The organism is Candidatus Zixiibacteriota bacterium, assembly GCA_018820315.1.
Taxonomy (GTDB): Bacteria; Zixibacteria; MSB-5A5; order JAABVY01; family JAHJOQ01; genus JAHJOQ01.
In genome coordinates this window covers 1-55155 of sequence record JAHJOQ010000098.1, presented here as the reverse complement: position 1 = coordinate 55155, position 55155 = coordinate 1, and the positions used below count along the sequence as shown (strand labels likewise).

General features: G+C 50.6%; 45 protein-coding genes. 21 read left to right on the top strand and 24 right to left on the bottom strand.

The window, feature by feature from the left end:
* Window positions 1–209 precede the first annotated feature (209 nt).
* The 8 genes from KKH67_09580 to KKH67_09545 form a co-directional block, all read right to left on the bottom strand.
* Complete coding sequence (locus KKH67_09580) at window positions 210–515, bottom strand: metal-sulfur cluster assembly factor (GenBank protein MBU1319430.1); 306 nt, start codon at window positions 513–515, stop codon at window positions 210–212.
* A 3-nt stretch (window positions 516–518) separates the two neighbouring features.
* Window positions 519–986: an SUF system NifU family Fe-S cluster assembly protein gene (locus KKH67_09575; protein ID MBU1319429.1), complete on the bottom strand. Its 468-nt coding sequence runs from the start codon at window positions 984–986 to the stop codon at window positions 519–521.
* Window positions 979–2244 carry a cysteine desulfurase gene (locus tag KKH67_09570; GenBank protein ID MBU1319428.1) on the bottom strand — a complete coding sequence of 422 codons (1266 nt, stop codon included), beginning with the start codon at window positions 2242–2244 and terminating at the stop codon, window positions 979–981. Before KKH67_09570 ends, KKH67_09575 begins: the two co-directional genes overlap by 8 nt.
* A gap of 13 nt (window positions 2245–2257) precedes the next feature.
* Window positions 2258–2587 carry a non-heme iron oxygenase ferredoxin subunit gene (locus tag KKH67_09565; GenBank protein ID MBU1319427.1) on the bottom strand — a complete coding sequence of 110 codons (330 nt, stop codon included), beginning with the start codon at window positions 2585–2587 and terminating at the stop codon, window positions 2258–2260.
* 1 nt (window position 2588) lies between these two features.
* Complete coding sequence (gene sufD, locus KKH67_09560) at window positions 2589–3884, bottom strand: Fe-S cluster assembly protein SufD (protein ID MBU1319426.1); 1296 nt, start codon at window positions 3882–3884, stop codon at window positions 2589–2591.
* 28 nt (window positions 3885–3912) lie between these two features.
* Window positions 3913–5343: a Fe-S cluster assembly protein SufB gene (sufB, locus tag KKH67_09555; GenBank protein MBU1319425.1), complete on the bottom strand. Its 1431-nt coding sequence runs from the start codon at window positions 5341–5343 to the stop codon at window positions 3913–3915.
* Window position 5344: 1 nt separating this feature from the next.
* The gene (sufC, locus tag KKH67_09550; protein MBU1319424.1) at window positions 5345–6118 is read right to left on the bottom strand and encodes a Fe-S cluster assembly ATPase SufC; all 774 of its coding nucleotides are present in this window, start codon (window positions 6116–6118) and stop codon (window positions 5345–5347) included.
* Between the two features lie 62 nt (window positions 6119–6180).
* Complete coding sequence (locus KKH67_09545; protein ID MBU1319423.1) at window positions 6181–6654, bottom strand: Rrf2 family transcriptional regulator; 474 nt, start codon at window positions 6652–6654, stop codon at window positions 6181–6183.
* Between the two features lie 263 nt (window positions 6655–6917).
* On the opposite strand from KKH67_09545, the gene KKH67_09540 reads away from it, so the two are divergent.
* Window positions 6918–7994: a hypothetical protein gene (locus KKH67_09540; protein ID MBU1319422.1), complete on the top strand. Its 1077-nt coding sequence runs from the start codon at window positions 6918–6920 to the stop codon at window positions 7992–7994.
* Between the two features lie 16 nt (window positions 7995–8010).
* Here the strand turns inward: KKH67_09540 and KKH67_09535 are convergent, their stop codons facing one another.
* The 3 genes from KKH67_09535 to KKH67_09525 form a co-directional block, all read right to left on the bottom strand.
* Complete coding sequence (locus KKH67_09535) at window positions 8011–9456, bottom strand: TrkH family potassium uptake protein (protein MBU1319421.1); 1446 nt, start codon at window positions 9454–9456, stop codon at window positions 8011–8013.
* Window positions 9453–10808: a Trk system potassium transporter TrkA gene (trkA, locus tag KKH67_09530; protein ID MBU1319420.1), complete on the bottom strand. Its 1356-nt coding sequence runs from the start codon at window positions 10806–10808 to the stop codon at window positions 9453–9455. The genes KKH67_09535 and trkA overlap by 4 nt, the downstream gene beginning before the upstream one ends.
* A 303-nt stretch (window positions 10809–11111) precedes the next feature.
* Window positions 11112–14111: a hypothetical protein gene (locus tag KKH67_09525; protein ID MBU1319419.1), complete on the bottom strand. Its 3000-nt coding sequence runs from the start codon at window positions 14109–14111 to the stop codon at window positions 11112–11114.
* Between the two features lie 622 nt (window positions 14112–14733).
* Here KKH67_09525 and KKH67_09520 point away from each other — a divergent pair.
* Both KKH67_09520 and KKH67_09515 read left to right on the top strand, forming a co-directional pair.
* Window positions 14734–16254, top strand: coding sequence for an oligosaccharide flippase family protein (locus tag KKH67_09520; protein MBU1319418.1), 1521 nt, complete (start codon window positions 14734–14736; stop codon window positions 16252–16254).
* On the top strand, window positions 16254–17444 hold the full coding sequence (locus KKH67_09515) for a polysaccharide pyruvyl transferase family protein (protein ID MBU1319417.1): 1191 nt from the start codon (window positions 16254–16256) through the stop codon (window positions 17442–17444). The genes KKH67_09520 and KKH67_09515 overlap by 1 nt, the downstream gene beginning before the upstream one ends.
* Window positions 17445–17578: 134 nt before the next feature.
* Here the strand turns inward: KKH67_09515 and KKH67_09510 are convergent, their stop codons facing one another.
* Window positions 17579–18163 carry a peroxiredoxin gene (locus KKH67_09510; protein MBU1319416.1) on the bottom strand — a complete coding sequence of 195 codons (585 nt, stop codon included), beginning with the start codon at window positions 18161–18163 and terminating at the stop codon, window positions 17579–17581.
* 292 nt (window positions 18164–18455) lie between these two features.
* Between KKH67_09510 and KKH67_09505 the strand changes: the two genes are divergently transcribed.
* Entirely contained in the window at window positions 18456–19352 is an 897-nt protein-coding gene (locus tag KKH67_09505) for a DMT family transporter (GenBank protein ID MBU1319415.1), read from the top strand.
* Between the two features lie 118 nt (window positions 19353–19470).
* On the opposite strand, the gene KKH67_09500 is transcribed toward KKH67_09505, so the two are convergent.
* From KKH67_09500 to nadC, 4 genes are all read right to left on the bottom strand, one after another.
* Window positions 19471–20253 (bottom strand): PhzF family phenazine biosynthesis protein, encoded by a 783-nt coding sequence (locus tag KKH67_09500; GenBank protein MBU1319414.1) that lies wholly within the window; start codon window positions 20251–20253, stop codon window positions 19471–19473.
* 151 nt (window positions 20254–20404) lie between these two features.
* Window positions 20405–21910 (bottom strand): hypothetical protein, encoded by a 1506-nt coding sequence (locus tag KKH67_09495; protein MBU1319413.1) that lies wholly within the window; start codon window positions 21908–21910, stop codon window positions 20405–20407.
* A gap of 146 nt (window positions 21911–22056) precedes the next feature.
* Window positions 22057–23043 carry a biotin--[acetyl-CoA-carboxylase] ligase gene (locus tag KKH67_09490; protein MBU1319412.1) on the bottom strand — a complete coding sequence of 329 codons (987 nt, stop codon included), beginning with the start codon at window positions 23041–23043 and terminating at the stop codon, window positions 22057–22059.
* 1 nt (window position 23044) lies between these two features.
* Entirely contained in the window at window positions 23045–23890 is an 846-nt protein-coding gene (gene nadC / locus KKH67_09485; protein ID MBU1319411.1) for a carboxylating nicotinate-nucleotide diphosphorylase, read from the bottom strand.
* A 117-nt stretch (window positions 23891–24007) separates the two neighbouring features.
* Here nadC and KKH67_09480 point away from each other — a divergent pair, with 117 nt between their 5' ends.
* The 4 genes from KKH67_09480 to KKH67_09465 all read left to right on the top strand — a co-directional run bounded on the left by KKH67_09480 (window position 24008) and on the right by KKH67_09465 (window position 29411).
* Complete coding sequence (locus KKH67_09480) at window positions 24008–25645, top strand: GAF domain-containing protein (GenBank protein MBU1319410.1); 1638 nt, start codon at window positions 24008–24010, stop codon at window positions 25643–25645.
* A gap of 26 nt (window positions 25646–25671) precedes the next feature.
* Window positions 25672–26025 carry a response regulator gene (locus tag KKH67_09475; GenBank protein MBU1319409.1) on the top strand — a complete coding sequence of 118 codons (354 nt, stop codon included), beginning with the start codon at window positions 25672–25674 and terminating at the stop codon, window positions 26023–26025.
* 134 nt (window positions 26026–26159) lie between these two features.
* Window positions 26160–27962 carry a hypothetical protein gene (locus KKH67_09470; GenBank protein ID MBU1319408.1) on the top strand — a complete coding sequence of 601 codons (1803 nt, stop codon included), beginning with the start codon at window positions 26160–26162 and terminating at the stop codon, window positions 27960–27962.
* A 24-nt stretch (window positions 27963–27986) separates the two neighbouring features.
* Entirely contained in the window at window positions 27987–29411 is a 1425-nt protein-coding gene (locus KKH67_09465; protein ID MBU1319407.1) for an aldehyde dehydrogenase family protein, read from the top strand.
* Between the two features lie 308 nt (window positions 29412–29719).
* Here KKH67_09465 and KKH67_09460 read toward each other — a convergent pair whose 3' ends face one another.
* Together KKH67_09460 and KKH67_09455 are read right to left on the bottom strand one after the other, a co-directional pair.
* The gene (locus KKH67_09460) at window positions 29720–30028 is read right to left on the bottom strand and encodes an HNH endonuclease (GenBank protein MBU1319406.1); all 309 of its coding nucleotides are present in this window, start codon (window positions 30026–30028) and stop codon (window positions 29720–29722) included.
* Between the two features lie 63 nt (window positions 30029–30091).
* Entirely contained in the window at window positions 30092–30784 is a 693-nt protein-coding gene (locus KKH67_09455) for a hypothetical protein (GenBank protein ID MBU1319405.1), read from the bottom strand.
* Between the two features lie 431 nt (window positions 30785–31215).
* Here KKH67_09455 and KKH67_09450 point away from each other — a divergent pair, with 431 nt between their 5' ends.
* Genes KKH67_09450 through sucD form a run of 3 tightly spaced genes read left to right on the top strand, consistent with a single transcriptional unit; the run spans window position 31216 to window position 34688 of the window.
* Window positions 31216–32559 carry an acetyl ornithine aminotransferase family protein gene (locus tag KKH67_09450; protein MBU1319404.1) on the top strand — a complete coding sequence of 448 codons (1344 nt, stop codon included), beginning with the start codon at window positions 31216–31218 and terminating at the stop codon, window positions 32557–32559.
* Window positions 32560–32619: 60 nt separating this feature from the next.
* Window positions 32620–33810, top strand: a complete 1191-nt coding sequence (locus tag KKH67_09445; GenBank protein ID MBU1319403.1) for an acetate--CoA ligase family protein — start codon at window positions 32620–32622, stop codon at window positions 33808–33810.
* A complete protein-coding gene (gene sucD, locus KKH67_09440; GenBank protein MBU1319402.1) occupies window positions 33810–34688 on the top strand; it encodes a succinate--CoA ligase subunit alpha in 879 nt (292 codons plus the stop codon). The genes KKH67_09445 and sucD overlap by 1 nt, the downstream gene beginning before the upstream one ends.
* 419 nt (window positions 34689–35107) lie before the next feature.
* On the opposite strand, the gene KKH67_09435 is transcribed toward sucD, so the two are convergent.
* From KKH67_09435 to asnS, 3 genes are all read right to left on the bottom strand, one after another.
* Window positions 35108–35308, bottom strand: coding sequence for a hypothetical protein (locus KKH67_09435; protein ID MBU1319401.1), 201 nt, complete (start codon window positions 35306–35308; stop codon window positions 35108–35110).
* Window positions 35309–35503: 195 nt separating this feature from the next.
* Complete coding sequence (locus tag KKH67_09430) at window positions 35504–35803, bottom strand: HU family DNA-binding protein (GenBank protein ID MBU1319400.1); 300 nt, start codon at window positions 35801–35803, stop codon at window positions 35504–35506.
* A gap of 354 nt (window positions 35804–36157) precedes the next feature.
* Window positions 36158–37552 carry an asparagine--tRNA ligase gene (gene asnS / locus KKH67_09425; GenBank protein MBU1319399.1) on the bottom strand — a complete coding sequence of 465 codons (1395 nt, stop codon included), beginning with the start codon at window positions 37550–37552 and terminating at the stop codon, window positions 36158–36160.
* Between the two features lie 491 nt (window positions 37553–38043).
* On the opposite strand from asnS, the gene KKH67_09420 reads away from it, so the two are divergent.
* Complete coding sequence (locus KKH67_09420) at window positions 38044–39573, top strand: SLC13 family permease (protein ID MBU1319398.1); 1530 nt, start codon at window positions 38044–38046, stop codon at window positions 39571–39573.
* A gap of 44 nt (window positions 39574–39617) precedes the next feature.
* Here KKH67_09420 and KKH67_09415 read toward each other — a convergent pair whose 3' ends face one another.
* Window positions 39618–40187 (bottom strand): hypothetical protein, encoded by a 570-nt coding sequence (locus KKH67_09415; GenBank protein ID MBU1319397.1) that lies wholly within the window; start codon window positions 40185–40187, stop codon window positions 39618–39620.
* Window positions 40184–41362, bottom strand: a complete 1179-nt coding sequence (locus KKH67_09410; GenBank protein ID MBU1319396.1) for an AAA family ATPase — start codon at window positions 41360–41362, stop codon at window positions 40184–40186. Before KKH67_09410 ends, KKH67_09415 begins: the two co-directional genes overlap by 4 nt.
* Window positions 41363–42540: 1178 nt before the next feature.
* On the opposite strand from KKH67_09410, the gene KKH67_09405 reads away from it, so the two are divergent.
* The 9 genes from KKH67_09405 to KKH67_09365 all read left to right on the top strand — a co-directional run bounded on the left by KKH67_09405 (window position 42541) and on the right by KKH67_09365 (window position 51962).
* Complete coding sequence (locus KKH67_09405; GenBank protein ID MBU1319395.1) at window positions 42541–43914, top strand: hypothetical protein; 1374 nt, start codon at window positions 42541–42543, stop codon at window positions 43912–43914.
* Entirely contained in the window at window positions 43907–44989 is a 1083-nt protein-coding gene (gene lpxK / locus KKH67_09400) for a tetraacyldisaccharide 4'-kinase (GenBank protein ID MBU1319394.1), read from the top strand. Before KKH67_09405 ends, lpxK begins: the two co-directional genes overlap by 8 nt.
* Window positions 44976–46586 (top strand): L-aspartate oxidase, encoded by a 1611-nt coding sequence (gene nadB, locus KKH67_09395; protein MBU1319393.1) that lies wholly within the window; start codon window positions 44976–44978, stop codon window positions 46584–46586. The genes lpxK and nadB overlap by 14 nt, the downstream gene beginning before the upstream one ends.
* 1 nt (window position 46587) lies before the next feature.
* Window positions 46588–48126 (top strand): glutamine-hydrolyzing GMP synthase, encoded by a 1539-nt coding sequence (gene guaA, locus KKH67_09390; protein ID MBU1319392.1) that lies wholly within the window; start codon window positions 46588–46590, stop codon window positions 48124–48126.
* A gap of 48 nt (window positions 48127–48174) precedes the next feature.
* On the top strand, window positions 48175–49161 hold the full coding sequence (locus tag KKH67_09385) for a polyprenyl synthetase family protein (protein MBU1319391.1): 987 nt from the start codon (window positions 48175–48177) through the stop codon (window positions 49159–49161).
* A 145-nt stretch (window positions 49162–49306) separates the two neighbouring features.
* Entirely contained in the window at window positions 49307–50461 is a 1155-nt protein-coding gene (locus KKH67_09380) for a three-Cys-motif partner protein TcmP (protein ID MBU1319390.1), read from the top strand.
* Between the two features lie 2 nt (window positions 50462–50463).
* Window positions 50464–51189: a phage Gp37/Gp68 family protein gene (locus KKH67_09375; protein ID MBU1319389.1), complete on the top strand. Its 726-nt coding sequence runs from the start codon at window positions 50464–50466 to the stop codon at window positions 51187–51189.
* 236 nt (window positions 51190–51425) lie between these two features.
* Window positions 51426–51596, top strand: a complete 171-nt coding sequence (locus tag KKH67_09370) for a hypothetical protein (GenBank protein ID MBU1319388.1) — start codon at window positions 51426–51428, stop codon at window positions 51594–51596.
* 204 nt (window positions 51597–51800) lie between these two features.
* A complete protein-coding gene (locus KKH67_09365; protein ID MBU1319387.1) occupies window positions 51801–51962 on the top strand; it encodes a hypothetical protein in 162 nt (53 codons plus the stop codon).
* Between the two features lie 52 nt (window positions 51963–52014).
* On the opposite strand, the gene uvrA is transcribed toward KKH67_09365, so the two are convergent.
* Window positions 52015–54840 (bottom strand): excinuclease ABC subunit UvrA, encoded by a 2826-nt coding sequence (gene uvrA, locus KKH67_09360; protein ID MBU1319386.1) that lies wholly within the window; start codon window positions 54838–54840, stop codon window positions 52015–52017.
* Between the last annotated feature and the right edge of the window lie 315 nt (window positions 54841–55155).

Sequence of the window (55155 nt, the reverse complement as noted above, 5' to 3'; positions counted from 1 at the left end):
GGACTCGCTCCTCGCGATGACGGTGTATGGGTTGACGTCTTTGGAAACAGCGGACTTGCTCCTCGCGATGACGGTGTGTGCGTTGCTATCAGTGCAGTAAGAAAGCGTTTATAGGTAATAGACGCGAATTAATACGCCATTGCGAGCGACCGAACGGAGCGTCGCAATCTCGTAATGAACCACAAGTGCGGAATCGTGGCAGGATCGCCCTACCAAATGCCGAGGACGTCCTTTGCCTCGTCTGAGGCCATCTCCTGTGGATTCCAGAGAGGTTCCCACACTACTTCGACCTCGACCTTCTCGACACCGTCGAGACTGCCGGAGACATCCTTGACCTCATTGATCAGGGCCGGTCCGTATGGACACGCCGGGGTGGTCAACGTCATTGTGACTTTGATGTTCTTGTCGTCTTCAATACTGACATCATAGACAAGCCCAAGATCGATAATGCTCAAGCCTATTTCCGGATCGGTTACAAACTGTAGTGCTTCATACACTGCGTTCTTCGTCAACATCTTTCACTCCGTGGATGATAATTTTGAAGTCCTGCCCTTTTCCATTCCATCGAGAGTATCAATCAAAGTTGTCCAGGAGAGAAGAGCACATTTTATTCTAACGGGGAATTTCCTGACGCCTTCCAACACTTCGAGATCGCCAAGGTCGATTCCGTCGGTAGAATGTTCTTCACCTTTCAACATTGCCTTAACAATTTGGGCAATCTTCTTAACCTCGGGCAAGGACTTGCCCTTTATGACCTCGTACAGCATTGAACCGGAAGCGACAGAGATAGCACAACCGGCGCAAGAGACGGATAGATTCTTCACGCGGTTGCCATCGACTTCGAGTTCCACCTCGATTTCATCGCCGCACATCGGGTTCTTACCCTCATTCTTGAAATCGACATGGTCGAGTTTCTTCTTGCCGCGCGGATTCTTGTAGTGATCAAGAACCACCTCGCGATACAGTGAATCAAGTGCGTCATTCATGGCCGAAATACCTCCGCGCCTCCTTGATAGCATTGATTAGCTGATCTACGTCACTCTCGGTGTTATATACATAGAAACTCGCTCTGAGCGTCGAATTCACTCCCAACCGCAAGTGAAGCGGCTGTGCGCAATGATGACCTGCGCGCACGGCCACACCGTGTGTGTCGAGGAACTGTGCCATGTCGTGAGGATGCACGTCTTTGTCGAGGAATGTGACAGCACCGCCGCGATTATCTACGTCAAGTGGTCCAAAAATCGTGATCGAATTGAGTCGCGAAAGCTTGTCGATTGCGTACTGCGTCAGTTTCCGCTCGTGATCGCGAATGTTGTTCATGCCGAGAGCGCTCAAGTATTCGAGCGCAGGAGAGAAACCGACAGCGCCGGCGATATTCGGCGTCCCGCCTTCGAATTTGTGGGGAAGTTCCGCCCAACTGACATGGTCGTAACGCACCTCTCCGATCATTTCGCCGCCATAATTGAACGGTTCCATGTCCGAAAGCAGAGCACGTCTCCCGTACAAAATACCGATCCCAGTTGGTCCGAGCATCTTATGAGCAGAGAATGCTACGAAGTCGGCCTGCATCGCTGTCACATCGACCGGCATGTGCGGTATGCTCTGCGCGGCATCAACCAAAACCACAGCACCTGCTTCATGTGCAATGTCAATGATCTTGTCGACGGGGTTGATCGTTCCAAGGACATTCGACATGTGCGTCAGCGCAACGAGTTTTGTATTCGGCGTAATTATGTCACGAATCCTATCGAGAATCAGATAGCCGTCATCCGTGATTGGAATGTATTCGATTTCAGCGCCTTGCTCTTTGGCAAGAACAATCCACGGAACGAGGTTCGAATGATGTTCCATATGTGTCAGGACAATCCTGTCGCCTTTACCAATATTCGCTCTCCCCCACGAGTAGGCAACCAAATTGATTGCCTCGGTAGCACCACGCGTGAAGATAACTTCGTCGGGTCTTACACCGCCGATGAACTGTGCCACTCTCCGCCTGGATTCTTCATACGCCTCAGTCGCTTCCTCCGCGAGCGTATGCAAACCCCGATGGACATTGGCATTGTGCTTCGTATAGTACTGCTTGATCGCTTCTATCACAGCAAGCGGCTTCTGCGTGGTAGCAGCATTATCAAGATACGCCAACTTCTTTCCATTGATCTTCCTGTTCAGGATCGGAAAGTCAGCTTTGATGACGGCAGGATCGAAAATCACCTGACGACCGGCCGCCTCTGCCACTGTAATCATTTCTTTTTCCATTCTATCTATGCTGTTCTTCCAAGGCAGCGATGTAGACAAAGCCATTTTCGACTTTGACATCGTAGCGATCGACGCCGACAGCCGCAGGCATCCTGGTCGCCTCGCCGGTTCTGATATCGAACATTGCGCCGTGCCTCGGACATTCGATCTGTCCATCAACTAACTCGCCTTCGCCGAGATCGCCACCGTCATGAGAACATATATTATCAATTGCGAAGAATTCGCCGCCCAGCCTCGCTATCAGCACCGAAGTGCCATCGAAGTCGAGCACTTTTGCGGCTCCTTCATCTATATCATCAGCATTGCAGACTCTGGTGAACCGTGAAGTCATCTTATCTCTCCTCCAACTTGTCTGTGACTGCGTTTCTCATGATCTCCTGCAGGTTTTCCGGAACCTGCTTCAATGTCGGCTCAACGAAACCGGTCACAACCGTTCTGATAGCGTCGTCGCGCGAAAATCCGCGGCTCGTAAGGTAGAAGATCATCTCGGGATCAATCGGTCCGACAGTAGCACCATGCGAGCAACTTACCTGGTCGGTAAGAATCTCCAGTTCCGGGATGGATTCCGCTCTCGCGCCACGATTGAGGAGAAGATTCCTGTTTTCCTGATATGCCTCGGAGTTTTCCGCCGTCTCCTCGATCCTGATGAGACCGGTGTAGGCAGAAAGCGCATTATCCTTGAGGACAACCTTGACATCGAGATTCGAATTTGTGTTTCCCGCAGTATGATGATGGAGTGTATGGTGATCGAAATGCTGATTGGAATCTCCGAACGCAAAACCATACATCCTGCTCTCAGTTCCGGAACCGGTGAGAATAGTCCCCGCATCGAGTTTGGAAACCGCGCCTCCGAACGAGCCGAAGACCGAGTAGACATTGGCCTGCTTCTCAGCCTGCACGCGCTGAGTGATGAATGAATTCGTATTCTTTCCAAGGCGCTGCAGCCCAACGTATCGCAGCCTCGATGATTCGCCCGCGAATATCTCAACAGCTCCATTCAAGAGTCGAGCGCCGCCACTTTTCCGGGAGGCATAGTCATCAATGACGGTAGCTTCCGAATTCCGGCCAAGAACTACGAGCAGTCTTGTGACAGCCGTATCATTTGCTGGACGACGATCGAGATAGATCGGTTTCTCGATGACCGTATTGTCCGGAACGAAGAGATAGAAGCCACCCTGCCAGAGGGCGAGGTTCAGCGATTCAAACTTACCGAAATTATATCCGACAAGTTTGCCAAGATACTGCTCGACAGAATCTCCGTAATCGGAGACAGCAGCATTCAAACCCCTGAGGATGACACCGGAATCAGCCAGCTCCTGTGACATCATAACACCCGCGGAATCATCTCCTTTGGAAAATGCAAGCGCGGAGTGGCTTGTGTTATTCTTCATACCGTTGGTCGCTTCACCAACATAGATAGTCGATGATGCATCCATCAAGGCGCTGGGATTATCGATCAGAAAACTCTCCGGGCTGGTATAGCGCCAGAGATGCGACACTCGATCCGGCAACGGACTGTCGTTGTGATACTCCCAACTGTTCTTCCGCAGTGAATAGAACCACTCAGGCTCGCTTGAGAACCTCTTGCGATAACCGCTTTTCGTTCCAGCTATTGCTATATTACTCATATTACCACCTGTTTTCTATGCGGTAGGACTAACCTACCGACCCTTCCATCTCGAGTTCAATCAGTCTGTTCAGCTCGACAGCGTATTCCATCGGCAGTTCTTTCGTAAACGGCTCGATGAATCCGTTGATAATCATCAGCCGCGCCTCATCCTCCGAGAGACCTCTGCTCGTGAGGTAAAAAAGCTGCTCCTCGGCGACTTTGCTGACACGAGCTTCATGTTCGACCCTGACCTGATCAGCGTCGATTTCCATTGTTGGATATGTGTCCGTTCGCGAAGCACCGCCGATCAGAAGCGCATCGCACTCAACCGATACTTTGCTGCCGACGGCATTCTTATGAACTTTCACAAGTCCGCGATAGGATGCTCTCCCGCTCCCCTTCGAAATCGACTTCGAAGTCACCCTTGAGCTTGTGTTGGGGGCGGCATGGATCACCTTCGCTCCGGCATCCTGGTGTTGACCGTCGTTGGCGAATGCTACAGAGAGAATCTCACCTTTCGCTCCCTCACCGACGAGATATACGCACGGGTACTTCATCGTCAGCTTGGAACCGATGTTGCCATCGACCCACTCGACTGTCGCATTCTTATGCGCCACAGCGCGCTTCGTGACGAGATTGAACAGATTGTGCGACCAGTTCTGAATCGTTGTGTATCGGATATAAGCATCATCGAGAGCAATTAGCTCGACTACAGCGGAGTGCAGCGAATCGGTCGTGTAGACCGGCGCAGTGCAACCCTCAATGTAGTGAACGCGCGAACCTTTGTCGGCAATGATCAGAGTTCGTTCAAACTGCCCCATGTTCTCGGCATTGATTCTGAAATACGCCTGCAGCGGTATTTTGACATCGAGTCCCGGCGGTACATAGATGAACGATCCCCCCGACCAGACGGCGGAGTTAAGCGCCGCGAATTTGTTGTCGGCTACTGGTATGACCGTCGCTAAATATTTCTTCACAATGTCGGGGTGCTTCTTCAGGCCGCTGTCCATATCGAGAAAGATGACACCCTGCTTCTCGAGATCTTCCTTGAATGAGTGATACACGACTTCAGATTCATACTGCGCAGAGACACCGGCAAGGAATTTCTGCTCAGCTTCCGGAATGCCGAGTTTCTCAAAAGTATTCTTGATGTTTTCGGGAACGTCATCCCAATTATTCTTCTGATTCTCGATCGGCTTGATGTAATAGAAGATGTTATCAAAGTCGATGCTGTTCAGAAGTTCTGTATTCCCCCACGTCGGCATAGGCTTGGAAAGGAATACATCGAGCGCTTTGTGACGAAATTCGCGCATCCAGTCCGGCTCGTCCTTCATCCGCGAGATCATCTCCACTACTTCGTGATCGACACCCCTCTTGCCCTTGTGGAAATACTCTTCAGGATCCTTGAATCCATACTTGACGGCATAGTCGTCGCCGAGAGTCTCGACGCCTTTGTTCTTTGATAATATTTCTGCCATGCTACACACCTACCTTCTGATCACTGCTCTCTTTCAGCCAGTCATAGCCTTCTTTCTCGAGCTGTAATGCGAGATCGGCTCCACCGGAGTGCACGAAGCGGCCATTCATCATCACATGCACCCTGTCCGGCTTCACATAATCGAGAATTCGCTGATAGTGCGTCACGAGGAGAATGCCGTTAGTGTCATTCGCGTATGCGTTAATTCCTGCCGAGACGATTTTCAGTGCATCGATATCGAGACCGCTGTCGGTTTCATCGAGAATGGCAATCTTCGGGTCAAGCATCGACAACTGCAGAATTTCGAGACGCTTCTTCTCGCCACCGGAAAAGCCTTCGTTGATATACCGTGTGGCGAAAGACTGATCGACTTCGAGAAGTTCGAATTTCTTCTTCAGCTCTTTCCTGAAATTCTTGAGCACTGTCTCATCTCCATTAGCCCTTGCCTTAACGGCTGCCCGCAGAAAATTCGAGACCGTGACACCGGGAATGGCCATCGGATACTGGAATGCGAGAAAGAGACCCGCCAGCGACCTGTCGGTGGAATCCATGTCGAGCAGGTTCCGGCCTCCGATGTACGCTTCACCGGAGGTTATCTCATACGATGGATGACCTGCCAGCGCATTGGCAAGACTCGACTTGCCGGAGCCGTTGGGCCCCATGATTGCATGCTTTTCGCCGGGGTTGATGTCGAGAGTTACTCCCTTGACAACTTCCTTGTCCTCGACTCTAACATGTATGTCTCTCAAAGAGAATACTGCATTGTTCTTATTCATTGCTACCTCTTGTTTATTTTCCAATCACTACAGATGAATCTCATATTCGTACATATTGCTTCCTATGTTGCCTGACTTCTCTCCTCTATGCTGAGACTATATGTTTTTGCCATGTCGTAACCACCGGAGATGATGTCAGCCAGAGTGATCTTGTCGAGGAGGCGTCCGATTATCTTGTCGAATCCTCTCCAGACGTTTCGCACACTGCAATTGGATATGTGCATGCATGTGCTGTCGACACCTGTGAACTTGCTGCAGTGTGCCGCACTGAAGACCGGATCTCCGAGCGCATCGATTACTTCCTTGAGGACGATGTCCTCCGGTGATTTTGAGAGCACGTATCCGCCGTTTCTACCTCTGACTGCACTGACCAATTCTGCTTTTCGCAGGATTGAGAGGAGCTTGGCTGCGTATGCGACCGAGAGCCCTTCATGCTCTCCGATCTCCGCGAGCGTCACGGGGTTGCTGGATTCAGCTCTCTTCGCGAGCAGAACCATGCAGCGTAATCCGTATTCCTCAAGTGCCGTAACCTTCATCGACCGACAAACTCTCCTTTCAATCACATCTAATAACAATTACAAAAAAGTGCAGATTAAGTTTCAAAAATCGATGGAATTCGTACGATTTCCGTTATGTGTTGACATAACAATGACTTAGCAAGTTTTACCAGCTTTGATTATTGTACTCCGATCCGACAATAATGTTGATTAAGGGACATTCTTAGTGTACTTTGAGTGGGTTCGGATAGTGGCTGTTGAATACCATAGAGGAGGAACAAATGGCAATTGCCCTTAGATTGATCTTGACTATCCTCGCGGCGATGCTCGTCGCATGCTCGGATACAAACACTCAGAAGCAAGATACTTCAAGATCGCAGGCGACCGTTGATACTATGAGCCTTCTGTTTTCCAGTGAAGGGCGCCATCTCGCGAATGTGAGACAGCTCACATTTGGTCGCGAGAATGCTGAAGCGTATTTCTCGTACAACGGGGACGAGATTATTTTTCAAGCGACACGAGACACATTTCAGTGCGATCAGATATTTACGATGAACGCCGACGGTTCTGACATCACTCTCGTCTCTACCGGCAAGGGCCGCACCACTTGCGCGTTTATTCAGCCTGACGGCAAGAAGATCATTTATTCATCTACGCACCTGTCATCTCACGACTGCCCGCCACCGGCAGACATGTCGAAAGGATATGTGTGGGCTCTCTATCCGGGGTTTGATATCTTTCAAGCTGATCTTGATGGCGCGAACCTCGTGAATCTGACAAATAGTCCGCGGTATGATGCTGAGGCTGTTTACTCTCCCAATGGATCTATGATCGCGTTCACGTCGCTGCGCAGCGGTGATCTTGAAATCTACACGATGAAGCCTGATGGCTCCGATGTGCGCAGATTGACAGATTCACCCGGATATGACGGCGGCCCATTCTTCTCAAGGGACAGCAAGAGGATAGTCTATCGAGCTTCCCGACCGGAGACAGACGCAGAGATTGAGGACTACAGGAACCTCCTTGATCAGGACATGATACGCCCCGGCAAGCTCGAAATATTCGTGATGGATGCGGACGGTTCGAATCGTCGCCAAATAACCAACAACGGCGCGGCTAATTTCGCGCCCTATTTTCATCCTGACGGCAAGCGCATAATATTCTGCTCTAATCTGGCCGACACGGTTGCGCCGAGGCGGAACTTCGATCTGTTCATGGTCAATGACGACGGCTCCGGTCTGGAGAGAATCACTTACAATTCGACGTTCGACGGATTCCCCATGTTTTCACACGACGGAAAGAAGCTTCTGTTCTGTTCGAATCGACACAATGACAAGCCGGGCGAAACCAATGTGTTCATGGCTGACTGGATTGATTGACGGCTTAGACTCCTGACTATCGTCGCCAGAAATCGGGGATGAGCAGCACGAGCACTGTGAAGAGTTCGAGTCTTCCGAGGATCATCATGAATGAGAGAAAGAGCTTACCGCCCCAGGGAATGAATGCGAAGTTTTCGATAGCGCCGACCCTGGCGAGCCCGGGGCCAACATTGGACATGCAAGCGACGACAGATGAAGCGGCAGTCGCCATATCGAGCCCCATGGATGCCATCACAAGTGTGCCTACGACCCATGAAAGGATAAACACACCGACAAAAATCAGCACTGATCTTATGATGGTTTCATCAATCACCTGTTTGCCGACTTTGACGGCAAAGACCGCGTGGGGATGAAATGCCTTGTAAATCTCATTGTACGCGGCTTTCACGAGAATCACGATTCGCGAGACCTTGATTCCCCCTGCTGTCGACCCTGCGGATCCACCCATGAACATCAGTACTACCATCAGGATCTTGGAGAAGGATGGGTACCGGTCGAAATTGTCGGTCACGAAGCCGGTAGCGGTCGAAACCGACAAAGTCTGAAACGATGCATACCGGAGGGCCTCAAAGAAATTGGGATGCCGTCCCATGATATTAAGTGCGATCAGCAGAATCGCCACAACGTTAACAGCGATATATACCTGAAATTCCACATTTGAGACAAAGTCTTTGATCCGCCCCCTCGTCAGAACGTAGTACAACCCAAAGTTAATACCGGCGAAGAGCATGAAGAATGTCAATATGACATCAATTGCCGCGCTGTCATAATGTGCTATGGACATGTTCATTGTCGAGAAACCACCCGTTGCCATGCATGTTAGGGAATGGCAGAGGGCATCGAAGAAACTCATGCCTGCAAGCATGAGGCTGACGAGAAGTGTCGCTGTGAATCCTATGTAAATCTTCCAAAGGATGCTGGAAGTCTGCTTCAGTTTCGGCTTCAAAGTCTCGGTGATGGGACCGGGAACCTCCGACTTGAACAGGTGCTTAGCGCCTACACCGAGCTGCGGCAGGATCGCGATAAACAGCACGATAATCCCCATGCCTCCGAGCCATTGCGTAAGCGATCGCCAGTAGAGTATGGATCTGGACGATGACTCAATATCTGTCATGACCGATGATCCGGTAGTCGTGAAGCCGGATGCCGATTCGAAGAATGCATCCGCCGGATTTGTGAGTGTACCGTCGATCATATACGGTATGCCGCCGAAGAGTGATATTGCGATCCAGCCGAGCGTGACAACTGCTATAGCCTCCCTCGGATGAATGGATACTTTCTCTTTTCTACTCGGCATGTAAAGCAGCAGCCCAGCTCCCGCAGTTATCGCAGACGCCACGGAGAATGTGACAATGCTGCGGATGCCGTCCGAGTGAACAGCGAAGACAATCGCGGTAGCCATGAAAACTGATACGCCAATGAGAAGTAACCCCAGGAGCCTGGCGATTGTCTTGTAATTCATTCTGACATCTTTATCTTAAAGAGCTTCTCGACTCTCTTGCGCGCGGATGGTATCGTGAAGACGATCACAGTTGAGTTGGGCGCGATCGTATCGTCTCCTGTAGGAATCATAACACCTTTCGGACCGACGACCGCACCAATAACAGCTCCTTTGGGAAAGTTGAGATCTTTCAGTGACTTCTCGACTATCCGGGAAGATGGAGGAGCAATAATCTCAAGGATCTCTGCCTTGCCCTCTTCTATAATGGTAGTCGATACGACCCTTCCCGCCCTGACATACTTCATGATTTGATTTGCAGCGACGAGACGCGGAGAGACGACAGCATCGATTCCGAGCTGCTCGTATAGCTCCCTATAATCCGGTTTGTTCGCAAGCACGACGCTCTTGCGAGCACCCATCTTCTTTGCGAGAAGACCGGTAAGCAAATTGACTTCCTCGCCACGCGACACGACAGAGATGAAGATATCACATTCCGCAACGCCGACTTCCTCGAGAATATCCATTGATGTGCCGTCACCATTGATAATCAAGGCATTTTCCAGCGATTCGGAGAGAAACTTGCATCGCTCGGCATCCTTCTCGATCAATGTGACTTCTATTTGCTCGCCTTTGAGTGATTGAACGAGCGAGAATCCTATTTCACCCCCTCCGACTATGACTGCTTTTCTCGCCTTGCCGCGATGCTTCTTGCCGAAGAGCTCCTCGACCTGCTCGATAGCCTCGATCATACCGATCACAAGGACTTCGTCATTAAGCAGCAACTCATCGTCGCCAGAAGGGATGATTACACGATCGTCCCGAGCCACTGCGGCTATGAGTGTGTTTGGAGGCATGGTGACCTCCTTGAGAGTCTTCCCCACTATCTTGAGCTGTTCATTGAGTTTAAGCTGAATCAACTCCACGCGGTTTTCTGCGAAATTCTCTACCATCAATGCGCCGACAGACTTGACAAGCTTGGTTATCTCGAGCGCCGAGAGAATCTGAGGACATATCACCAGATCGATGCCCATCACATCGTGATAGACGCCCGACTCACCCTCGAGATATTCTCGCGAAGATATTCTCGCGATAGTCTTCTTTGCACCAAGGCTCTTAGCACCGAGAGCGGCCAGCATGTTGGCCTCATCGTCATCCGTGACAGCTATGACCAGGTCGGCTTTGGCAACCTCAGCCTTCCTAAGACACTTGATGCTCCCACCCTGACCGACCAGCGCCATGACATCCATTCTCTCCTCGGCATCTGCAACCGAGAGAGGATTGGAATCTATGATCGTGACATCATGTTCTTCTGCAGCAAGAAAGCCGGCTATATGCTTGCCGACTTCTCCCATACCGATTACGGTTATATTCACGGCAACTCCAGTCTGCTGTCAGGCGAAAACTTAGTTGAGGCGGCCGTTGTTGTCAAACTTTTTTATTCTCCCGCGAGAATGCAAAATGGCTCCCCGCCCTAAAAAGCGACAAATTGCAGCGATTTGCAGCATGTGATCACCCTGTCTATGTCGCTGCTCTGCCTTGGGCTACAGGCGAAAGAGCACCGAAAGAATGAGAATTCGGTTGGAAAGTTCCTGTTAGTACCGGGAATAAGGCATAAAAAAGAGCAGGACCGCACGATTAAGCACAGCCCTGCAGATCGGTTATTCAACGATCGATTATTATCTTATCACAGTCAGTTTTCCGCGAATATCGGTATCCTCGACGATCCAGATGTATACGCCCGCTGCTGCCTCCATCCTGGAATCGGTCATACCGTCCCAGATTACCTCCGCCTTCTCATCGTTACTTGATGTCCAGACAGTCTCTCCCTGAAGAGTCTTGATCTTCAGAGTCGATCCCGGAGGAATGTCCGTGAATGTAACGAAAGGTGTCTCATGCGGGTTGAATGGATCTGGATAGGTGTGCGGTTTCGGCTTCACGCGGAACCGTGAAACATTAGAGTGTTGCTCAAGGTTAGCGCTTGCACGCCAATAATAGTCCCGGTCCTCATCTAATCGGCTCGAAACCTTCCAGCCGGTTGTGCCACCCTCCTGTTGATCCACCGCCTGGGACGCCGTCACCGAATTAACGAAATTAGAATCGGTAGCAACTTCGAAGTAGTATGCATTCTCGTCAGACTGTGAAACATTTCGGACAACAAGCGTCGGCTGCGATGTGTAGTATACAGGTTCTCCAAGCGCCTCGATCTGCGTCTCGTCAGCTCCGACAATGAACCCGGCTGTTCTAAAATAATACCACAAGCTCTGGGATATGTTATCCGATGAATCGGCGCTCTTGACGCAGTATTCGTACGTGGTATTGGGATACAGTCCAGTCAGCATGTTCTGATGATCTAATACAAATGTGGTCGTCTCATTCGTGCTGTCAGGCGATCCTATACCTGTCACATAGACGACCTGGGAAGTGGCCAGCTCGTTGGTCTGCCACAGAATCTGCGCCGTTGTTGCTGTTGTGTCTGTCGCATGGACATTCGATATCGCAGGCGGTGTTGTATCGTCTCCACCAGATTCGGCTGCGGTCATGAAGTGAAGAGTCGATGACCATCCGCCCCATCCGCAACTATTGTACGATCGCACACGCCAGTAATATGCTGTTGACGGGGTCAGCGTCGCAGGAACCGAGTATTGAGAAACTGATGGCTGGACATTCACATTCGGACTGCTGAAATCTGAATTGTTGTCGACCTGCAAGTTATACAGTGTCGCAGTGCTCACATCATTCCAATTGGTCGGAACAGGTTGAGCCACGTCAGAGGCTCCATTCGGAGGACTCATCACCGTCGGAGCTCCCGGTGGGTCACAGCCGCTATAGGCAGTCGAGAAGCTGCGGCTAGTGCTCCAGTTGCCCCACCCCCCGCAGTTGCTGTACGATCGCACGCGCCAATAGTATGTTGTCGTTCCAGACAGACCGGATACGGACTGGCTTGACGATGAAGTCTGATAAGTCGCTTCGGGGCTGCTGAAATTCGAATTGTTGTCTATTTGCAGCTGATACAGATCAGCATCGCCGACATCTGACCAATCGAATAGTATCGGCTGATCGAGGTTCGACGCTCCGTTGGATGGACTCATCAAGGTGGTCGAGCCGGGCGGATCACAGCCGCTGGCGGCCTGCTGCACCGCTCCCCAGACGGTCCATTGCCTGTCGCCGTAATCTGCTCGGTTCATCTCTGCAGCAGCCCCCGGTCTGGAATATGCTGACCAGGGATTCAGCCACGATAGATCTGCGAAACCGGGATCGATATTGTCATATCCACGAACATCATATCCGTGATTTTGCCAGTTCTCGAACGAAACATCCGGTTCACATACATCGAACCATTCGGTTGGATTGTAGTACATGTTGGAATCGATTGTGTACGTCAGAAGACACGCTGGCTCTACATACGAGAAACCAGTTATTCGGCGACCAAATGGCAAGTCGCAGCCAGCGATGATATTATACTTGACTTTATTGCTGTCCCCGCAAGTTGCACCGTTGTCAGCGAAACTCATTGCAACGTCGTGTGTGTTATAGATCGTGTTGTTACAGATGAACAGATGCCCTTCAAACGGCGGGCTGTTCGATCCCCCGTTGATAATACCCGTTTCGCAGTCATAGATGATATTTCCATAGACACTATCCCTGTTCGCATGCGATGTCCAAAGAACAGCGCTCTGTGCTGCACCGTGAATCGTGTTGAATCTGGCTACCATTCCGGTGTGTCTCGGCGTTACCATCTTGTCTTTGAAGTAAATTCCGTTGCCAAACGGTGGGAAGACAGTGCAGGACTCGACGTAAACGTGATTCTCATTGTATGTTGTCATGATATGACCATAAGTGGGTCCTCGTTCTTCCATCACATGTCCGAGAGAGCATGCCCTGAATGTATTGAAGCGCCCAAATGTAGCGTCATCTGTGGCATCCCTTGGGTATGGACCATCGGCCCGGAAGAAGACAGCGCCACAATTGGTTCCTTCACTCCCACTTCCGTGAGTGATATTACAGTGAATGAAGAACACGCTGTCGCACGTCGCGTGAAAGTCGACTGTCGCAAGTTCGCCGTATTTGAAGTCGAGGCCAAAGAATTGGACGTGTCCGATGTTGGAGACAGCGAAAGAGACCGCCTTGTTGGAAGAAATAATCATCGTGCAGTTATTTGGATTCTTACTTTCGTACGGCCAAACATATACGAGGTTATTGCTCACATCATGAAAAAACTCGCCCGGTTGATCGACATCAGCAACACTCGCCTCGGGATCCAGTAGCACGTGATCCTGTCCCATGGTGTGACTTCTGCTATCATTATAACTGGCTTTGTATACGTATCCTCCTACCGAGGTCCATCCAGTCAGCAAACCGCCAGCCCATATATGAGCTCTCCCCCGCGTTGCGTCAGTGTACGTGGAGCAGGCGTACACTGTCCTGTTGTAGTAGCTGCCTCCCGCAGGTGGCCTGATCTGCGAGTTGTACCAAATTCCTGTGCCGAAAAAGATAGTGTCACCTGCTTGTAGTACACTATTCACTTTCTCGATCGTCAACCATGCCTGCGACCAGCTTGTGCCTGAGTAAGAATCACTCCCCGACTTCGAGATATAATACGTCGTGGCAACAGAAGGTGTTGACAACGACAGCACAAGCACCAGACCCAATACCATAGCAATACACTTAGTATACATACAATGAAACTCCATTCTATTGGAACAGTCTATGCCACTATCTATTACGAAGTTTATCGACAAATTACAAGGCAAAACCTATTCCGGAAAGCAACTAATCAACGTTTTTTCTATCTCAATATACATCAAGAACTTTGGATTGCCAGCACGCAGGCAGAACACCTGCAACTGCCCGCAACATTGTCCAATCCTTGATTCCATTCCTTTCTTGAACAGGTGAGAAGTCATCATAGATTCGACGATCCACCACTCTCGGTATTCAGAGATGGCGGGAACATGTGTTGGCAGCAATGAGCGAGAAATCTAATGTAGAACTCAATGAGCCCATAGCCGAATTCCGTTGAAGAACATTACTGACGGAACACCACCCTATCTCTGTTTCGTCAGAAAAAAACTTGTGGCTTCAGATAATATCTCTTATAGTTGCTTCAAAACGTCGATTGAAGAAAACTTGATGAACTCAAGTAGTTCTCCAAATATGCCAGTAATTTGTAGTGGAAATCATTCCAATAAGTTTCAAAATGAGAAGCGATTTTTCTCAGCCTCGCCGAGGATTATGTGCAAAGAGATAGAAGCCGGGGATTTGCCATATCGCGTGGCGCATTACCGGAGCGGTCAATAGATGTTTGCTGAAATCAAGGGAATCCTCAAGCACTCCGTCGTCTATCTTGCTGGCACACTGGCCAGCAGGATGGTCGGTTTCGTGATGATCCCTGTCTACACACACTACCTGACCACCGAAGAGTATGGAACTCTGGAACTGCTCGATCTGACTTCTTATCTGATAGGTTTGCTGCTGGCAATGGGGGTAGCCCAGTCGGTTGTCAGGCTCTACCATGACTATGATGACCAGGTGAGGCAAAACCGCGTTGTCAGTGTGGCAATGATAACCTTGTGGGTTGCATCCGCCTTTTCCGCAATTTGGTTGTTGTTATTTGCCAGAGACATATCACAACTTGTTTTCAAGTCTCCCGACTACCTCCAGTTATTCCATCTGATTTTCGTGACTATGATTCTGAACCTCAATATTGAGATTCCCATGAATCTTCTTCTCATCAGGGAAAGATCAGTTCTCTATAATGTCATCAATCTAGTCAGGTTGGCAATTAACCTGTCTCTAAATATCATATTCATTGTCTATCTTGGAATGGGGGTCAAAGGAATCCTTCTCGGCGGCCTCCTAACAAGTGCTGTTACTGGAGTCTTCCTGACAATTTTCACCATTCGACAAATCGGCTTATCGTTTTCTCGCCAGACATTCTTTGATATGCTCAAATACGGAACCCCACTGATAGGAAGCTGGCTGGGGATGTTTATTGTCAACTTTGGAGATCGTTTCATCCTGCAGAGGTTCGCGTCTCTCTCCGACGTCGGGATTTACTCGCTGGCTTACAAATTCGGAATGCTCCCTAATTTCCTGGTGCTGACACCTTTCATGCTTATCTGGGGTCCCAAGAGATTCGAAATCGCCAGGCTGGATGACGCGAAGAGGACATACTCTTACGTCTTCACTTATTTTCTGTTCGTTCAGCTATTCATAGGTCTCGGGGTTTCTGTTCTGATAAAGGATGTAGTCTCGATAGTCGCTGATTCTGAATACCACAGTGCATATATGTATGTTCCGATGATCATCTTATCATACGTATTGTGGGGCTGTTACTCCTACGCACAGCTTGGAATGCTGCTGGAAAAGAAGACGAAGTACCTGGCCTATGCATCCGGAATAGGCGCCGCGGTGAACGTGGGAGCAAACCTCCTCTTGATTCCGGAACTCAAGCTGTGGGGAGCATCTATTGCAACATTGATTACCTTCGGCGTGATTTTTTGTTTCGTATACAATCGATCACAGAAGCTGTACAATATACCCTACCAGCTTGCTCGAATCGCCAAAATGACATTCTGTGCGTTTGGACTGCTTGCCATCGCATCTATAATAGACATATCAAACGTTTTCTTGTCTATTGTCACCAAATTCTCGTTGGCTTGCTGCTTTCCCGTAGTGCTCTATTTTCTTCGGTTTTACACTGCCACTGAACTGGCCAAAATGAGAGAAGGAGTGCATAGGATCAAGATCCTCACTACGGAGTCCGTACTTCCCAGAATACCGCTTATCAATCGTCTCATCGGGAAAGGTAGGCGATAATGCTGAAACGAATTTCGTGTCTCGGCTATTTTGGGTATCGAAATACCGGCGATGAAGCCATTCTGAGTGTTCTTGTCGATCAGATGGACAAAATCGGTCTGCGTGACAAGCTTGTGGTCTTTTCCGGAGATGTCGAGTCTACCAAACGGTTTCATGCAGTGGACGCTGTACAGAATATACTGCCCACGTCCACATCGAAATTCACCGTCGGGATCTTAGGTAGGAATCGGAGCAACTTCGTAAAATCGCTAAGAACCTACCTCAAGTCAGATATGTTGATAATAGGTGGCGGCGGGTTGTTCTTCGACTATCCTCACACCAACGAGTATGTCCAGCAGCTTCTTGACAAAATAAGATGGGGAAAACGACTTGGGAAGAAAGTTGTCCTTCTCGGGGTCGGTGTTGGTCCGATCCACCGCCATGATACCGCCACTGCCCTCAGGAGTACTCTGGACAAAGCCGACTTGATATGCGTTCGCGACAACAAATCACAACAACTACTACTGGAAACAGGCCTTTCAGAATCAGCGATTCATGTCACCGAGGATTTCGCGTTTCTTCTAAAGCCAGTGTCCGAGGAAAGGATAGAGTACATACTCAGGAAAGAGGAATTATCGAAGTCATACAACACACCCTTGATTGGGATCGGTCTGTGTGGTCGTCACGCGCAGGATGACTGGTTTCGAGCGGCTATGGTCAAGTTCTGCGATCATGTTATACAGACGCTTGGTGCAAGAATATGCTTCATTCCGATGCAAACAGGCGGCGGCTTCGATGACAGGCTCGACGTTCGGTTGATCCATGAAGCGATCAATCGGAAAGAAATGGTCACGCTGGTCGAGCACGAATACGGTCCTAAAGAGATTCTGAGTATTATCAGCAAAATGGACTTTGTGATCGGGGAGAGATTCCACGCCGCGCTTTTCGCGGCCACCAGTGGAGTCCCCGTGATCGGGATATCATACATGCCCAAGGTCAAACGACTGTTTCATAAGATTGGACAAGATGATTGGTGTTTGGATCGCGATGGTCTCACCGGACCTAAGCTGATCAAGGTCTTTGATAGTTTGTGGGAGACCGGGAGCAAAGTCTCAGCTGACCTTAGAAGGCTGGTCCCTCCTCTGGTAGACCAATCGCATCTTAATTTCGAGTTATTCCAACAGTACCTTGAAAAATCTCAACTACTGTAATCTTCACGTTTGTCGGCACGAGGCAAGTAAGATGTCAGCCGTGTCTCGTGACATCAACGCGCAGCCTCAAACGACGCTGCAGAAGCTCAAATGCTTCGACTACAGCGCCGCATAATAACTTAGGTATGTACGATCTAGTTGTGAGTCGAGAAGTACTCTTTGGCGCCTTCCGGATCGCCCTTCATAGTATCCTCACCGGGAGCCCAGTTCGCCGGGCAGACTTCTCCACTCTCGTAATTCGCCTGAATTGCCTTCAACACGCGGAGTGTCTCCTCGACGTTGCGGCCGATCCCGAGATCATGGACGACTTCGTACGCCACTTTGCCTTCCGGATCGATGATGAACAACCCACGGAGAGTAACGCCCGCATCTTCAAGCAGAACGCCGTAGTCCTGTCCGATCTGCTTGGTGAGATCGGAAAGTATCGGGAAATTGGTGTCGCCGAGTCCACCGTATTTGCGCGGAGTATTTACCCATGCGAGATGAGTGTATTTGCTGTCAACCGAACAGCACATAAGCTGCGCATTCAATTCAGCGAATTTCTCGTTGCTGTCGGAGAACGCATTGATCTCGGTTGGGCAGACGAAAGTGAAATCGAGCGGATAGAAGAACAGAATTACCCACTTGCCCTTAAAATCGTCGAGCGAAACCTGTTTGAAATCCTTGCCAACAACAGCTTCAGCAGTGAACTTCGGTGCTTCTCTTTTCACCAGACTCATTTTCCTTATCCTTTCGTCGAGTAACGTTTCAACCAGCAAAAAAGCATCAATATCGAAAACTCTTATTCCGGCATTATATCAGTCTCAAATTTGACTACCTTAGTTGATTAATACAGAAAAACCAGCGAATTGTTCCAGGCACGTATATTCGAGATCCTCTTTTCAGGATGTGCCTAAAACTACCCGTCATTCCGCTTGTTTTGGAGCGCGCCGCAGAGTACATTCGTTGGTCGCAATGGAGCATCAGGCATTGTAGCCTGCCAACTCGGTATCGAACGGAGAATCGAACAGCATGCTGGAAGATATGCCATACTTCGGAGAAGTGCTTTCAGTTCTGACGGCTGTCGTCTGGGCGTTCGCCGTGATTCTGTTCAAGAAGAGTGGCGAGACGGTGAGTCCACTCGCCCTGAACCTGTTCAAGAACGTCCTTGCTGTCACTCTGTTTGTTCCAACCCTGCTGATATTCGGAATAGAGTTCCTTCAACCTGTGCCGGTCTCTGACTATCTTGTACTGCTGTTGAGCGGAATCATTGGGATAGGGATCACAGACACACTTTACTTCAAGAGTCTAAATCTCCTCGGAGCCAGCTTGATGGCGATCGTCGCATGTCTTTACAGTCCATCCGTGTTTGCATTGTCGGCGATATTTCTGGGGGATACTTTGAGTGTTATCCAGCTTGTCGGCGTCGCACTGATTGTATCGGCAGTTCTGTCGACGGCTCTCGATCGGCGGAAGCAGCAGATCGGAACACGCAACCTGATACTCGGAATAGTGATCGGCGCACTCGCCATGGTCGGCAATGCGGCAGGGATTATTCTGATGAAACCTGTTCTCGACGAGACTCCGGTCCTCTGGGTGACACTGGTAAGACTCGTCGGAGCCCTTCTGGTGTTGGTTCCTGCCTTCCTGATTCACACGCGTCGCAGGGCAATGTCTGCTTCATTGGTTGCGGTGCAGGGCAGGATATATCTGTTCGGAAGTTCCTTCGCCGGCACATACTTCGCGCTGATGCTCTGGATCGGCGGGATGAAATTCACGCAGGTATCAATATCAGCGGCGCTCAATCAGACAAGCAACATCTTCGTGTTCATATTCGCCGCACTGCTTCTCAAAGAGAAAATCACCATGCAGCGAGTCATTGCGATCCTGCTGGCAGTCAGTGGTGCAATGCTCGTGACGTTCTTTTGATGACGATTATCGTTTTTCCAGCCGTCAGGAAGGGATTCCTGACGGCGCACATAATGATCCTGATTGGCTTGCTGTAAGGCCCTCAATCCATCGTTGCGCACGAGCCGTGGCACCAGATTCAAATGTCAATCTGCCCAATCAAGTACTGCACAGCCCGTCCCGATATCTTAACTCTGTCCCCGAGGTCCTCGCAGAACAACTCTCCCCCGCGCTCGGATACCTGCAGAGCATGCAGCTTGGTCTTGCCGAGCTTCTCCGACCAGTACGGCACCGACGTGCAGTGAGCCGAACCGGTGACAGGGTCTTCAGGAATGCCGATCTTGTAGGCGAAGAAACGCGACACGAAATCGACTGTCTTGCCTTTCGCAGTCACAATGACGGCGTAGGCGTCGAGTTCATTGAGGATCGGGAAATCGGGTTTCAATGATCTAACCTGGTCTTCAGATTCGAAGATCGCGAGATATGCAGACGACTTCAGGACTTCGACCGGCTCGATGCGAAGCGCCCTTGTGAGATCGCCCGGACATGGCACGGGCGTTGGTTTGCTGCTCGGGAAATTCATCGATAGCAAATCGCCTTCTTTCCTGACAGTCAGTTCGCCACTCTTGCGCGTTTCGAACCGTATCACATCATTCTTGTATCCAAGATAGTTGAAGATGACGTGTGCGCTCGCGAGTGTGGCGTGGCCGCAGAGTTCGACTTCGATTCCCGGTGTGAACCAGCGAATCTCGTACGCATCACCTTTCGGAACAAAGAATGCGGTCTCAGACAGGTTGTTCTCTGCTGCGATAGACTGCAGAGTCTTGTCATCGAGCCATGATTCGAGCGGACAAACCGCCGCAGGGTTACCTGCGAAGACTTTGCCCGTGAAAGCATCGATTTGATAAATCGGCAGTTTCATGTCTTTTCCTCTCTTTTATCTACTTCTCCCCTGTGATAACGGCTGCAGACGTTTCAAGTTTCAAAGGAAACGCCTTGTTGAAGAAGGCGTGAAAAGAGGCAGGGTGAAGTCCAAACGTGCTCGAAATCTGAGGACAATGCATCTACCGGTGTCATTCATCATTCGAGAGGTGAAGTAGTTTCTTGCGGCGTATGGCAGTAAGTGCACTGTCCACCCCATACAGCGCCCTCGCAGAATCGGCGAAGAAATATGCTGTGCTGGTGTCCAAGTCGGGCGAAAGCGGTAATGGTTGAATGTCGAGTGACCATTGAACACCGCCCCCTCGCTGCATCAGTGAGATCTTAATTACGGACTTCAGTTTCTTGACCTCAATGTACTCCTTGACGCTGAGAGTCGCTGTATACAAATTGGAACGGCGGGGACTTCCAAGTTTGATACCAATCGCCTCTAACTCGGCGGTCGAGCCGTTCGTTTCTATCCAAACGCCAACGCTTTCCGCCTCAGCTGGTCCGAAAACATATCTCGCGCGCTCCCACGGCTGGGTTGGCAGTCCATCGCGCTCCTTCTTGACTACCTCCTTCTCCGTCTCTGCACGGACGATGAAAAAGCAAGTGTCCGCCTTGGCTGGGGAACAGTTATTAACTACCTGTATTTGCATTTGGTAGTTGAACATCTGATCCGCTTGGAATGTATAAAGCCCGGTGAGGCTGTCAATGTCGCCGAACCCGGCCCCCCCCATCAGCTCCCAGTAGACCGAGCCATTACCGCCAACGCCGCCCGGATCGGCTTGAAATTGATATGTCAGTGCGTTGCAATTATCTGCCACCAGTGTGTCGTTCGGCGGCTTGTTGGTGATCACCGGCGGCTGGCAAGCCGTACCATACAGTGCTTTTGCTGAATCGGCGAAGAAGTAAGCAGTACTCGTATCCAAGTCCGGAGATTTTGGCGAGAGAATGGCAGCCGTAGACCACGCGATGTCTTGCGTGCCCATCAGCGTTACCCGCACAATGGATTTCAGGGTCTTGATTTCTGAGTACTCTTCTATACTAAGTCCTGCAGTGTAGACGTTGTGACGAGCAGCAGGTCGGAACTTGATACCCATCGCCTCCAGCTCGGCTGTACTTCCGTTAGTTTCAATCCAAACGCCAACGCTTTCGGCCTCGGCGGGGCCGAACACGTATCTGGCACGATCGATCGGATGGGTCGGTAAACCGTCTCTGACCCTCTTCACTACCTCTTTCTCTGTCTCAGCTCGGACAGTATAGAAGCAAGTATCAGCCTTGGGTGGAGAACAGTCATTTACAACGCGAATCATTATCGGATAGTTGTTAGCCTGATCCTCCTGGAATGTGTAAAGCCCACTGGCGCTATCCAGATTACCGTATCCCCAAAACAGGTCCCAATAAACCGAGCCATTACCGCCAACGCCGCCCGGATCGGCTTCAAACTGATACGTCAACTCGTTGCAATTGTCCGCTACAAGTGTATCGTTTGGCGGCTTGTTCGTGATTACCGGCGGATCGCAGGATGCCTGAGAGACCGTATCGGCTGCTGTAGCGGCTCCGACCGAGTCGGAGTCGATGCGGATGTAATCATCCGCGTATGCAAGCGCACCCACAGAGATCACAAGAATTAATGTGATGATGAACTGTCTCATCTGTTCCTCCCTTTCAAGTTCCGGCAAGCCTGTGCGGAAAGCGGCAATTGCATCCACACTGCTGAAGAACAACCTGCCTACTACTCTTATAACGAATGGCACCTGTTTATTCCAAGTTATTTAAATAGCGTCTGCCAGAATCGTCCTCACACCACCGTCACTTCGCCCGCCGTTACGCGGAGTGTTTCTTTGCGGCGCTTGACGATCAGTGCGCCATCAATACCAATGCCGATAGCTTTTGCAATGATGGTCTTCTTCCCCTGTTTCAGACGCACCTGTCTGCCCAGCAGTGATGAACGTTTCTTGATCTTCGGCAGCAGCGGCTTCAGACCATCTTTCTTGAACTGAAGATACATCTTCTCGAAATTAAGCAGAAAATCCGCGAGAAACTCGATGCGGTTGACTTCGGTGCCGGTTTCGAGTCTGAGAGATGTCGCCTTGTGCTTTAGATGTGGCGGGAAATTTCTCAGTGTCTGATTGACATTGATGCCGGTGCCGACGATCACATATTTCGCTTTGTCAAGTTCGGCAGAGAGCTCCGTGAGTATGCCCGCCACTTTCAATCCATCGATGAGGCAGTCATTCGGCCATTTGATTTTCGCTTGGAGTTTGAGCCTGGATATGATTGTCTCCGCCAAAGCAGTAGCGGTTACAATAGAGAGTCCAGGAAGTCCTGCAGGCGGAAGATCAGGCCGCAGGATGAGTGAAAACCAGAGACCGGTCTTTTGTGGAGAATGCCAACTACGGCCGAGCCGCCCGCGCCCGGATGTCTGCTTCTCGGCGATCACGAGAGTACCCTCGGCTGCACCTTCGTCGGCAAGGCTGAACGCAAGCGAATTTGTCGAGGGAACGGAAAAATGCGAGATGATATTCCTGCCGATGAACTTCGTCTTCAGATAGTGATGAATCTCATGGGGGAAGATCGAATCGGGCGCGGATACGAACTTGACCCGCATCTTGTCATCAAAATCGAACTTGTAACCCCAGACGGCGAGCCCGCGAAGAGCCTCATTTATGAATCTGCCATGAGTAGAGAGTTTGTTTGCGAGTTTCTGTACGACGAAGTAACGCTCGGGTGAATTTCTGAGAAGATCGAGGAGTTCTACGGCAATGTCATCGACACGGCTTCCCATATCACCTGCTGATCTTGCTAACGTTGAGTGAGAAGTCGAGAGAAGGTGCAGAATGAGTCAGTGCTCCGACGGAAATGTAGTCGACGCCACACTCGGCGATCTCTCGAAGGCCGGACAATGTCACACGGCCGGAGACCTCGATCTTGATCCGATCATCCTTCTCTCGAATCTTACTGACGGCGTCCCTGATCCTGCCGATGTCCATATTGTCCAGCATAATCCATGACGCACCCCCGCTCAGAGCCTGCTCGAGATCATCATCGGTAGCGACCTCGACATCGACAGGAATGTCCCTTCCTGCATCGGCGAGATAATCGAATGTCCTTTTCAGAGCGATAGAGAGCCCCCCTGCCGCTTCGATATGATTGTCCTTTATCAGCGCCATGTCATTAAGGCCCTTACGGTGATTTGATCCGCCGCCACACAGCACGGCATATTTCTCTGCCTGCCGAAGTCCGGGAGTGGTCTTGCGGGTGTCAAGAATCTTCGCCCGTGTGCCGCTGATTTCATCGACATATCGCCTTGTCAGAGTCGCAATTCCGGAAAGGCGCATCAGGAAATTCAGCGCTATTCTTTCGGCAGTGAGAATGGAAGCAAGCTTTCCTCCAATCACTGCGATGTCAGTTCCGCCGGAGATTTCAGAACCATCACGCTCAAGCGACGTATACTTGACTGAGTCATCGACCCTGCAAAATACCTCTGAGGCAATATCCTGCCCCGACAGCACACCATCTGACCAACTCACAATCTCAGCCTCACCATGTACTGCAGGATCGACACAGGCCAGCGTAGTGATGTCGCCGCTGCCGATATCCTCACGGAGGGCGAGTTCGATAATATGATCCATCTGCGAGATATCGAGTTTCATTCCCTGAAAAAACGGCGAATAGAATCGGATGTCAACTCGTATTTTAATTGACCATTTGCCGCAGCTGAGTTAGATAACCCGCAGGAGGCATACATAGTGGCTGACCGGATTTGCAAAACAAGCTCTTCGGAGAGTCCTGATTGCTGGATTGATATTGCGCTCAGCGGGAAACCGATAGAAGAGATTCATCTGCGGAAAGAGATGATCGACAACTGCCTGAAGTGCGATGATTTTCACAAGGCGATAAATCGATCTGCAGGGCGGCGAAGTTCTGACCGACTCATACAGGAGGCTGTCGGCAAACTGATCTCGATGCTCGCCAAATACAATTCTGAACTATCGAGCTCGGCTGAGAATCTCAGCAGGAGAATCGCGGAATTAACCGTTCTGGAAACTGTGGCTGAATTTCTCCTCAAAGCCTTGAATCTCAAGGACTGCCTGAAGGTGTTTCTGACGGCGGTTACTGCAGGTGAGGCTTTCGGCTTCAATAGAGCAGTTGTCTTTCTGGTCAATCAGCCGCGACGCGCACTTGAGGGTCAGCTCGGCTTCGGGCATGTCGATCTCGGAAAGTACAGAACAACATGGGGGTTCATCCATGAATCCCGGCTCACATTCTCCGATATGATGCAGAGAATTCTGGACAAACCGGAGCTTCCGGACAACGATTTGACAGAGATTGTCAAGAATATCTACGTTCCCATGACTTCCGAGTTCGGCCTGCTCCCGGAGGCGCTCATCAAGAGAAAGTCTTTCAAAGTCGAACATGCCACTGCGGAGCATATCACAGATCGCAATTTGCTCGCTATCTTCGGAGGGCGTGCCTGTGCAATCGTGCCTATCATCTGTAAAGAGAGCGCGCTTGGAGTGCTGATCGTTGACAATCCAATCACTTCCGGAAGTATTACAGACGATGAGATAGCCATGCTGGAAACGCTTTCCTACCTCGCGGCATCCAAGATCGACAATCTGATACTGCATAATCAGCTCGAATTGCGCATCGCGGAGCTTGAGCATGTGCATGCTCTCCTGCACAATAACCAGGAATATCTGATCCAAACGGAGCGTCTCGTTGAGGCAGGCAGGCTTGCGACAACAATCGCCCACGAACTAAAGACCCCGCTTGCGACTATTGGCGGATACGGCAGGCGAGCACTCCGGTCACACGGGCGCGGTGACGACATCACCCAGGATCTGAATGTGATCGTGAGTGAAATCACTCGGTTAGAAGGGATAACGGTCGGGATTCTTGATTATTCCAAGAAACGTAAGCTAAATCTTACTGTCCTCGATCTAAACGAGCTAATATCGGAGACTCTTGAGATTTTGGCGGATAAATTGTCGTTTGCCAATATCGAGGTGCACATCGAGCTGACAAGCGCAACCTCAACAGTCAAAGCCGACCGGGACAGGCTTAAACAGGTAGTGTTCAATCTTATTGAAAATGCTACACAGGCCATGCCCGATGGTGGAACTCTAACAGTCTCCACAGGTACAAATGGAGGCTGGGAATGGTTCAGGGTAACAGATACAGGATGCGGTATGTCACAGGAAACGATTGACAATCTATTCAAGCCGTTTTTTACCACTCGGAGCTCTGGAGCGGGTCTCGGCCTTCCTGTCTCAAAGCGAATAGTCGCCGACCATGGGGGCTTCGTTGAAGTTTCATCGACACTTGGAGAAGGATCTTCATTCACAGTGAACTTGCCGACCAATCGGCATGTTAAAGAGGTGTAGGGACACTTATGGAGAAGAGGAAAGCGATGGGAAAAGTACTCATAGTTGAAGATGAGAAGAACCTTCTCGAGCTGTACAGGATGGAACTCGAGGAGGAAGGGTACAGCGTCGCCACAGCTGAATCAGGGGAAGCGGCGCTGAGAGTATCCGAGGAGTTTCAGCCGGATCTGGTCGTGCTCGACCTAAAACTTGGCGAGGAAGAAGGCCTGCGAGTGCTCAGTGATCTGAAGTATCAGAACAGAGAAAGACCTGTGATTCTCAACACGGCTTACAATCATTACAAGCACGACTTCAGTTCATGGGCAGCTGATGCCTATCTTATCAAATCAGGGGATATCAGCGAGCTAAAGTCGAAAATCAGAGAGCTGCTTGCTAACTAAAATATTTTCGTGTCAGTCTATCTTCTGAGAGCAGAACCGAGTCGCAAAAGGGTCACATTTCCCTTGCAAACCGATACAGTCCGTTCTACATTTGAGGCCGCTGTTCGCTGTGAATAAAACTGAGGAGTATGCAGTTGCCCGGCCTAAGCCTGTTAGTATCCCCCAAAATTCGTGATACCGAACTTGCGGCCTGCCGAAAAGCGATTGCTGGCATGTGTCACGACGCAGACTATCTGGCAGAGACGATATACAATTCGAACAGCGCTTTCCTTGGCTTCACAGCATACCCCGAGTATCCGCGATCGGTCCTTGATCTGACCAACCACATCGTGCTGGTTGAGGGAGCCATATACGATCTCGCTGAACGCGATCTGAATAGCGAACTCGAGCTTGTAGCCCGATGGTGCGACGACGGTGATTCCGAGATCGATGATGGCCGAATTTCCCGGTGGCTGATGGAACGAGACGGTCCATTTGTGATAGTGGTGATCTCGAAACGTACCGGCGAAGTCGCGATACTACCCGATGCTCTCAGTCAGCTACCATTGTTCCATTGCTTTGAAAAAGGCCAATTGATGGTCGGCAGAGAACATAAGTTCATTGTCAGTGTAACTGGCAGGCTTCTGATCGATCCGATAGGCGCCGCTGAACAGCTCATTTATGGATTCCCCTTGCATTCGAGAACGCATAATGCAAACATCAGCAGGCTTCTCCCTGGGACCGCCCTCCGTTTCAAGCCGGGCGACAACGCTCCGCGAATATTGACTTACTGGCAATGGAGAATGGCTCGCAGTCAAGCATCTACTCCGGTCGCAGAGACTGCCGGGAAACTAGCAGACAGATTTAGGGAGGCGACAACTCGCCGTGTGGAGTGGCGCAAAGGAGACAAGACAGTCGTCGGTCTGAGTGGAGGAATGGACTCGAGGTGTGTTCTGGCTGGTCTGGCTGCTGTGGCTGACAATATACACACAGTCACATCTCTCGATTTTGACGAAGCAAACAGGTACGACGTAACTGTGGCGGCCGAAGTCGCCGAGTTCATGCGGACCAATCACATCACATTCAAAGTGCACAATCCTACAATTGATCGGATGCTGGAATTCAGCCTGGCAAAAGATGGAATAAACAGCATTGCGATGGCAGGATCGCTCGAACTATACGAAATAGTCAGAGAGAAATTCGGCAGACGTTTAACCTACTACACCGGAGATGGCGGAGAGGCTGTCAAGACTTCCCGTCTTCCTGAGCAGGCATTCTCCAATATCAATGACATGTTGAACCTGACCATGATCGCGCCGAGAATTCTCGACATCGATATTTGTGCCGAACTGTTCGGCATCGCACCGGCAGATTTGTACACGGCCTCGATTGAGACATTTGATTCGTTCCCGGAGGAAGACTACGATCTGAAGTTTGCAAGATTCATGCTGCTCGACCGCGAGAACCGGTATTTCATGGAAGGTCAGGATCGCAACCGTATCGGATTCTGGACAGCGTCGCAGTTCTACTCGTTACCGGTATTCCTCACGCTGATGAACATCCCGGATCATTATAAGAAGCGATTCGGTCTGATTAAGTGCTTCCTCGCTGCACTCAAACCGGGCAGCGAGAAAATTAAATACGCCGACCTTAAGGTTCCCATAACTTCGGTTTGGGCCAGAATCGTTCCTCAGATGAGGCTCTGGATGAGCTCCAAACCTGTGATACGGAAAATCGGCAGACGGCTGCTCGTCAGAGGGGCCTACGGCACATACAAGGACGAGCAGCTTGTCGATGCACTGGTTCGGCTGGCGAGCGAGTCGCAATTAGTCAATGAGCAACTCAATTCATCCGTTTTGACAAAACTGCTGGCGGGACGTTTGAACAAGATGCAACTGATGAATATTGGGACTCTGATTATGTATATGCATGAGCAGGAGAGAATGCTCAAATCATAAAGATAGCTGGAAGGGAGCTTGATGATGGCCCAGAAACACAGACTCTACCTCGCCGGAGAATGGAAGGATTCAAATCAGACGATTGATGTAATCAATCCCTTCGACAAGTCTCTTGTCGGGACTGTCGCCGCCGCATCTCCTGATGACTTCACGACTGCAATTGAGAAAGCGAATGAGGCTTTTCATGCATACCGGTCTTTTCCGAGTTACAAAAGAGCTGATGCGCTGCAGTTCATTTCCTCCGAAATCGAGAAGCGCAAAGACGAGTTTGCCGAGACAATCACACGCGAGATGGGCAAGTCGATCAAAGATTCACTCGGTGAGGTTAATCGGGCAGTCTCAGTCTTTGCGATATCTGCTGAAGAAGCGAAGAGACTCGGAGGCGAGCTGATCTCTATGGATTGGCAGGCAGGTTCCGAGGGGCGCTGGGGCGTGGTGAGGCGCTTCCCTATGGGAGTCGTCGCCGGAATATCGCCGTTTAACTTCCCACTTAACCTCGTCGCACACAAGATCGGCCCGGCACTGGCATCCGGGAATACGATCGTCCTCAAGCCCGCATCCAAAACACCGATTGTTGCTCTCAAACTCGCTGAGATTATCGATCAGACAGATTTGCCGAAAGGCGTCGTATCGATACTCCCGGCATCGTCAAGAGATACAGCCCCGCTGCTCCGGGATCCGCGAGTCAAAGTGATCACATTCACCGGATCACCGTTGGTCGGTTGGATGATTAAAGAGAAGTCAGGCAAGAAACGTGTAGTGCTCGAACTCGGCGGCAACGCCGGCGCGATCGTAGCCGATGATGCCGATGTCGAGTACGCGGTCAGCCGAATGATCTTCGGCGGCTTTGCCGCATCGGGGCAGAGCTGCATTTCGGTGCAGAGAGTCTATTTGCACGAGAGCATCTATGACAGGTTCATCAGCCTGTTCACAGAGAAAGTTAACGAGCTTAGAGTCGGTGATCCGCTCGATCCAAGTGTCGATATCGGACCGGTAGTCGAAGAGAAAGAGGCGATCCGGATTGAGAATTGGATTGCAGAGGCTGTGAGCCATGGCGCTAAAATTGTAGCCGGTGGCAAGCGTCTTGGCGGGCATGTGCAGCCGACGATCCTTGCTGATGTGAAGCCAGATATGAAAGTCTGCGCGCAGGAGGTCTTCGCGCCGTTGGTATCGGTCCTCAAGTATACAGACTTCAAAGAAGCCGTCGCACAGATCAACGATTCAGATTTCGGATTGCAGGCGGGTGTGTTCACAAACCGAATGAAAGACATCTGGTATGCGTTCGAGACAATCGAGGCGGGCGGTGTTGTGATCAATGATGTCCCGACATATCGCGCAGATCATCAGCCGTACGGTGGCATGAAGGATTCCGGTTTGGGACGCGAAGGCATCCGCTATTCTATCGAAGATTACACCGATATCAAGATACTCTCGATGAATCTAAAGTAGGGTAGGTTCCCCAGAATAGCTGTAGGGTAGGTTTCCCCGAAACCTGCCGGCAGGGGTCAGGGCACTCCGTGGACATCCGCCGCGCACAGAATCTTTGTCTTCCTGTCGATTTGAATATTCATAACAATCCTCCGTCGTGCGATTAGTCCCGCCAGGACATTCTTTGGCTAACGCACCCTAGATTTGCAACCATTGCGGTGCGATATAGCCATGTTAGCTAAAGTATACGGAGTTTTATTCTGAAGGTTGCCATCAGAGAGCTGCCAGGAATCCGTTCGAGGCGGACAGCTCGACCGCGAGAACAAATTCTAAGCTTCTTCCTTTGTGACGTGCTTCCTGAACCACATCCTGGCCTGCTCTTTTCTCTCCGCAACGACATCTCGCGCCTCTTCGATGTTTGAACATGACGCAGACCCCTTGAAGAGATTGCATGAATGACACGCCACTACCAGATTCGACGGATCATCGGTGCCGCCCTTACTCTTCGGCACAACATGGTCGATGCTGAGATTAGCTGTCCACCACATCTTGAAGTCTTTTGATGCGTCAAGATCACAATACTGGCACTTGAACTTGTCTCGCTCGAAGATTGACTGATTAGGGTATTTCTCATGCATAGTGACTCCTCTCTTCGCGCATTACGGCATTTCAAGAACGGGCAACTCGGACTTATTCGCGGATTATTTCGAAGCTGCTTCTTGTTTAGGCTTACCTGAATATTCCGTTTTATAGTCCTCATAGTCTGCGGCTGCCAGAAGGACAGTTCGCCACTTATTGTCTATGAATGACGCACGGTAGTACTTTTCTAGCCTAAACCTATCTCGATTTCCTATCGGTCTCTCCCAATCATATGCGATGGTAATCTTGAATACACACTCCTTGTCGCGTCTTAACAGAATCCTCATCGCCTCGATGATCTCGTCAGATGGAGCCAAGCACAATCTTCCGTAGCTCACAGTATCACATAATACCTTATCAGGTAAAGCCATCTCATAATAAGCAGTGTCGATCGCCGCCGGAGTATTGCCGACATTTCCTATCGTATATGTCAGCTTGAAGAAAAGCGTATCACTTAAGTCTTCTCTGATGCTGTGTTCCGATGGCTCTCCGAACACATTTAGGTCACTTGCGGGATTCAAAGGCAGGATTCGAAGCGCTGGCCTGTTGGAGAACCAAGTAGCTAAATTCTGCTCGCGCAGCCCTTTGATCTGGCTGTAAATGAGACTGAGCGTCACCACTGCGACAACCAAGCCAGTCGCCTTTATCGCGATATCAATTACGTCCTTGTGCTCTTTGATCCAATCCGAAAATCGTCGAGTTTCTTTAGCTTCCGCTGCTATCGGGTCAGCCGAATACTCATCTTCCGTTACCATGGTTCCTCCGTCTGCTGGCTAAGCCAACTGCTGATGCCGGATTGACCAGCAAAGATTCCTCAACAGCTCCCCTAGTATTTTCCGTGAACGCGCTTGCCATTCGTTCTATCAATACTTATTCGGGGTCATAAATGCAACATATATATCTACTCTCCGGGATTCCTGTCGGCTCATCGGGCGAGTGCCTCCCTCCAGAATCCGATTGACATTCGCTGTCAAAAGCATACATTGATTCGGACGTATGGGACGGAGAAATCCGCCCCCGGAGTTTCCTTGAATCGCCCTATACGGGCGTTTTTGGCAATTTGCTATGTGCTTTTATATCAGTCAAATGCTGAGCAAGGCTTATTACAAGGGGCAATTGTAGTCGCCCAGCTTTCTCCAGCTTTTATGGGACAGTAACCTTTTAGCCTTTATGAGAGGAGAAAGTCATGACCAGTGCACATAGCCCGAAGATATTGACCGAACTACCCGGTCCGAAGAGCCGCAGGATGATTGCCGATGACGAGAAATTCGTCTCGCAGTCATACACACGCATTTTCCCGACAGTTCTCGACCGCGCCGAGGGATGTTACGTCTGGGATGTCGACGGCAACTGCTTTGTCGATTTCCACGCCGGTATCGGCGTCTGCTCGACCGGCAACGTCCATCCGAAAGTTGTCGAAGCTATCAAGACTCAGGCGAGCCGGGGCATTCACTTCGCCTCAGCCGACTTCTATCATGAATTGATCGGCAAGCTTGCGCAGAAGATGGCGAAGATCGTTCCCGGCGATGACAACAAGCGGACTTTTTTCGGGAATTCCGGTGCGGAAGCAGTCGAAGCCGCGATCAAGCTCGCAAAATACGCCACCAAGCGCACAAGATTTCTGGCATATATAGGTGCTTTCCATGGACGCACGATCGGTGCGGTGTCGCTTACCTGCTCGAAGAAAAACCAGCGGCTCAATTTTCACCCGATGATGGACGGCGTTACGCACGTCTTCTATCCGTACTGCTACCGCTGCCCGATCAATCTGAAGTATCCGTCGTGCAACCTGCAGTGCGCGGATATGATCGAGGACATCTATCTGAATCAGGTCTGCCCCGGCGAGGAAGTGGCGGCGTTCTTCACCGAGCCGTTGCAGGGCGAGGGTGGATATGTGCTCCCGCCTGTCGATTATTTCACCAGGATCAAGCAAATCTGCGAGAAATACGGTATACTGTTTGTGTCGGATGAAATACAGTCCGGCATGGGTCGCACAGGCAAATGGTTCTGCATCGAACATTTCGATGTCGTGCCTGATATTGTCACATCCGCCAAGGGTATCGCCTCCGGCATGCCACTCGGAGCCTGCACGTCGTCAGCCGACCTGATGTCCTGGGAGCCGGGAGCACATTCGACGACTTTTGGCGGTAATCCGGTATCCTGCGCCGCGGCGCTGGTTACGCTCGATATAATCGAGAATGAGCTGTTGGAGAACGCCCGGAAAATGGGCGACTATGCGATGAAGCAACTGCTGGAATTCCAGAAGTCATCCGAGATCGTCGGCGATGTTCGTGGCAAGGGATTGATGATCGGTGTGGAAATCGTCAAGGATAGAGAGACCAAAGAACGCGCACCGAAGCTCGCAAGAGAGATAATGATGGAATGTTTCAGGCATGGCCTGATGATATTGACGTGCGGACCGAACACTATTCGGATTGTCCCGCCACTGGTGATCTCCAAAGAGACCGTCGACCAGGGTTTTGACATCCTGTTTGAGGCGATACGCACTGTCGAAAAAGAACCGCGATAGTAAAACGGGCCGGGTGAGACAATCACCCGGCCACGACATTGAAATAGAAAGGAGACTGGAATGCGGCTGTTCGAGTACGAAGCAAAACAGCTGTTTGCAAAAAACAACATACCGATCACGGAGGGAACACTCTGCACTACACCGGCGGAAGTCCGAAATGCTGTCACCAATCTTGATGGCACCGGTATGCTGAAGGTTCAGATTCTCTCCGGTGGACGTGGCAAGGCGGGAGGGATCAGGAAAGCGGAGTCTCCTGAGCAGGCGGAAGAATTGGCTACAGCGTTGTTTGCAGAGGAGATCAAAGGCTATCCAGTCAGTAAGATACTGGTCGATCCGATGTTGAATATCCGCCGCGAGTACTACCTGGGCGTCACGATTGACCGCGCCAGGTACAAGATAGTCGTGATCTGTTCTCCGACCGGCGGCGTCGATATCGAGGAATTCGCCCGGAAGAATCCTACAAAGGTATTCAAGGAGAGTTTCGATATCGATGAGAAGATGTTCAGCTTCCAGGCCTACGGACTCGGGCTGCAAATGAAATTCCGCAAGGAAAAGCTCAAACAGGTCGCGTCGATCATACAGGGTCTGTATAAGACGTTCAAGGATTACGACTGCAAACTCGCCGAGATCAACCCGCTGATCGAAACAGACGAGGGCGGTCTTGTGGCAGCCGATGCGCGAATTTCTGTCGATGACGATTCCCTATTCAGGCACCCGGAACTCGCAGAGATGGGAATCGAAAAACGCCACGAGGAAGGCGAAATGACGCCCCGTGAAAAAGAAGCGCGCGAACATGGCATCCCGTATCTCGATCTGGATGGCAACATCGGTATGTTTCCCGGCGGCGCCGGATTCGGCATCATGGGCAACGATTTCATCAACTACTATGGTGGTAATCCCGCGAATTTCATGGATTCCGGCGGGGGACCGACACCGGAACGTCTCGCCAAGATGCTTGTGCTTCTCGATGAGAACCCGAAAGTAAAGGCGATCTTTGGTGCTCGCTTCGGCGGGATATCTCGTTGCGATGATTTTGCCAAGGGCGTGATCATGTTCCTGCAAAACCACGGCCTCTCCAAGCCGATGGTGATGCGCATGACCGGTAACAACTGGGAAGAAGGGGTAAGGCTGTTCGACGAAGCCAAGAAGAAGGATCCTGATCTGTTCGAGAACATCGAGGCTCACGGCATCGAGACTCCGATCGAGGATATCGCCCGCAGAGCGGTCGAACTTTCGAAAGGGGCGAAGTAATGGCAATACTCGTCGACAAAGAATCACGAATACTCGTACAGGGCATCACAGGTACGGCCGGTCAATTCCACACGAAACGGATGATCGAGTATGGCACGAATATCGTCTGTGGAACTTCGCCCGCCAAAGGCGGCGAGATGGTTGAGAATGTTCCCGTATACGACACGGTTGAATTTGCAATAGACTCTACCGGAGCCGATACATCGGTCATATTCCTGCCCGCGAAGTTTGTGAAAGAAGCTGCTATCGAGGCTATCTGGGCAGGCATCAAGCTTGTGGTCGTCATTCCGGAGCACATTCCGATTTTCGATATGATGGCCATTCGCAAAGAGGCTAAGAAATACGGAACGACAGTTCTCGGCGGCAACACGCCGGGGATCATATCTCCCGGCCAGGCAAATCTCGGAATCATGCCGGACATTGCTTTCAAGCGGGGCAAAGTCGGCACAGTCTCGCGGTCGGGGTCGATCACATACTACGTCGCCGACACGCTTACGAGAACCGGCTATGGCGAAACAACCTGCGTCGGACTCGGGGGCGATCCTGTCCTCGGTTCGACTTTTGACGACATCCTCTGGATGTTCGAACAGGACGAGGAGACCGAGGCGGTCGTGATGTGCGGCGAAATCGGTGGTGTCTATGAAGAGATTTCCAAGGAGACGATCAAGAGGATGAAGAAGCCGGTGATTTGTCTAATCGGCGGTGTATTCGCTCCTCCCGGCAAGCGTATGGGACATGCCGGCGCGATTGTCGAAGGGTCGATGGGGACCGCGAAATCGAAACTGAAAGTCCTCGAAGATGCCGGCGCCAGACCGGCGAGGACATTTCTCGAAATTCCGCGAATCCTCGAAAGAGAAGGAATCAAGCCGGTCGAGTAGACTGGTAATATATAGTCAACGAGAAACCCCGCGTCAGCGATGGCGCGAGGGTTCCTTGATGCAATAGGTATGTACGAGTGAGGACATACTGCATCCTCACAACATTCTACCTGCAATAGATTCCCACCTTCGAGCTCGTTGAAAAACCTATGTCGCCGTCATTGCGAACGAAGCGTGGCAATCTCACTGTTTCATGCGCTGTCAGGATTCCCATCCTGACAGCTTTGCAAAGCAGTGAGTGGATAATTCGTGCAGGAAAGGATTCCTGCCCGCGCGGGAGAGATCGCCACGTCGCTTTGTCTCTCGCGATGACAAACTAAGCGATGCATTAGGCTATCTTAAGAAGTTCCACCACAGGAATGACAATGGGTGTGGGAATTACATGGGCTGGATTGCGATATTCATCGCAATGATAGATCCTACGCCCCGGTCAAACCGCCCAGAATTCTGGCAGGCATGAATATAATAGCCTTGAGGAAATCGAACACTCCCCCGACCACAATGCCGACAAGCCTGAACGGCAGCAACAGCAGCCATACAAACGGGTACAGCAGAAGCGCGATCAGCGCCAGCGGCCAGCAGATGACGAAAAGTATGCACCAAAGAATGAAAGCAGCCATTGTTCTCAGCCTCCGTTTCAGATGTCATATTGTGGTACGCGGGCATTTGTAATCGGTTTCACTTCTTTGCTTGCTGCCTGAGAAGTACTGGAGAATTAGTACGATTGATTGCAGCCCACAAAAAAAGCTGCCGGTTTTAAGAGCCGGCAGCATTTTCGCGTTGCCCAATAATATAGGCGGATTCTTCGACGCCGATTATTTCTTCGGCGGAATAATGCTGTCCTTGCAGGCCTTAGCGACGCGGAACTTCACGACAGTCTTTGCCGGAATCTTGATCGCTTCGCCGGTCTGCGGGTTACGTCCCATGCGAGCCTTGCGATGTGACTTCACCAGCTTGCCGATACCCGGCAGGGTGAACTGTCCCGACTTCTTAGTCTCGGCCATCGCGATCTTGTTGAGTTGCTCTAGAAAGTTGTTAACGTTGACCTTTGTCATTTCAAGGTCACCTGACAGCTTCGAAACAAGCTGAGCTTTTGTCAGTGGCTTTCCTGCCATTGAACCCTCCAATTAGTTAGAATCCTCGAACCCTTCTGCGAGACTCAAACCCGATTCTTGCACCTTGCTTTTCCCCTTTAAAATCAGGGGTGCAAAGCATGTCCTGTTGCCTAACAGGCCTGAAACCCGCTTGATTTCAGTTTAAAATAGATTGTTTGAATTTTGCACGCAAGGAAAAAATGGTGTTTTTGCGGGCAAAGTCGAAAAAAACATTCGCCGTTCGACCGCTGTTTTCAAGGCTATTCTCAGGATTTGCACACATAAATAGCGGCCGGTTTGAGGTTGACAGATGAAAGTCTTCCTCTAACCGGCCGGTAGTTTCCCCTGCAATGAAGCGCACTTACGGCAGTATTATTAGAACCTGGCCCATCTCGGGACACGCGGAAACGGCACCACATCGCGGATATTCGCCATACCGGTGATATACATCAGCGTCCTGTCGAATCCAAGCCCAAAGCCTGAATGAGGCACTGTGCCGTACTTACGGATGTCCAGGTACCAATCGTAATTCTCGACCGGAAGGCCACATTCCACAATGCGATTCATCAATATGTCGTGGCGGTATTCACGTTCGCTACCGCCAATGATCTCGCCGATTTTCGGCACAAGAACATCCATCGCGCGAACAGTCTTCCCGTCGTCATTGACCCTCATGTAGAACGCCTTAATCTCGCGCGGGTAGTCGTAGACTATCGCGGGGCGTTTGAAATGCTTCTCGGTAAGGTAGCGCTCATGCTCCGACTGCAGGTCCGTGCCCCATGCAACCGGGAATTCGAACTTCTGGTCAGCCTTCTCCAGAATTTTCACGGCTTCGGTATATGACACTCTGACGAATTCGGATTTGATGACAGACTGCAGAGTCTCACGCACAGTCTTGTCTATCCAGTTGCCGAAGAAGTTCATCTCATCGGCACATTCGGTGAGGGCATATTCGAACAGGTACTTGAGGAAATCCTCGGCTACCTGCATATCCTCATCCAACTCGCAGAACGCCATCTCCGGCTCGATCATCCAGAACTCCGACGCATGCCGGGCGGTGTTAGAATTCTCGGCCCGGAATGTCGGTCCGAATGTATAGATATCGCCGAGCGCGGTCGCAATCAACTCGCCTTCGAGTTGCCCGGAGACTGTAAGGAACGCCTCAGACGAGAAAAAATCTTCGCGAAAATCAACTTTGCCGTCAACGCGCGGCGGGTCGTCGAAGTCAAGAGTCGTCACGCGGAACATCTCGCCAGCGCCCTCGCAATCGGACGCCGATATAATCGGCGTGTGTACGTAATAAAATCCGCGCTCCTGATAGAATTTATGAACGGCGTATGCAATCTTCGAACGGATACGATTCACTGCACCGAACGTATTGCCACGAGCGCGCAAGTGAGCTATTTCGCGCAGATACTCGAAGCTGTGTCGCTTCTTCTGCAACGGATATGTCTGATCCGCCTCGCCGATCAGATCAAGTTGATCGAGTGTAATCTCGTACTTCTGACCCTCTCCCTGCGATTCGATCAACTCACCAACCATTCTGACTGAGGCTCCGGTGTTAATCTTCTGGAGATCGGGGAAAGACTCCGGATTGGAGATCACGCCCTGGATATTACCCATGCAGGAGCCATCGTTGACTTCCACAAACGCAACATTCTTGGATACGCGTATCGTCCGCACCCAACCGAGAATGATCGGCCTCTCCCCCACCTTGACGCTGTCGTCGAGAATGATCGAACGAACTTTCGTCCGCTTGAAATAATCCATTTCTGCCTCCGCAATAGAATACGTACGAGATAACGCCGTATGGTAAACGATAACGCAGTGAAGTCAAGAGCAAAGTGTCGGTGTCTGGGTGTCATTGCCAAGATTCACGGCTAACAGCAACCCCTCTTTGAAAGACTCACTGTAATAGAAAGCCCAGAGCGCGGCTTCGAGGCTGATTGAGGTAGTCAACAGCGTATTGAACGGCAAGGAACTATTGACTAACATGCTTGCCGAAGACAGAGAATGTTGAATCGTATCCGAATACTTTTCGGATTCGGTAATTTCCTCCCCTCTCCGACAGAGTAGTCACCTGTCAGTTCGAGCAGCGAGTTCCGACATGGGACCTCGGTGCCAGCATGGGGATCGCAAATCGATCCCCATGACACAGATCACCACACTCTCAATCATCTGATTACAGCAAACGATAGCTCTATGGGACCAATAAAAACTTGGCGCCAGACGTTTGACAGATATATAATTCATATGCCGTGATTGCAGACGATTACAACTCGACCCAGCGAAGTCTCAAGAAGACCATCGGGCTGATTGCGGGACCTGTTGCTGGTCTCGCAATACTGCTTTTCTTCGATCTCGATCATCAGAACCCGTTGGTGACACGTGCCGCAGCAGTCGCACTGCTGATGGCTATCTGGTGGATCACCGAAGCAATACCGATTCCTGCTACTGCACTCTTGCCGGTGGCACTTTTCCCTCTGCTTGGAATCATGAGCGGCAAGGCAGTTGCTGCTACGTATTTTAATCATGTCATCTTCCTCTTCATCGGCGGTTTCATCATGGCGCTGGCGATGCAGAGATGGAATCTGCACCGCAGAATCGCGCTGAGAATCATGCTGCTGATAGGATCAAGTCCAAGACGGGTAATTCTCGGATTCATGGTAGCGACAGCGTTTCTGTCGATGTGGATTTCCAACACCGCGACCACGATGATGATGGTGCCGATTGCCATGGCGATCATTTTCAAGCTGAGAGAGGCTGCACCAGATGCTGACGTCCGCCGCTTTTCGGTTGGGCTTCTAATCGGAATAGCTTACGCAGCATCGATCGGTGGCATGGCGACTCTCATCGGCACTCCACCGAATCTCGCTTTCAGCAAGATATTCGCGACCACATTTCCCGCTGCGCCCGAAATTACATTCGCCGGCTGGTTCACATTCGGTCTACCGTCATCCACCCTGTTCCTCGTGGTGGCATGGTTTCTTCTCACGCGGATGTTCGCATCAACAAAGCATCCGATACCTGTCGACGTCGATCTCTTCCGCGACGAGTACAGACGGCTTCGGAAGATGTCATACGAGGAGAAAGTCGTCATGTCACTATTTGTGATTCTTGCCCTGCTGTGGATATTCAGACAGAAGATCGACCTCGGCTGGTTAACAATACCGGGATGGTCGGCCATTCTGCCGGAACGTCATATGATCGATGACGGTACGATAGCGATTGCGATTGCTCTTTTGCTGTTTGTTATCCCGTCTCGTTCAAGGCGGCACGAGAGGCTGATGACCTGGGAGACAGCCACAAAATTGCACTGGGGAATTGTGATTCTGTTCGGTGGAGGATTTGCGCTCGCGGCCGGTTTCTTGGAATCGGGGCTTTCGGCATGGATCGCTCATCATCTGGCTATCCTCGGCGGAGTCTCCCCTGTCTTCATGGTCGCATCTGTATCGACCATGCTGACATTCCTCACGGAATTGACATCAAACACCGCAACTACGCAGATTGTCCTGCCATTGCTCGGATCTTTGGCAGTAGCTATCAAAGTGAATCCGTTGCTGCTGATGATTCCGGCTACGCTGTCGGCATCGTGCGCTTTCATGCTGCCGGTGGCAACACCTCCGAACGCGATTATTTTCGGCAGTGGCGAAGTGACGATGGGGGACATGATGCGAGTCGGAATAATCATGAATCTCATCGGCGTAGTGCTGATCACCGCATTCATCTACCTGATCGGCCTCGCGGTCTTCAATATCGATCTAAGTCTGATGCCTGATTGGGCTGGTTAACCGGACGTGCTACAGAAGACCCCGGTGACTTGGCCAGTGACTGATCAGTCGGAATCCATCCGGGCTACAATTCCACAGTCCTCGGGCTTTCCAAAGTCTCTGATCTGCTCCCAGAAATCCTTGAACGAGTCACCCTTCTGGACCCAGTTCTTGAGCGGCGCGCTGCTCTTAACAAATTCTTCGATGCGACATCTTGATCGGACTCCGAATCGGCTCTTGACAAAGCTAGAAGGGTTGTTGACTGGTATTTCTGACTCCTGGCAACCAAGTTCCGCTGCCAGAGCCGGACGATCAAGCGCCAGCCAACATTCCAGATTCCTGTCTGCTATTCCAATGACAACCATATGTTCGTACTCAGAATCAATATGGATACTGAATTGCTTCTTTACTTCTCTCCACTTGCCCTTGTCGCAGTCTTTAAGCATAACCACATACTTGCAGCATTTGATATCACAAAGAACCTTCAGAGTCTTCTTGAATTGCTGTCGCTCCGACACCAACGCGGTGCCGCGAAACGAACCCCTTTCCAGCTCCGCGTCTGGGCACAAACGATGAGCGAGTCCTTTGAGAAATGCCTCGTCGGCATTCCCTTCCCCGCAGTACCCGATCTTCATGTCAGCATTTCCCAAAAGTGCTGCTCGCCCAAAGGATATTCTTTCAGTCGATTCTCGGCCTCCGCAGCATCTATGCGAGAGATTTTGGATGCATATTCGTCCCTCTTCATGACAAAGACGCTGTCCAGTCTTTTGTCAAAAAGATCGACGAAATAGGGAGAATGAGAAGTGAATAGTAGTTGAGGTCTTGGCCCGCCCCCCTCTAAAGCCATACTAAGTATCTCTTTAAGAAGACCAACATAGATGCCGTTTTCCGGTTCTTCGACCATGATCAATGGTCGAGATTGAAGCAACGGTTGAGCAAGCAAGACATATGCCAGAGCCAGGAATCGAAGTGTGCCACTTGAGGCTGTCCAGCCTGGCAGCCTCACCTGTGATTTATAGTCAAAGCTCATTGCGACATTACGTTGATCGTCACCACCGAAGAAGTTTATATACTCAAGATCTGGTTCCATCATTTTCACGCAATCAAGGAGCACTCTATATGACTGCTCATTGCTTTTCTTCAAATGGTATATGACTGACGCCAAATTCCCGCCAGTATGGTTAAGAAGGAAGTCGTTAGGGATGTAGTTGCCCCCTCGCAGCGCTGATTGATCGAGTTCGTACGATTGCCAGAATTGCAGGTAGCGTTTGAAGCAATTAGATCTTTTGTTTGTCTCTAAGTCATAGAGTCGATGCAACATTGTAGTATTGCGAGGTGCAAAGGTCTTGACGTATTTGGTTTCTCCTTTAAGATGATCAATTTCGTTGAGAAGGGACACACCTTCACGTGTGTTGTTTAGAAGCTCGACACTCTCAAATCCCGGAGCATCGATGATGAGAGACTCGGAGTCAACCTCCATCTCTAGTACCGGAGTAGTGCGATTTGTGAATGATATTCGAAGGGAGTACGCGAAGCCAGCAGTATGGTCCTCGAATGGAACGGTGGCCTTAACAGAAATGTCTACCGTTTGCTTCTTGTAATAGACATTTCGGATATACTGAATCGGAATCCCAATGAACTGAGCACATTCATCCAGAGGGCGCCAAGCGGTCGAAGAGAGAAACATCAGGGCTCTGGTCAGATTAGTCTTGCCTGCATTGTTCACTCCAACGACGAGGTTTGCATCTTTAGGCTCGAAAACCACATTAATCAAAGACATGAAATTGTCTATTTTGATCTCTTGCAACATGCTTTGCCTCCCGCGGAACTTCAGTGTGTGTGGACCTTGCTTGGATTGGACCACACACCAAGTATCGGGGTATTTCCCGCTCTTCTTTACCTAAGTATGATTCAACGTCCTTCTTGATCACACAATACTTCTCCGATGATAGCTTGTCAAATGAAAACATCAGTGCTGGACGACTAGTCAATGTGCTGTGTTGCTACCTTTGGCAATCATTAGGAATCTATGAATGGAATACCTTAGCCCCCCAAACGGAGAAGCCGGCTGCAGAACCAACTAACCTGCAACCGGCAATCTGAGGGAGAGAATTAATTGATTTCTTTCGAAGCCCCCAGGGGGCAGATCGCTCTGCCCCCCGTGGTACTGTGTCGCGGAACGCTACCGCAACGGGGCTTATTTTGCTGTGCCGTTCCGGCGATGAAACCGGATTCTGAGATAATTGATTTGCGCATACTCCGTGGTTTGAGGATCAATTTCCGACGTGACGTTGTGGAATCGATTCCATCCAGGCACGTCCGGCAGAGCTGGCCGAACGTGCCCGGTCTCACGGACAGAGCTGCCAAAACTCACTCAGTCAAATGCCGTGTATCCCTACACAGGTCTGACGAAGAGCGAGTCCGACTCGAATAGATCCCCCCTCAACGTTCAAACCACGGTGAAACTGGTGCTTGAAGGTTATGCGGCTTGCTATTACCACCTCCCTCCCGTCCCGCAGTCTGCACTGCGTAACAGGATTCACATTAGACGTTTATGCCGTCCATCCTCGGACAACACTCTTCAGCTTCTAAAGCTCGGCGGTAACAGTTCCTTATAAGACTCTTTCGTCCCAGGATGAATATCCCGAGTCAGGTTATGTCTTACTAATTCTGTAGCGCTTTGGTAGGTTGCACTGTCTCCAATCCGGCATATGCCTGTTAGAACAATGAGTTCAAGAATTTAGAGCACAGTATCAAGGGGGTCGTGAGAGCTTACCGTCCTTACCTTCGACGCACGATTGCCGAAGCTTGGGGTTAACGCATGTAAAAACGGTAACAAGAAAGTTATAAAGCTGATATCATCCTATGCTGAGAACGAGAGTTAGTTTACAAACAGTAGCAATGAAGATAGTATGCAGATGCTCCTTTCAAGCAATTTCATTATAACTGTCGAATGATCGTTTGTCAAGTCACTTTTTGCATGTTTGCATGAAAAAATCTATTTCGCTATATTCCGGTCTGTATCTCATGCATGTTCAGCGAGCGATGTCGTCTCTCTTGCTGAGCCTGATACGAAAGGCTGGTCAATTGCGATTCCTGTACGATGTATTGTCCTATCTGCTTGCGCTGATGGCCGCTCCATACTTGATGTGCAAAGCAATAATCTCCGACAGATCATATCTGAACTTTTTGGGACTTTATCGATCCGGCACGAGAGACTCATCCGGCATACGGTCGATCTGGATTCACGCATCATCTGTAGGAGAGGTCAAGGCTGCACTGCTGCTGCTTGAGAAGATCAGAGAGAACGATGCCACCTCACGGTTGGTGCTGACGCTGTTCACTCCGCGCGGTATGAAAGTGGCAAGAGAGGAGGCTGCGCCCGACATCGAGCTGTACTACCTTCCTTTCGATGCCCCGGCCATTGTGCCGCGTGCATATCGCAAATTCAATCCCGGCCTCCTGATACTCACCGAGACCGAGTTGTGGCCGAACCTGATAGGCAATTCATTCAGCCGTGGGATTCCTGTGATGGTCGTAAATGGACGGCTTTCGGACAGCGGGTTTTCGAAGTACTTCTCTCTAAAGCCTCTATTTGCGCCACTCTTGAATCAAATCGAATATATCCACACGCAGTCGACCGATGACGCGGAGCGGTATCTGAAACTCGGCGCCAGACGCGAAGCTGTCAAGAGCGGAGATAATATCAAAATAGCGGGGATGTTTTCCAGCATTCAGAGATTCGATCGCGAAGCAGTCATTGGCGAGTACCGATTCTCTGGGAGTGACAGAATCATCGTCTGCGGATCGACACGACCGGGAGAGGAAGAGATTATTCTTGAAGCATTCAAGACCATCAAGTCTACGCGCAGCGATGCGAAACTGATTCTCGCGCCGAGACATCTCGACCGGGCGGGAGAAATCGCAGAGTTAGTTAAGCGAAACGGGCTGATCCCAATGATGCGCACGGCAATGAAGATGTCGGAGCATACAGAATTCGATGTGTTGATACTCGATACGCTCGGTGAACTTTGGAAGCTGTATGGGATCGGAGTCTGTGCATTTGTCGGCGGCAGTCTTGTTCCGCTGGGCGGTCACAATCCTCTTGAACCGATTGCGCTCGGTGTGCCGACCTGTTTCGGACCGTATATGGACAACTGCCGTTCGCTCGCAGACAAATGCCTGACGGAAAATCTTGCGGCCCAAGTCGGCAATGAAAGAGAGTTTGTCGATTTCGCAGACCGCTGCCTGAAAGGCGAATTCACAATGCCGGAAACTGCGAGGCTCGAGAAGATGTTCTCTTCAGACATCGACATTGTCGTAGGCGAGATACTCAAACGCTGGAGAGTTACGAATGCCTGATCAGGCGTCGGTGCAGAACTTCCTGGGAAATCGCGATCGGACTCTGGCGGAGAATCTGGCTGCATGGCTGCTTCTCCCCTTCTCATTCCTTTACCGGATCGGAACGAGGCTGCGATCACTGTTATACCGCCTCGGGATACTCAAATCGACAGAACTGCCCGTGCCGGTCATATCTGTGGGAGGTCTCACCATTGGAGGATCGGGCAAAACTCCGGTGGTGATGTACATCGCTGATTATCTCACATCTTTCGGCAAGAGAGTGGTCATTCTCACAAGAGGCTACGGCGGCGAGTCGAATGCAATCACCATTGTCAGGCCGGACGATGATGTACCGATGGATCGCCTATCCGACGAGGTCAGAATGATGGCGGGCCGACTCTCGGCGACAATTGCTGTGGGAGCGGACAGAGTGGCTGCATTCGAGCATGCCATCAAATCGAATACATTTGATGTCGCCATTCTGGATGATGGCTTTCAGCATTTGAAAATCAAGCGAAACCTTGATATCGTCGTTCTTGACGCAACAGCACCGTATGGATCGGGATACCTGCTTCCGTCAGGAAATCTCAGAGAGCCGAAATCCTCGCTCAAGCGGGCTGATATGGTCATCATATCGAGACTGTCGCAGTCTGAAAGATCTGAATCTCTTCAAGCCGACCTGGAAGGGACCCCTGCATTTGGTTCCGATTATGTGTGCGACAGTTTTGTCGATATCCACACTGGCGAAGAATTCGGCGCAGATGATCTCGGAAAGAGACCTATATTTGCTTTCTCTGCCATAGCCAGCCCGGAGTCGTTTCTCCAAATGATCGAGAAGGATGGTGCAATACTGGGCTGCACGCGGCGCTTCAGAGATCATCATCTGTTCACGCAGAGTGATGTCGACGAACTCGTTGGAGAGGCTCGCGCGCGACAGTGCGGGGCGTTCGCAGTTACCGAAAAGGACGCTGTCAAGCTGCAGCCGCTCGATTTCGCCGAATTCCGAGTCTACTGCTACAAAATTCGTTTGGAAATCACGCAGAACGAAGATACTTTGCGTAGCTTAATAGTAGGTGTTTTTAATGGTAGTTCATAAGATAGATTTCCTTGTTGTCGGATCGGGAATAGCCGGGCTTTCGTTTGCTCTTAGAGCAGCACTGAGGGGCAAAGTCGCGATCGTCACCAAGAAGAAGGATTCTGAGTCAAATACCAACTACGCTCAGGGTGGCATTGCGTCGGTAATCAAGTCACAGGATTCATTCGACAGGCACATAAACGATACTCTGCTGGCAGGACGAGGTCTTTGTCACGAAGGAGTAGTCAAGAGAATTGTCGAGCGCGGTCCGTACGCTATCGAAGAGCTTCTCAAACTCGGCGTCGATTTCTCACGTTCGGGCAGAGACATGACTCTGAGTTCACTCGATGCCGGGCAGGAAGGGGGGCACTCCGAGAAGAGAGTTGTGCACGCGGCTGACTACACAGGAAGAGAAGTCGAGACAAGACTGCTCACTGCAATCAAGGCAAATCCCAATATAGAGATATTCGAAGATCATCTCGCGGCGGAGCTTCTGGTCGACACCGCTGCCGGTAAACGCACATGCTTCGGATGCTCTGTTTTCGATGCGCTTTCCGGTGAGATGGAAGCATTCGTAGCTCCAATTACTCTGCTGGCTACCGGCGGAGTTGGACGGGCCTATTTACATACAACGAATCCAGGCATCGCGACAGGCGATGGTGTTGCGATGGCATATAGAGCCGGAGCGTCGATCGCTAATATGGAATTCATGCAGTTCCACCCGACATCACTCTGCCATCCTCAAGGCGATTCCTTCCTGATTTCCGAAGCAGTCAGAGGCGAGGGCGCCAAGTTGAAATTGAAATCGGGCGAGGAGTTCATGGTGAAGTATCACCCGCAAAGAGACCTCGCACCGAGAGATGTCGTTGCGCGGGCGATTGACCGCGAGCTGAAGCTCTCCGGGGACGCATGCGTATTCCTCGATCTGAGCGAAATCGACGCTGCATTCATCATGCGACGGTTCCCCATCATATATAGCAGACTCTCCGCACTCGAAATCGACATCACGCGCACACCAATTCCGGTGGTGCCTGCTGCTCATTACATGTGTGGAGGAATTCAGACGGATGTTGAGGGAAGAACTGATATCGAGCATCTCTATACGGTCGGTGAAACTGCATGTACCGGTATGCATGGCGCAAACAGGCTGGCATCCAACTCGCTTCTCGAAGCAGTGGTAACGGCGGAGTTTGCCGCTTACACAGCCATTGAAGACTTCGGATCCATCAGTTCTTTCAGCCCCCCATCTTCGGTGATCGATTATCGGACGAATTCACGCGGCCCGGTCGGCGAACATGAAGAGGTGCTGATATCGCACAGCCTCGGCGAATTGCGACGCCTCATGTGGGATTATGTCGGCGTGGTCAGATCGAATGAGCGACTGCAGCGAGCGCGGAAAAGACTCCGAATCCTGTCAGAAGAAACAGAGGAGTTTCACCGCATGCTGCCGCCCTCTTTCACGGCTATAGAATTGAGGAATCTGGTGACCTCGGCGCACTTAATCGTCGAGTCTGCGATAAGTCGCAGGGAATCAAGAGGTTTGCACTACAACGTCGATTACCCGGAGACTGACGACGAGCACTATCTGAGAGACACTGTAATGAAGCGGGATTCATAGGATGGAAGACCAGGAAATGATATTGATCCTTGATTTTGGATCGCAGTACACCCAGTTGATCGCAAGACGAATCCGCGAACAAAATGTATTCTGCGAGATTGTGCCGTACAACTTCCCAGTCGAGCAGGCACAGACGAAACCTGTGAAAGGAATTGTACTCTCCGGCGGCCCACTGTCGGTAATCGCTGAAGATGCTTATCGATGCGACGAAGCATACTATGACCTCGGAGTGCCGTTGCTCGGAATCTGCTACGGTCAGGGGCTGATCGCCAATAGATTCGGAGGAAAGCTCGTACGTGCGGAGAACCGCGAATATGGTCGGTCGCAGCTTCGTAAGACCGCCGATTCGCCTCTATGGAAAGGACTTCCTGACGAATTCACCGTGTGGATGAGTCACGGAGACAGTATCTCGGAACTTCCGAACGGCTTCAGACAGATAGGAAAAACAGACTCGGTTGCGTTTGCAGCGTTCGAATCGAACAGCGGGTCAATGTATGGCCTTCAGTTTCATCCGGAGGTTTTTCACACAGATGGCGGGTCGAAGATAATCTCGAATTTTCTCTTTGAGGTTTGCAGAACGCGCGGTGACTGGACGATGGAGTCGTTTATCCAAGCCGAAATCGAGAAAATACATGCACAAGTGGGAGATGGAGAGATCATCTGCGGAATCTCCGGCGGTGTCGATTCTGCAGTCTGCGCGTTACTCCTGAGCAAGGCTGTCGGCAGGAAGCTGACTTCAGTTTTCGTGAACAACGGTCTGCTGCGCCTGAATGAGGAAAGCTATGTCCCTGACGCCCTCGCCAGCCTCGATGTAAACGTCCGCAAAGTGGACGCTTCGGAGCTATTTCTCTCAAGACTGAAGGGTATCACCGATCCCGAACAAAAACGAAAGATCATTGGCCGTACTTTCATCGAAGTGTTTGAAGCCGAGGCCAGCAGGCTCGGGGATGTCAGATTTCTGGCACAGGGCACGCTTTATCCCGATGTCATCGAATCGGTTTCATTCAAGGGGCCATCCGCCACTATCAAGAGCCATCACAATGTTGGCGGACTGCCGGAACAGATGAATATGGAGCTTGTTGAACCGCTGAAGGAGTTATTCAAAGATGAGGTTCGGCGTCTCGGAGGCATTCTGGGGCTCAAACAGGAGATTCTCGGGAGACACCCATTTCCGGGTCCGGGACTAGCGGTCAGGATCCTGGGCGACATTACGACAGAACGTCTCAATCTGATAAAGCAGGCTGATGATATCTTCATAAAGGCGCTTCACAGGCACAACCAGTATGACGAGATTTGGCAGGCATTCTGTGTATTGCTGCCGGTGCAGAGTGTCGGCGTGATGGGCGATGAGCGCACATACGAGAATGTTCTTGCTCTGCGAGCTGTGACTTCAACCGATGGAATGACCGCCGATTGGGCCAGGATTCCCGACAATGTGCTGGCAGAAGTATCTTCTGAAATTATCAATAGAGTCGCGGGCATCAACCGTGTTGTGTATGATATAAGTTCCAAGCCCCCGGCCACAATTGAATGGGAGTGAACAAAGGGTTTGACAATTTCCACCATTTTGATATTTTCACGATGATTTATGAAGAACGAGGACAAAAATCTAAAACAGTTCTTCGATCCGGTCAGAAGCGATCTGAATAAGTTCGACAAGCTGATCGAGGAACATCTGTACTCAGACTCCGCGCTGATACAGAGCGTTCTCGACTATCTCCTTGAGAAGAGAGGCAAGCGAATCAGGCCGACATTCCTCTTTCTGACTGCCCACTGCGCTAATATGGTTGATCCCCGGATGATCCCGACCGCGATGGCGATCGAGCTGATCCACACCGCAACGCTTCTACATGATGATGTCGTCGACGAAGCGGATACCCGCCGTGGTCAGAAGACGGTCAATGCCGCATGGAGCAACATGATATCGATCCTCATGGGCGATTATCTCTATACAAAGGCATTCCGACTGCTATCTGCGACAAAGTCGCACAAATTGATTGATCGAGTCTCGCGCGCTACCGAGCAGGTCTCCTTCGGTGAGCTTCGGCAGATTGAGGAAAGCGGCAATTTCGATATCTCCGAGGATGAATATCTCAGAATAATCGCAGCCAAGACCGGAGCGCTGTTTTCGACATCGGCTGCCTCTGGTGCGATCCTGACTAAAGCTCCAAAACGAGAGGAAAACAGGCTCACCAGCTTCGGCGAGAAAGTTGGCATATCTTTCCAGATAGCAGATGACCTTCTTGATCTCATTGGAGACACTCAGAAGATCGGAAAACAGATCGGCAGCGATCTCGACCAGGGGAAGGCGACCCTTCCTCTCATTCATGCCCTCGACAGGAGCTCGAGAAAAGTCCGGAGCGAAATCACGGGAATATTGTCGAATGGGACGCAGAATGGGGATTTCACCAAGGTAGTCGAGTTCATCGGTAATTCGGGAGGAGTCGAATACGCACGCCATCGGGCGTGTGAGTTCGGCGACATCGCCCTGAAACTTATCCGCAAATATGGCCCGTCGCCATATTATACCGCCATCGAAAACGTCGTAAACTTCACCATCACCCGCGAGAATTGACCAGTCTAAGCATCTATTACGATGGGCTTGCCAGCGCGTATTGAACCGCAAAGGAAAACATCACATTTTATGATTGACCCGTGCGCCCATCATGTGTAATTTCACTGATGAATCGCTCAGTAGTAGAAAATGGGGAGATCGAGCTATGGACGACAGAGATTTTTTTGACGCTCCAGAAGAAGCATCCCGTATCAAATCCCAGATAGTCAAAGATTATTTCCTTGCGTGGGCGAATGTAATGATCAACACCTTGAAGAAGCAGCCAAGATCTCCGCAAAAGATAGCCTACATTGATCTCTTCGCGGGATGCGGGAGATACAAGGATGGATCACCGTCAACTCCGATATTTATTGTGGAGGAGGCAATTCGTGACAAAAGCCTTCGAGACATGCTAATAATTATCTTCAATGATAAGGAAAAAGAACACGTTGCATTGCTCAGTTCCGAAATCAAGTCGATCTCCGGTATCGAAACACTGAAATATGAACCGCGCATTTTGCAGGATGAAGTCGGAGATGACCTCGCCAAGGAATTTAAAGGAATGAAGCTGGTGCCAACATTTTCGTTTATCGATCCTTGGGGATATAAAGGTCTATCATTGTCACTATTCCGATCAATTACGAAGGATTGGGGTTGCGACTGCGTGTTTTACTTCAATTACAATCGTATCAATATGGTTATGTCTAAAGATGGAGGCCTTGAGCAAGGACAAGCACTCTTCGGTATCGACGGTTGTAATGATTTGGCCAGAATGCTGAAGAGCGTTGGAACACCTGAAGATCGCGAACACCTGATCATGGATTGGCTTGAGAAAGGGCTCAAAGAAATCGGTGTGAAGTACGTGCTTACTTACAGAATCAAGAGTCGTGTCGCTGACAGACCGAGCCATTATCTCGTATTCCTTACGAAAGATTTCTTGGGGTATGATATTATGAAGCGTATTATGGATAGACGGAGTTCTGAAGCTGGCGAATGGAAGCTGAATCTCGGGTTTGATCCAACTGGCCAAGACTTGCAGTACAGCCTGTTTGGCGCATCTGTGCAGATGAACAAGCTGGGTTCGGAGTTAGCGCAGACATTCGCTGGCAGGAAGTTGTCAATGAAGCAGATATATAAAGAGCACACTGTCGGAACTCCTTACGTGAAGAGGCATTATAAGAAAGTGCTCTCGGAGCTTGAGAAAAGCGGTGACATTGTCTGTGATCCACCGGCGGAGAGTCGCCAGAAGCGCAATGGAGAGCCCACGTTCGGAGACAAAACGGTAGTCACCTTCACTGCTAGGAATGAATCTGAGGATTAGCTTTGGCAAAGTCAGCAATCGAATGGACAGAATCGACGTGGAATCCGGTGACCGGATGCACCAGGATTAGTGTTGGATGCAAGCATTGTTACGCGGAGACTATGTCTAAGCGCCTAAAGGCAATGGGGCAGCCGAATTACCGCAATGGTTTCGAAGTCACTCTCCACCCGCACGTGCTCACGAAACCGCTCACCTGGACAAAGCCGCAGATGATATTTGTCAACTCCATGAGTGATCTCTTTCACAAGAATGTTCCCACGCAGTTCATTCTGGACATTTTCGGGATCATGGAGCAGGCCTCATGGCATACATTTCAAATACTGACAAAACGCTCCGGCAGACTGTCTCAACTTGATCATAGGCTTGCCTGGCCGCCTAACGTCTGGATGGGAGTGACGGTGGAGACAGCCCGATTCTACAGTCGCATTGACGACCTGCGGAAAACGAGTGCGGCAACCAAATTCTTGTCTCTCGAACCTCTCCTCGGGCCGCTGCCCGACATGGATCTTACCGGCATCGACTGGGTAATTGTCGGTGGGGAATCCGGCCCTGGGGCAAGACCGATGTTGGAAGAGTGGGTACTTGACATAAAAGACCAATGCTCCGAGGCCAAAGTGCCTTTCTTCTTCAAGCAGTGGGGCGGCATTCGAAAAAAAGAAGCTGGGCGCACTTTGCAGGGATGCACATGGGATGAACTGCCTCTGGTCACAGGCAGCAGTCCCATCTGATGTAATTCCCTCAAATCCAACTAAATTTCTCCCATGTCCGTGCAACAGTTTTCCCCGATTAGTGTTATTCAAAACAGGACCACTTCTACCGCCAATTGAAGTGAAAACTGACAGGTTCTGATGGTCGGCGAATAGCCGACTTGCGTCAAGTGAGCGCACGAAATCTCCCGCCGTACAACAGTGGTACGGTAGAGGTATGACATCGCAGGTTCGCAACGTATCAACAGGAGGTAATTGTGAGCAACCACGATAAAGCCAAGTCAGCCAATACTCCGGTTCATCTCAATTACTGCCACCCGTTGCGACTCCAGCAACTCTCACCCGAGCAATTCACCGTCACGGTCAACAAGATTCTTAGCGGGAAGCTTAAGCTGCTTATCGAGCGGATCGATCCGAGCAAGCGGTGACCCAGCCTGTTTCTTATACCTGCTGAAGAGCCATCCGGTCACCCCACCCTCCTATTGTAGCCTTCGATCAGAAACGACGAAACCCAGCAGCTGTGACATTGCTGTGACACTCGGCCGATTCCGAAAATCGATATTTAATAGGCAGAGTCTGTGGATAATGTAACTCGTTCCACTCAGACATTACAATTCTCAACGGAGGAACGCGTGAACTCGGAAGACAAGCGCGCATCGCAGTCGAGCCGTATCAGGTCGACATCTGAATATTGGCATCCGCTCAGATTGCAGAGTTTGCCACCGCAACGATTCACGGAGATAGTCGGCAAGATTCTTGATGGCACGATTAAGCTACTCGTTCGACGAATCTGAGTTAGCATAGGGACAGCGAAAACAGACTGATATTGCTGACGGGTAGCCATACTTATTTAGCTAATTCCCGCTTGAGATATTGTCCGGTATAGGATGCCTTCACGTTCATCACTTCTTCGGGTGTCCCGGCAGCGATCAATTTCCCCCCTTCGTCCCCACCCTCCGGACCAAGGTCAACAATGTAATCGGCGGTCTTGATAACGTCAAGATTGTGCTCGATCACCAGAACGGTGTTACCGAGAGAGACGAGATCGTTGAGAACCGAGAGGAGCATCTTGATGTCCTCGAAGTGCAATCCAGTTGTCGGTTCATCCAGAATGTATAGCGTGGATCCGGTCGAAGTCTTTGAGAGCTCTGTCGATAGTTTGACTCGCTGCGCCTCTCCCCCGGAAAGCGTCGTGGCCTGCTGGCCGAGATGGATGTAACCGAGCCCCACTCGCTGCAGAGTCAGCAGCTTGCGTCTCAGAGGAGGAATTCTCTCGAAGAACTCAAGCGCTTCGTCAACGGTCAGATCGAGCACATCCGCAATGCTCTTACCTTTGAAAGTAATCTCAAGAGTTTCGCGATTATACCGTTTGCCCTTACAGACTTCGCAGGGAACATAGACATCGGGCAAGAAATGCATCTCTATTTTGATTATACCATCACCCTGACACGCTTCGCATCTCCCCCCTTTGACATTGAACGAAAACCGCCCGGGTCGATAACCCCTGATTTTCGATTCCGGAAGCTGGGCAAAGAGATCACGAATATGGGTGAATGTGCCGGTGTAGGTAGCCGGATTGGATCTCGGTGTTCTTCCGATCGGCGACTGGTCAATATCAATGACTTTATCTATATACTCGACACCATCAAGTTTGCGGTACGGCAACGGCACCCTTCGCGATCCAAAGAAGTGCCTTGCGAGCGCCGGGTAGAGGGTCTCGTTTATGAGCGTCGACTTGCCCGATCCCGAAACACCCGTCACACATGTGAATGTGCCGAGCGGAATCTCGACATCGACCTGTTGAAGGTTATTTCCTTTTGCACCAGAGAGCTTCAACTTCATACCATTGCCTGTCATACGGCCATTGGGCGCCGGAATGAACGCTTTTCGCGATAAATACTTGCCTGTCAGCGACTTCTCCGACTTCATGATCTGCTTCGGAGTACCCTCGGCGACAATAGAACCGCCGTACTTCCCCGCACCGGGACCCAGATCGATTACATAATCGGATGTTTCGATAGTCTCCCTGTCATGCTCGACAACGATCACCGTGTTTCCGAGATCCCGGAGCTCAGTCAGTGTTGACAACAATCTCCCGTTGTCTCTCTGATGCAGCCCGATCGATGGTTCATCGAGGATGTAGAGCACACCGACCAGCCTCGAACCGATCTGTGTGGCGAGCCTTATGCGCTGCGCCTCTCCCCCTGACAACGTCGAGGCGGCTCTGTCTAACGTCAGATAATCTAATCCTACATTCGAGAGAAATCCGAGGCGGTCTCTCAGCTCCTTCATAATCTGGTGGGCGATTGTCCGATCCCGCTTGCTCAGTTTCAGACCTGCGAAAAACTTCTTCGCATCCTTGACAGACATTTGTGTTAGGTGATGGATACTCCTCTTATGAACTGTAACCGCCAGAGACTCTCGCTTCAGGCGAGCGCCACCGCAGAGCGGGCATGCCTTAATCGACATATACTGCTCGATCCAGGACCTAATACCCGAGGACTCGGTCTGCTTGTATCTTCTTTCGAGGTTCGGAACGACTCCTTCGAAAGTGCCGACATATTCACCCGAGCCTCTTCCCGATGATCGCTCGTACTTGAAATTGATCTCTGTTTTGCCGGATCCATAGAGAATCGCCTTTCTTACATTTTCCGGCAGCTTATTCCACGGGACAGAGAGCTTGAAGCCGAAATGTTCGGCCAATCCGCGCAGTTGGAAACGGACCCAGTTTGAAATATCTGAGCCCCATGGATGCACTGCGCCTTTGGCTATGCTCGCATTCTCATCGGGAACGATCAATTCGGGATCAATCTCCATCTTGTTCCCAAGCCCACCGCAAACGGCGCAGGCGCCATAAGGGGAGTTGAACGAAAACATTCGTGGTGAGAGTTCCTCGAAGGATATTCCGCACTTGACGCAGGCATATTTCTCGGAGAAGATCATCTCCTCACCACCAGTCACATCAATTAGCACTACCCCTGACGACAGCTTGAGGGCGGTCTCAATCGAGTCGGCGAGTCTCTTCTTGACATTCGAGGTTCTCGCAAGGCGATCAACAACTATCTCAATCGAGTGCTTCTTGTTCTTGTCGAGGAGTGGTAGATCATCGGTCGGGTAGACTTCCTCATCAATCCTGACTCTCACGAATCCTTCCCGAATGACCTCATCGATAATCTCGCGATGTTCGCCCTTCCTTCCGCGCACAAGCGGAGCAAGTATCTGTATCCTGGTCTTTTCGGGAAGCTCCATGACTGTTTCCACAATCTGCGAGGATGTCTGTTGAGTTATTTTCTCCCCACAATTGAAGCAGTGCGGGACACCAATTCGGGCATATAATAGCCTCAAATAATCGTATATCTCGGTCACTGTGCCGACCGTAGATCGCGGGTTCTTGCCAGACGACCGCTGCTCGATTGAGATTGCGGGAGAGAGGCCATCGATTACGTCGACATCCGGCTTCTCCATCAACCCGAGGAACTGACGGGCATAGGCCGAAAGCGACTCCACATACCGTCGCTGCCCCTCGGCGTAGATTGTGTCAAAAGCCAGCGAAGACTTGCCGGAACCCGATAACCCGGTGATTACGACGAGCTTGTCTCGTGGAATCGAGACGTCGATGTTTTTCAGATTGTGCTCGCGAGCACCTTTTATCGTAATGTATCCTTCACTCATAGCTTGTTCCCTGCTAAATGTGCAATCGGTTAAGATACTGAGTTGATAGCCGGATCACAAGGATTTTTCGGATCTGAGTGCTGGAAATGCGGATCGAGATAGGTCTGAGCTACGAAATTCCAACACTTTGCATGTTGACAGAACCTGGTCACAGCGCTACAATGAACAGAGTGCAGAGATATTGTCAAGAGTTGTGGATGATTGTTTTGATAGTATCCTCAAGTTCTCCAGTTATGCAGCTTCCTTTATTTCTCCATCAACGAACTTAACACCTTCAATGACTTTGGTAATGAGTTTATGGGCATTGATTCGTCG

Coding starts and splice junctions, on each gene's coding strand:
- KKH67_09580 (MBU1319430.1), bottom strand. CDS start 515: ATGTTGACGAAGAACGCAGTGTATGAAGCACTACAGTTTGTAACCGAT.
- KKH67_09575 (MBU1319429.1), bottom strand. CDS start 986: ATGAATGACGCACTTGATTCACTGTATCGCGAGGTGGTTCTTGATCAC.
- KKH67_09570 (MBU1319428.1), bottom strand. CDS start 2,244: ATGATTACAGTGGCAGAGGCGGCCGGTCGTCAGGTGATTTTCGATCCT.
- KKH67_09565 (MBU1319427.1), bottom strand. CDS start 2,587: ATGACTTCACGGTTCACCAGAGTCTGCAATGCTGATGATATAGATGAA.
- sufD (MBU1319426.1), bottom strand. CDS start 3,884: ATGAGTAATATAGCAATAGCTGGAACGAAAAGCGGTTATCGCAAGAGG.
- sufB (MBU1319425.1), bottom strand. CDS start 5,343: ATGGCAGAAATATTATCAAAGAACAAAGGCGTCGAGACTCTCGGCGAC.
- sufC (MBU1319424.1), bottom strand. CDS start 6,118: ATGAATAAGAACAATGCAGTATTCTCTTTGAGAGACATACATGTTAGA.
- KKH67_09545 (MBU1319423.1), bottom strand. CDS start 6,654: ATGAAGGTTACGGCACTTGAGGAATACGGATTACGCTGCATGGTTCTG.
- KKH67_09535 (MBU1319421.1), bottom strand. CDS start 9,456: ATGAATTACAAGACAATCGCCAGGCTCCTGGGGTTACTTCTCATTGGC.
- KKH67_09525 (MBU1319419.1), bottom strand. CDS start 14,111: ATGTATACTAAGTGTATTGCTATGGTATTGGGTCTGGTGCTTGTGCTG.
- KKH67_09520 (MBU1319418.1), top strand. CDS start 14,734: ATGTTTGCTGAAATCAAGGGAATCCTCAAGCACTCCGTCGTCTATCTT.
- KKH67_09515 (MBU1319417.1), top strand. CDS start 16,254: ATGCTGAAACGAATTTCGTGTCTCGGCTATTTTGGGTATCGAAATACC.
- KKH67_09510 (MBU1319416.1), bottom strand. CDS start 18,163: ATGAGTCTGGTGAAAAGAGAAGCACCGAAGTTCACTGCTGAAGCTGTT.
- KKH67_09505 (MBU1319415.1), top strand. CDS start 18,456: ATGCTGGAAGATATGCCATACTTCGGAGAAGTGCTTTCAGTTCTGACG.
- KKH67_09500 (MBU1319414.1), bottom strand. CDS start 20,253: ATGAAACTGCCGATTTATCAAATCGATGCTTTCACGGGCAAAGTCTTC.
- KKH67_09495 (MBU1319413.1), bottom strand. CDS start 21,910: ATGAGACAGTTCATCATCACATTAATTCTTGTGATCTCTGTGGGTGCG.
- KKH67_09490 (MBU1319412.1), bottom strand. CDS start 23,043: ATGGGAAGCCGTGTCGATGACATTGCCGTAGAACTCCTCGATCTTCTC.
- nadC (MBU1319411.1), bottom strand. CDS start 23,890: ATGGATCATATTATCGAACTCGCCCTCCGTGAGGATATCGGCAGCGGC.
- KKH67_09475 (MBU1319409.1), top strand. CDS start 25,672: ATGGGAAAAGTACTCATAGTTGAAGATGAGAAGAACCTTCTCGAGCTG.
- KKH67_09465 (MBU1319407.1), top strand. CDS start 27,987: ATGGCCCAGAAACACAGACTCTACCTCGCCGGAGAATGGAAGGATTCA.
- KKH67_09460 (MBU1319406.1), bottom strand. CDS start 30,028: ATGCATGAGAAATACCCTAATCAGTCAATCTTCGAGCGAGACAAGTTC.
- KKH67_09455 (MBU1319405.1), bottom strand. CDS start 30,784: ATGGTAACGGAAGATGAGTATTCGGCTGACCCGATAGCAGCGGAAGCT.
- KKH67_09450 (MBU1319404.1), top strand. CDS start 31,216: ATGACCAGTGCACATAGCCCGAAGATATTGACCGAACTACCCGGTCCG.
- KKH67_09445 (MBU1319403.1), top strand. CDS start 32,620: ATGCGGCTGTTCGAGTACGAAGCAAAACAGCTGTTTGCAAAAAACAAC.
- sucD (MBU1319402.1), top strand. CDS start 33,810: ATGGCAATACTCGTCGACAAAGAATCACGAATACTCGTACAGGGCATC.
- KKH67_09435 (MBU1319401.1), bottom strand. CDS start 35,308: ATGGCTGCTTTCATTCTTTGGTGCATACTTTTCGTCATCTGCTGGCCG.
- KKH67_09430 (MBU1319400.1), bottom strand. CDS start 35,803: ATGGCAGGAAAGCCACTGACAAAAGCTCAGCTTGTTTCGAAGCTGTCA.
- asnS (MBU1319399.1), bottom strand. CDS start 37,552: ATGGATTATTTCAAGCGGACGAAAGTTCGTTCGATCATTCTCGACGAC.
- KKH67_09415 (MBU1319397.1), bottom strand. CDS start 40,187: ATGAAGATCGGGTACTGCGGGGAAGGGAATGCCGACGAGGCATTTCTC.
- KKH67_09410 (MBU1319396.1), bottom strand. CDS start 41,362: ATGTTGCAAGAGATCAAAATAGACAATTTCATGTCTTTGATTAATGTG.
- KKH67_09405 (MBU1319395.1), top strand. CDS start 42,541: ATGAAAAAATCTATTTCGCTATATTCCGGTCTGTATCTCATGCATGTT.
- lpxK (MBU1319394.1), top strand. CDS start 43,907: ATGCCTGATCAGGCGTCGGTGCAGAACTTCCTGGGAAATCGCGATCGG.
- nadB (MBU1319393.1), top strand. CDS start 44,976: ATGGTAGTTCATAAGATAGATTTCCTTGTTGTCGGATCGGGAATAGCC.
- guaA (MBU1319392.1), top strand. CDS start 46,588: ATGGAAGACCAGGAAATGATATTGATCCTTGATTTTGGATCGCAGTAC.
- KKH67_09385 (MBU1319391.1), top strand. CDS start 48,175: ATGAAGAACGAGGACAAAAATCTAAAACAGTTCTTCGATCCGGTCAGA.
- KKH67_09380 (MBU1319390.1), top strand. CDS start 49,307: ATGGACGACAGAGATTTTTTTGACGCTCCAGAAGAAGCATCCCGTATC.
- uvrA (MBU1319386.1), bottom strand. CDS start 54,840: ATGAGTGAAGGATACATTACGATAAAAGGTGCTCGCGAGCACAATCTG.